Source organism: Thauera sp. AutoDN2, assembly GCF_051280715.1.
Classification (GTDB): Bacteria; Pseudomonadota; Gammaproteobacteria; order Burkholderiales; family Rhodocyclaceae; genus Thauera.
The window spans coordinates 1-54727 of the sequence record NZ_JBNCAR010000022.1 but is presented as its reverse complement, the minus strand read 5'-3'; the positions used below and the strand labels follow the sequence as shown (position 1 = coordinate 54727).

Annotated in this window: 56 protein-coding genes and 1 tRNA gene (1 of these 57 cut by a window edge); 29 read left to right on the top strand and 28 right to left on the bottom strand. The window is 66.4% G+C overall.

Annotated elements, in window-relative coordinates; translation table 11 throughout:
* The 6 genes from ACPT9U_RS12440 to ACPT9U_RS12415 form a co-directional block, all read left to right on the top strand.
* Positions 1–193: the end of a MerR family transcriptional regulator gene (locus tag ACPT9U_RS12440; RefSeq protein ID WP_418365328.1), read on the top strand. It extends 251 nt beyond the left edge of the window; only the last 193 of its 444 coding nucleotides appear in the window; its start codon lies beyond the left edge, outside the window; its stop codon occupies positions 191–193.
* A 93-nt stretch (positions 194–286) separates the two neighbouring features.
* Complete coding sequence (locus ACPT9U_RS12435) at positions 287–754, top strand: PaaI family thioesterase (RefSeq protein ID WP_435751162.1); 468 nt, start codon at positions 287–289, stop codon at positions 752–754.
* Between the two features lie 62 nt (positions 755–816).
* Positions 817–1959, top strand: a complete 1143-nt coding sequence (gene can / locus ACPT9U_RS12430; RefSeq protein ID WP_435751161.1) for a carbonate dehydratase — start codon at positions 817–819, stop codon at positions 1957–1959.
* Positions 1960–1994: 35 nt separating this feature from the next.
* Positions 1995–3206, top strand: coding sequence for an acetyl-CoA C-acetyltransferase (locus ACPT9U_RS12425; RefSeq protein ID WP_435751160.1), 1212 nt, complete (start codon positions 1995–1997; stop codon positions 3204–3206).
* A gap of 176 nt (positions 3207–3382) precedes the next feature.
* A complete protein-coding gene (locus ACPT9U_RS12420; RefSeq protein WP_435751159.1) occupies positions 3383–4516 on the top strand; it encodes an acyl-CoA dehydrogenase in 1134 nt (377 codons plus the stop codon).
* Between the two features lie 150 nt (positions 4517–4666).
* Positions 4667–5359 (top strand): DUF3334 family protein, encoded by a 693-nt coding sequence (locus ACPT9U_RS12415; RefSeq protein WP_435751158.1) that lies wholly within the window; start codon positions 4667–4669, stop codon positions 5357–5359.
* A gap of 113 nt (positions 5360–5472) precedes the next feature.
* Here the strand turns inward: ACPT9U_RS12415 and ACPT9U_RS12410 are convergent, their stop codons facing one another.
* A complete protein-coding gene (locus tag ACPT9U_RS12410; RefSeq protein ID WP_435751157.1) occupies positions 5473–5955 on the bottom strand; it encodes an acyl-CoA thioesterase in 483 nt (160 codons plus the stop codon).
* A gap of 207 nt (positions 5956–6162) precedes the next feature.
* Entirely contained in the window at positions 6163–7209 is a 1047-nt protein-coding gene (locus tag ACPT9U_RS12405; RefSeq protein ID WP_435751156.1) for an AraC family transcriptional regulator, read from the bottom strand.
* A gap of 162 nt (positions 7210–7371) precedes the next feature.
* Here ACPT9U_RS12405 and ACPT9U_RS12400 point away from each other — a divergent pair, with 162 nt between their 5' ends.
* From ACPT9U_RS12400 to ACPT9U_RS12325, 16 genes are all read left to right on the top strand, one after another.
* Positions 7372–8565: an isovaleryl-CoA dehydrogenase gene (locus tag ACPT9U_RS12400; protein ID WP_435751155.1), complete on the top strand. Its 1194-nt coding sequence runs from the start codon at positions 7372–7374 to the stop codon at positions 8563–8565.
* 14 nt (positions 8566–8579) lie between these two features.
* Positions 8580–10187 (top strand): carboxyl transferase domain-containing protein, encoded by a 1608-nt coding sequence (locus tag ACPT9U_RS12395; RefSeq protein ID WP_435751154.1) that lies wholly within the window; start codon positions 8580–8582, stop codon positions 10185–10187.
* A 55-nt stretch (positions 10188–10242) separates the two neighbouring features.
* Positions 10243–10605: a type II toxin-antitoxin system Phd/YefM family antitoxin gene (locus tag ACPT9U_RS12390; RefSeq protein WP_320368409.1), complete on the top strand. Its 363-nt coding sequence runs from the start codon at positions 10243–10245 to the stop codon at positions 10603–10605.
* Positions 10605–11039: a type II toxin-antitoxin system VapC family toxin gene (locus tag ACPT9U_RS12385; protein WP_435751153.1), complete on the top strand. Its 435-nt coding sequence runs from the start codon at positions 10605–10607 to the stop codon at positions 11037–11039. Before ACPT9U_RS12390 ends, ACPT9U_RS12385 begins: the two co-directional genes overlap by 1 nt.
* 26 nt (positions 11040–11065) lie before the next feature.
* A complete protein-coding gene (locus ACPT9U_RS12380) occupies positions 11066–11854 on the top strand; it encodes an enoyl-CoA hydratase/isomerase family protein (protein ID WP_320368411.1) in 789 nt (262 codons plus the stop codon).
* Between the two features lie 77 nt (positions 11855–11931).
* On the top strand, positions 11932–12609 hold the full coding sequence (locus ACPT9U_RS12375) for a DUF4126 domain-containing protein (RefSeq protein WP_320368412.1): 678 nt from the start codon (positions 11932–11934) through the stop codon (positions 12607–12609).
* Positions 12610–12666: 57 nt separating this feature from the next.
* On the top strand, positions 12667–14679 hold the full coding sequence (locus ACPT9U_RS12370; protein ID WP_435751152.1) for an acetyl-CoA carboxylase biotin carboxylase subunit: 2013 nt from the start codon (positions 12667–12669) through the stop codon (positions 14677–14679).
* A gap of 105 nt (positions 14680–14784) precedes the next feature.
* Complete coding sequence (locus ACPT9U_RS12365; RefSeq protein WP_435751151.1) at positions 14785–16476, top strand: AMP-binding protein; 1692 nt, start codon at positions 14785–14787, stop codon at positions 16474–16476.
* A gap of 16 nt (positions 16477–16492) precedes the next feature.
* Positions 16493–17428, top strand: a complete 936-nt coding sequence (locus ACPT9U_RS12360; protein WP_435751150.1) for a hydroxymethylglutaryl-CoA lyase — start codon at positions 16493–16495, stop codon at positions 17426–17428.
* 147 nt (positions 17429–17575) lie between these two features.
* Complete coding sequence (locus ACPT9U_RS12355) at positions 17576–17773, top strand: DUF1289 domain-containing protein (RefSeq protein WP_418365341.1); 198 nt, start codon at positions 17576–17578, stop codon at positions 17771–17773.
* Complete coding sequence (locus ACPT9U_RS12350) at positions 17770–17967, top strand: DUF1289 domain-containing protein (protein ID WP_418365342.1); 198 nt, start codon at positions 17770–17772, stop codon at positions 17965–17967. The genes ACPT9U_RS12355 and ACPT9U_RS12350 overlap by 4 nt, the downstream gene beginning before the upstream one ends.
* Positions 17964–18884 carry an MBL fold metallo-hydrolase gene (locus ACPT9U_RS12345; RefSeq protein ID WP_435751149.1) on the top strand — a complete coding sequence of 307 codons (921 nt, stop codon included), beginning with the start codon at positions 17964–17966 and terminating at the stop codon, positions 18882–18884. Before ACPT9U_RS12350 ends, ACPT9U_RS12345 begins: the two co-directional genes overlap by 4 nt.
* 85 nt (positions 18885–18969) lie before the next feature.
* Positions 18970–20424 (top strand): alanine/glycine:cation symporter family protein, encoded by a 1455-nt coding sequence (locus ACPT9U_RS12340; RefSeq protein WP_418365344.1) that lies wholly within the window; start codon positions 18970–18972, stop codon positions 20422–20424.
* Between the two features lie 83 nt (positions 20425–20507).
* Positions 20508–21407 (top strand): RNase adapter RapZ, encoded by a 900-nt coding sequence (gene rapZ, locus ACPT9U_RS12335; protein ID WP_435751148.1) that lies wholly within the window; start codon positions 20508–20510, stop codon positions 21405–21407.
* On the top strand, positions 21404–21793 hold the full coding sequence (locus ACPT9U_RS12330) for a NusG domain II-containing protein (protein ID WP_435751146.1): 390 nt from the start codon (positions 21404–21406) through the stop codon (positions 21791–21793). Before rapZ ends, ACPT9U_RS12330 begins: the two co-directional genes overlap by 4 nt.
* Positions 21774–22340 (top strand): Gx transporter family protein, encoded by a 567-nt coding sequence (locus tag ACPT9U_RS12325; RefSeq protein WP_435751145.1) that lies wholly within the window; start codon positions 21774–21776, stop codon positions 22338–22340. The genes ACPT9U_RS12330 and ACPT9U_RS12325 overlap by 20 nt, the downstream gene beginning before the upstream one ends.
* Before the next feature lie 59 nt (positions 22341–22399).
* Here ACPT9U_RS12325 and ACPT9U_RS12320 read toward each other — a convergent pair whose 3' ends face one another.
* Both ACPT9U_RS12320 and infA read right to left on the bottom strand, forming a co-directional pair.
* A complete protein-coding gene (locus ACPT9U_RS12320; RefSeq protein ID WP_435751144.1) occupies positions 22400–23284 on the bottom strand; it encodes a dienelactone hydrolase family protein in 885 nt (294 codons plus the stop codon).
* A gap of 144 nt (positions 23285–23428) precedes the next feature.
* Entirely contained in the window at positions 23429–23692 is a 264-nt protein-coding gene (gene infA / locus ACPT9U_RS12315) for a translation initiation factor IF-1 (protein ID WP_418365349.1), read from the bottom strand.
* Between the two features lie 337 nt (positions 23693–24029).
* Between infA and ACPT9U_RS12310 the strand changes: the two genes are divergently transcribed.
* Positions 24030–25076 carry an ABC transporter substrate-binding protein gene (locus ACPT9U_RS12310; protein WP_435751142.1) on the top strand — a complete coding sequence of 349 codons (1047 nt, stop codon included), beginning with the start codon at positions 24030–24032 and terminating at the stop codon, positions 25074–25076.
* A 5-nt stretch (positions 25077–25081) separates the two neighbouring features.
* Complete coding sequence (locus ACPT9U_RS12305; RefSeq protein WP_435751141.1) at positions 25082–26683, top strand: diguanylate cyclase domain-containing protein; 1602 nt, start codon at positions 25082–25084, stop codon at positions 26681–26683.
* Between the two features lie 126 nt (positions 26684–26809).
* Here the strand turns inward: ACPT9U_RS12305 and ACPT9U_RS12300 are convergent.
* From ACPT9U_RS12300 to ybgC, 11 genes are all read right to left on the bottom strand, one after another.
* Positions 26810–26885: transfer RNA gene (locus ACPT9U_RS12300), tRNA-Lys, on the bottom strand.
* A gap of 116 nt (positions 26886–27001) precedes the next feature.
* Complete coding sequence (locus ACPT9U_RS12295) at positions 27002–28114, bottom strand: YeeE/YedE family protein (protein WP_418365352.1); 1113 nt, start codon at positions 28112–28114, stop codon at positions 27002–27004.
* 90 nt (positions 28115–28204) lie between these two features.
* Positions 28205–28912 carry a 7-cyano-7-deazaguanine synthase QueC gene (gene queC / locus ACPT9U_RS12290; RefSeq protein WP_435751140.1) on the bottom strand — a complete coding sequence of 236 codons (708 nt, stop codon included), beginning with the start codon at positions 28910–28912 and terminating at the stop codon, positions 28205–28207.
* Between the two features lie 57 nt (positions 28913–28969).
* Positions 28970–29641, bottom strand: a complete 672-nt coding sequence (gene queE, locus ACPT9U_RS12285; RefSeq protein ID WP_418365354.1) for a 7-carboxy-7-deazaguanine synthase QueE — start codon at positions 29639–29641, stop codon at positions 28970–28972.
* A 4-nt stretch (positions 29642–29645) separates the two neighbouring features.
* Positions 29646–30371, bottom strand: a complete 726-nt coding sequence (gene ybgF / locus ACPT9U_RS12280) for a tol-pal system protein YbgF (protein ID WP_418365355.1) — start codon at positions 30369–30371, stop codon at positions 29646–29648.
* 12 nt (positions 30372–30383) lie between these two features.
* On the bottom strand, positions 30384–30893 hold the full coding sequence (gene pal / locus ACPT9U_RS12275) for a peptidoglycan-associated lipoprotein Pal (RefSeq protein ID WP_435751139.1): 510 nt from the start codon (positions 30891–30893) through the stop codon (positions 30384–30386).
* Between the two features lie 67 nt (positions 30894–30960).
* Entirely contained in the window at positions 30961–32238 is a 1278-nt protein-coding gene (tolB, locus tag ACPT9U_RS12270; RefSeq protein ID WP_418365357.1) for a Tol-Pal system beta propeller repeat protein TolB, read from the bottom strand.
* 39 nt (positions 32239–32277) lie between these two features.
* The gene (locus ACPT9U_RS12265; RefSeq protein ID WP_435751138.1) at positions 32278–33219 is read right to left on the bottom strand and encodes an energy transducer TonB; all 942 of its coding nucleotides are present in this window, start codon (positions 33217–33219) and stop codon (positions 32278–32280) included.
* Positions 33216–33629, bottom strand: coding sequence for an ExbD/TolR family protein (locus ACPT9U_RS12260; RefSeq protein ID WP_435751137.1), 414 nt, complete (start codon positions 33627–33629; stop codon positions 33216–33218). Before ACPT9U_RS12260 ends, ACPT9U_RS12265 begins: the two co-directional genes overlap by 4 nt.
* 18 nt (positions 33630–33647) lie before the next feature.
* Positions 33648–34316 carry a protein TolQ gene (gene tolQ / locus ACPT9U_RS12255; RefSeq protein WP_418365360.1) on the bottom strand — a complete coding sequence of 223 codons (669 nt, stop codon included), beginning with the start codon at positions 34314–34316 and terminating at the stop codon, positions 33648–33650.
* Positions 34313–34774 carry a tol-pal system-associated acyl-CoA thioesterase gene (ybgC, locus tag ACPT9U_RS12250; protein ID WP_435751136.1) on the bottom strand — a complete coding sequence of 154 codons (462 nt, stop codon included), beginning with the start codon at positions 34772–34774 and terminating at the stop codon, positions 34313–34315. The genes tolQ and ybgC overlap by 4 nt, the downstream gene beginning before the upstream one ends.
* A gap of 187 nt (positions 34775–34961) precedes the next feature.
* Here ybgC and ACPT9U_RS12245 point away from each other — a divergent pair, with 187 nt between their 5' ends.
* The 4 genes from ACPT9U_RS12245 (at position 34962) to ACPT9U_RS12230 (ending at position 39089) form a co-directional block, all read left to right on the top strand.
* Complete coding sequence (locus ACPT9U_RS12245; protein ID WP_418365362.1) at positions 34962–36113, top strand: STAS domain-containing protein; 1152 nt, start codon at positions 34962–34964, stop codon at positions 36111–36113.
* Positions 36114–36182: 69 nt separating this feature from the next.
* Positions 36183–36719, top strand: coding sequence for an ATP-dependent protease subunit HslV (hslV, locus tag ACPT9U_RS12240; RefSeq protein WP_418365363.1), 537 nt, complete (start codon positions 36183–36185; stop codon positions 36717–36719).
* Between the two features lie 10 nt (positions 36720–36729).
* The gene (gene hslU, locus ACPT9U_RS12235; protein ID WP_435751135.1) at positions 36730–38067 is read left to right on the top strand and encodes an ATP-dependent protease ATPase subunit HslU; all 1338 of its coding nucleotides are present in this window, start codon (positions 36730–36732) and stop codon (positions 38065–38067) included.
* Between the two features lie 146 nt (positions 38068–38213).
* Positions 38214–39089: an AEC family transporter gene (locus ACPT9U_RS12230; RefSeq protein WP_418365365.1), complete on the top strand. Its 876-nt coding sequence runs from the start codon at positions 38214–38216 to the stop codon at positions 39087–39089.
* A 39-nt stretch (positions 39090–39128) separates the two neighbouring features.
* On the opposite strand, the gene ACPT9U_RS12225 is transcribed toward ACPT9U_RS12230, so the two are convergent.
* The 10 genes from ACPT9U_RS12225 to ACPT9U_RS12180 form a co-directional block, all read right to left on the bottom strand.
* Entirely contained in the window at positions 39129–39908 is a 780-nt protein-coding gene (locus ACPT9U_RS12225; RefSeq protein ID WP_418365366.1) for a slipin family protein, read from the bottom strand.
* Entirely contained in the window at positions 39902–41455 is a 1554-nt protein-coding gene (locus tag ACPT9U_RS12220; protein WP_435751134.1) for an NfeD family protein, read from the bottom strand. The genes ACPT9U_RS12225 and ACPT9U_RS12220 overlap by 7 nt, the downstream gene beginning before the upstream one ends.
* Before the next feature lie 106 nt (positions 41456–41561).
* The gene (locus ACPT9U_RS12215) at positions 41562–41972 is read right to left on the bottom strand and encodes an RNA-binding S4 domain-containing protein (RefSeq protein WP_418365368.1); all 411 of its coding nucleotides are present in this window, start codon (positions 41970–41972) and stop codon (positions 41562–41564) included.
* A 137-nt stretch (positions 41973–42109) separates the two neighbouring features.
* A complete protein-coding gene (locus tag ACPT9U_RS12210; protein WP_435751133.1) occupies positions 42110–42847 on the bottom strand; it encodes a complement resistance protein TraT in 738 nt (245 codons plus the stop codon).
* 237 nt (positions 42848–43084) lie between these two features.
* Positions 43085–44365: a sulfate adenylyltransferase subunit CysN gene (gene cysN / locus ACPT9U_RS12205; protein WP_418364360.1), complete on the bottom strand. Its 1281-nt coding sequence runs from the start codon at positions 44363–44365 to the stop codon at positions 43085–43087.
* Between the two features lie 192 nt (positions 44366–44557).
* Complete coding sequence (gene cysD, locus ACPT9U_RS12200) at positions 44558–45472, bottom strand: sulfate adenylyltransferase subunit CysD (RefSeq protein WP_418364359.1); 915 nt, start codon at positions 45470–45472, stop codon at positions 44558–44560.
* 7 nt (positions 45473–45479) lie between these two features.
* Complete coding sequence (locus ACPT9U_RS12195) at positions 45480–45632, bottom strand: hypothetical protein (RefSeq protein WP_418364358.1); 153 nt, start codon at positions 45630–45632, stop codon at positions 45480–45482.
* A 4-nt stretch (positions 45633–45636) separates the two neighbouring features.
* The gene (locus ACPT9U_RS12190) at positions 45637–46419 is read right to left on the bottom strand and encodes a phosphoadenylyl-sulfate reductase (protein WP_435751132.1); all 783 of its coding nucleotides are present in this window, start codon (positions 46417–46419) and stop codon (positions 45637–45639) included.
* Positions 46416–46970 (bottom strand): DUF934 domain-containing protein, encoded by a 555-nt coding sequence (locus ACPT9U_RS12185; protein ID WP_435751131.1) that lies wholly within the window; start codon positions 46968–46970, stop codon positions 46416–46418. The genes ACPT9U_RS12190 and ACPT9U_RS12185 overlap by 4 nt, the downstream gene beginning before the upstream one ends.
* Complete coding sequence (locus ACPT9U_RS12180; protein WP_435751130.1) at positions 46963–48645, bottom strand: nitrite/sulfite reductase; 1683 nt, start codon at positions 48643–48645, stop codon at positions 46963–46965. Before ACPT9U_RS12180 ends, ACPT9U_RS12185 begins: the two co-directional genes overlap by 8 nt.
* Before the next feature lie 134 nt (positions 48646–48779).
* Here ACPT9U_RS12180 and cysB point away from each other — a divergent pair, with 134 nt between their 5' ends.
* Positions 48780–49721, top strand: a complete 942-nt coding sequence (gene cysB / locus ACPT9U_RS12175) for an HTH-type transcriptional regulator CysB (protein ID WP_435751129.1) — start codon at positions 48780–48782, stop codon at positions 49719–49721.
* A 14-nt stretch (positions 49722–49735) separates the two neighbouring features.
* Here the strand turns inward: cysB and ACPT9U_RS12170 are convergent, their stop codons facing one another.
* The 3 genes from ACPT9U_RS12170 to ACPT9U_RS12160 all read right to left on the bottom strand — a co-directional run bounded on the left by ACPT9U_RS12170 (position 49736) and on the right by ACPT9U_RS12160 (position 54498).
* Positions 49736–50728 carry an asparaginase gene (locus ACPT9U_RS12170; protein ID WP_435751127.1) on the bottom strand — a complete coding sequence of 331 codons (993 nt, stop codon included), beginning with the start codon at positions 50726–50728 and terminating at the stop codon, positions 49736–49738.
* Between the two features lie 114 nt (positions 50729–50842).
* Complete coding sequence (locus ACPT9U_RS12165; protein ID WP_435751126.1) at positions 50843–52603, bottom strand: cation:proton antiporter domain-containing protein; 1761 nt, start codon at positions 52601–52603, stop codon at positions 50843–50845.
* A 32-nt stretch (positions 52604–52635) separates the two neighbouring features.
* Complete coding sequence (locus ACPT9U_RS12160) at positions 52636–54498, bottom strand: ABCB family ABC transporter ATP-binding protein/permease (protein ID WP_435751125.1); 1863 nt, start codon at positions 54496–54498, stop codon at positions 52636–52638.
* Positions 54499–54727 lie beyond the last annotated feature (229 nt).

Below are 54727 nucleotides of genomic sequence, written 5' to 3'. Positions count from 1 at the left end.
CGAACGATTTCTGCGCGTGCTGGCCGAGCGGCGTGCGTCGCTCGAGCAGCAGCGCCGCGACATCGAAGCGGTCCTGGAGGAGATCGACATGATCGAGCGCCAGTGCCAGGCTCTGCTTGGCGACAACGCGGAAGGCGCTGCAGCGGCCAAGGCGGAGCTGGCGCGCTGCATCGATCGGGTCGGGACGGCCTGATCGGGTCAGGTTGGCTCCATTGGTGTGAAGTGTGATTTACGTTGACGTAAACGTTAAAACAAAGAAAATACCGATACAAGAAGGAGACGAACGATGCGAGCAGAGATGCAGCCATTCCAGCCACGTGACCCTGCCTACGCAGAGCGGGTCCGGTCGAGCTTCGCCCTTCAGCACGCGATGACCCTGATCGGCGCACAACTGGTGGTGGTCGAACCGGGCTACACCGAAATCCATCTGCCGCATTGTGCGGAGATCACCCAGCAGCACGGCTTCATTCATGGCGGGGTTGTTGGCATGATCGCTGACTCGGCCGCCGGGTATGCGGCCAACACGCTGACCCCGCCCGACACCAGCGTGCTTACCGTAGAGTACAAGCTCAACCTGGTTGCGCCTGCCGACGGCCAGCGCCTGGTTGCGCGGGGTGAGGTCATCAAGCCCGGACGCACCCTGATCATCACCCACGCGGAGGTTTTCGCGGTGCGTGACGAGAAGTGGACCCTGTGCGCCGTGATGCAGCAGACGATCATGGCCATGCACGGCCGCAAGGAGCGTGACGCATGACGTACCCTGTCTGCAGATGCGCAGGCCCGTATCTGAATCCTGGTTCCAGGGGGGCGTGAGCGATGCCTTCGCGTCTTTGCGTGCTCACCGCTGCGGACACTGCCGAACTCGGGCATGTGCGCGGGTTTTTCCGCCAATACGCGGCCTGGCTCGGTGTGGATCTGAGCTATCAGGGCTTTGCCGATGAGGTCGCCAACCTGCCCGGTGCCTACGGCGAGGCAGATGGCCGTCTGTTCTACGCCGAGGTCGACGGCAAGCCCGCCGGCTGCGTGGGCATCCGCCGCTTCTCCGAAGGCGTGTGCGAGATGAAGCGGCTCTACGTCGATCCAGCCTTTCGCGGCCTGGGCGTCGGGCGCAAGTTGGCCCTCGCCGCGATCAAGGCGGCGCACCTGCTCGGTTACCGCCGCATCCTGCTCGATACCGTCCCTGCGATGCGGATCGCGGTGAAGCTGTACCGTGAGCTTGGCTTCAAGGAAGTGCCTGCCTACTACCCCTCTCCGGTGGAAGGGACGATCTTCCTGACCCTCGACCTGGAGAACTGGTCGGAGGACGAGGTCAACAACGAGAACCTGTTCCATCTCTTCGACTACAACCAGGCGTGGTCGCGCCAGATGCAGCAGGTCGACCCCGGCTTCTTCGGCAAGCTGGCGCAGCTGCAGGCGCCCGAGTACCTGTGGATCGGTTGTTCCGACTCGCGCGTGCCGGCCAACCAGATTGTCGGTCTGTTGCCGGGCGAGGTGTTCGTCCACCGCAACATCGCCAACGTCGTCGTGCACACCGACCTTAACGCATTGGCGGTGATTCAGTACGCGGTCGATGTGCTCAAGGTGAAGCACATCATGGTGGTTGGCCACTATGGCTGCGGTGGTGTAAAGGCAGCACTCGAACGTACTCGGGTCGGGCTGACCGACCTGTGGCTGCGCCATGTGCAGGATGTGCATGTACGCCACCTGCAGGCGGTTGAAACGCTGCCGCCCGAGCGTCGTCACGATCGCTTGTGCGAACTCAATGTCATTGAGCAGGTGGCCAACGTCGCGCAGACCGTGGTCGTGCAGGACGCCTGGCAGCGCGGTCAGCGGCTGACCGTGCATGGCTGGATCTATGGCCTCAAGGATGGCCGTATCCATGACCTGGGACTCAACGTCAGCCGTCCCGACGACCTCTTGCCGCGCTATGCCGCGGCCCTCGAAGCGCTCGGTGATTGAGCGCCAACCTCTTACGCATTCAACAGGAGAACTGCATGTCCGATCCCGTCGTCATCGTTTCCGTCGCCCGCACCCCGCTGGGCGGTTTCCAGGGCGAACTGTCCAGCCTGACCACGCCGCAGCTCGGCGCCATCGCCATCCAGTCGGCGGTCGAGCGTGCCGGCCTCAAGCCCGAGCAGGTCGAGGAAGTCATCATGGGCTGCGTGCTGCCCGCCGGTCTGGGCCAGGCGCCCGCCCGCCAGGCCGCGCTCGGCGCCGGCCTCCCGCTGTCGGCCGGCTGCACCACCATCAACAAGGTGTGCGGTTCGGGCATGAAGGCCACCATGCTGGCCCACGACCTGATCCTGGCAGGCAGCAACGAGGTGATGGTCGCCGGCGGCATGGAATCCATGTCCAACGCGCCCTACCTGCTGCCCAAGGCGCGCGGCGGCTATCGCCTCGGTCACGGCCAGATGTTCGACCACATGTTCCTCGATGGTCTTGAAGACAGCTATTCCAAGGAGAACAAGGGCCGCCTGATGGGCACCTTCGCCGAGGAGTGCGCCAGCCACTTCAGCTTCAGCCGCCAGGCGCAGGACGAGTTCGCCATCGCCTCGACCACCCGCGCGCAGGCCGCGATCAACAACGGCGACTTCACCTGGGAAGTGGTGCCGGTCACTGTGTCGGGCCGCAAGGGCGACGTCGTCGTCGACAAGGACGAGCAGCCGCTGAAGGCGCAGATCGACAAGATCCCGGGCCTGAAGCCCGCGTTCAAGAAGGACGGCACGGTCACGCCGGCCAACTCGAGCTCGATTTCGGACGGCGCCGCGGCGCTGGTGCTGATGCGCAAGTCGACCGCCGACAAGCTGGGCCTGAAGGCGGTTGCGACCATCGTTGGCCATGCCACCCATGCGCAGGAGCCGGCCTGGTTTACGACGGCCCCGGTGGGCGCGATGCAGAAGGTGCTGGCGAAGGCCGGCTGGTCGACCGACGACGTCGATCTGTGGGAGATCAACGAGGCTTTCGCGGTCGTCACCATGGCGGCGATGCACGAGATGAAGCTGCCGCACGACAAGGTTAACGTCAATGGCGGCGCCTGCGCGCTGGGCCATCCGATCGGCGCCTCGGGTGCGCGCATCCTGGTCTCGCTGATCGGCGCGCTGCGCAAGCGCGGCCTCAAGCGCGGTGTCGCCAGCCTGTGCATCGGTGGCGGCGAGGCCACCGCGATGGCGATCGAGGTCGAGGCCTCGGTGGGCTGCGGCGGCTGATTGCCTGTGCTTTGAACCGCCAGCCGCGCCGGGGGTTCGTTCCGCAGCCTGCGGAACTCGCCCTGCGGGCTCGGACAGTCCTCGGCGGCTTCACGAACCCCCGACGCGGCCGGCTTGGCCGTGTCGCATATTGACGAGCAATGGAACGGTGCGTCCGTTCCAGTAGAGGTTTCATCATGATTCTGACCCAGGAACAGGAACTCATCCGCGACTCGATGCGCGCTTTCGCGCAGGAGCGCCTGGCCCCCTTCGCCGCCGAATGGGACCGCAACCACACCTTCCCGCGCGAGGCGCTGAACGAGCTTGCCGAACTCGGTGCGCTCGGCATGGTGGTGCCGGAGGATTGGGGCGGGGCCGGCATGGACTACATGAGCCTGGTGCTGACGCTGGAAGAGATCGCGGCTGGCGACGGTGCCACGTCGACCATCGTCAGCGTGCAGAACTCGCTGCCCTGCGGGATCATCAACCGCTTCGGCACCGATGCCCAGAAGGAAGCCTGGCTGAAGCCGCTCGCCCGTGGCGAGAAGCTCGGCTGCTTCTGCCTCACCGAGCCGCACGTGGGCTCGGATGCGTCGGCCATCCGCACTTCCGCGGTGCGCGAAGGTAACGAGTGGGTGCTGAACGGCGTCAAGCAGTTCATCACCACCGGCAAGCACGCCGATGTCGCCATCGTGTTCGCGGTCACCGACAAGGCCGCCGGCAAGAAGGGGATCACCTGCTTCCTGGTGCCGGCGAACGCGCCGGGTTATCAGGTTGGCCGCATCGAGGAGAAGATGGGCCAGAAGGCTTCCGACACCACCCAGATCCTGTTCGAGAACTGCCGCATCCCGGCTGACTCGGTGATCGGTGCGGAAGGCGAGGGCTACAGGATCGCGCTGTCGAACCTCGAGGCCGGCCGCATTGGCATCGCTGCCCAGTGCCTGGGCATGGCCCGCGCCGCGCTGGAAGCGGCGGTGAAGTATGCGCAGGAGCGCGAGAGCTTCGGCAAGCCGATCTTCGAGCATCAGGCGGTGAACTTCCGCCTCGCCGACATGGCGACCCAGCTCGAAGCCGCGCGCCAGCTCGTGTGGCACGCCGCCAGCCTGAAGGACGCCGGCCGGCCGTGCCTCAAGGAAGCCTCGATGGCCAAGCTGTTTGCCTCCGAGATGGCCGAGCGCGTGTGCTCGGATGCCATCCAGGTGCACGGCGGCTATGGCTACGTCACCGACTTCCCGGTCGAGCGTATCTACCGTGACGTGCGCGTGTGCCAGATCTACGAAGGCGCGAGCGACATCCAGAAGCTGGTGATCGGGCGCGCGCTGGCGGGCTGACCGGCTCCGTAGCCATGGCGTTGTGTGGGTCTTGCTCCTGCGGCTGCCCCTTGTTTTCAGGCAGGGTGGCCGCATGGTGCGGGCCCGCACCGGCGCCGCAGTGTGTTATAGAGAGGGCACCACTCCTCACCGCGTACAAGGACGCCCCTCATGAGTAGCTCTCGAGACTACGCCGTCGTCTTCGGCACCGAAGACCTCCTGAAAAGCTTGTGCGACTCGGTCGCCAAGGTACTGACAGTCGCGACGCAGAGCGAAATCCGCTACTCGGGAATGGTCCAGCGCATCTCCAAGACCTGCCTGAAGCCCGACATCGGCTGCTTCGTGCTGTTCGATGGCGGATTCTCCGGTCTGGTGGTCATCAACTTCTCTGCCCAGGCTGCGATGGAGCTGTATCAGAAGTACCTGCTCAGCATGGGGATGTCGAAAAGTGATCTCGCTGCGTCGCACACGGCCGATGAAGTCAGCAACGTCATGGGCGAACTGATGAACCAGATCGTCGGCGATTTCACCGGGAAGGTCGGTCGTGAGTTACAGACGCACATCACGCAGAATCAGCCCAAGATGCTGGTCCTCAACAAGCAGGTGATCCTCAGCGTCGACACCAAGCTCGACAACCCTGAGGCGCGGCGAGTGACCTTCTACACCGGCGAACACAACATCTTCTACCTCGAGCTTGCTGTCGATCGCACCGAGTTCATCAAGCTCAATGATTTCGACGCCAATGAGGTGCTCGACCCGGATGCTTTGCTCGAGCAGAACTCGAACGGTGCAGCCGGTGGCAAGGTTCACGGCGCCCAAGAGGGCGAGGATCACGACGAGCTCCTGAAGTCGCTCGGCATGTAGGGCGCCTCGGGTTGGGGCGGTGCGCGGCTCGCGCGCCGCAGCGCGCCGGGCGCAGGCGTCCGCAGGACGCACAGCCGAACCGCCTGGCCGAACTTTGCCAGGCGCCCTCGGATTTACTCCCCGCCGCGCACCTCAGCGAACTTGCGCTCCATCTCGCGCCGCATCGCGCGGCGCACCTCGGCTTCGCGGAAGCGCCGGCGTTCGTCCGGCGTGCGGGGCTCCAGCGGTGGCACCCTCGTTGGCCGGCCTCCATCGTCGACCGCGATCATGGTGAAGAAGCAGCTATTCACATGGCGTACGACCTTGGCGCGGATGTCTTCTGCGACAACCTTGATGCCCACCTCCATCGAGGAGTTGCCAGTATGGTTGACCGAGGCGAGGAAGGTGACGAGCTCGCCGACCTGAATGGGCTGGCGGAACATCACCTGGTCGACGCTGAGTGTGACGACATAGTGGCCGGCATAGCGGGCAGCACAGGCGTAGGCGACCTGGTCGAGCAGCTTGAGGATGGCGCCCCCATGGACCTTGCCCGAGAAGTTTGCGGTATCGGGCGTCATCAGGACGGTCATGGTGAGCTGGTGGGCGGGCAGGTCCATTGTGGTGTCTCGGGTTGATCCAGAAAGGTGCGACCCAGGCCGTGCCGGTCTCCGGCCTGGCACGGCAGTGTCGCCCCCGGCGAGGCGGGGCGCAAGGCTGGAACGCAGGCTTCAAGTGGGCGTTCGTGGTGTTGGAGACGCTGGAGTTGGTGATGGAGCACGATGTGCTCGTGAAGCGCAGCGAGGTGACCCAATCCCCGCCGGGGACTAGGGTGCCGGGCCAGCGTCTGTCCGGTACACGCTTGGCGCCACCCCCGTCCACTCCCGGAACGCGCGCGCAAAGCTCTTCTCGCTGTCGAAGCCGATCGCTGCCGCGACCTGCTTTACCGACTTCCGTGTCTGCAGCAACAGCCTGATCGCGTGCTCGCGCCGCACCTCGTTCTTCAGCTTCTGCAGGGACACGCCTTCTTCCTTCAGCTGCCGGTGCAGGGTGCGCACTGAAGTATTGAGCTGGGCGGCGACGTCCTCGGCGGTGTGGGCCGCGGCGGGGGCGGCGGCGAGGAGTTGGGCGACGCTGTGCACCAGCAGGCGGTCGCGGCGATACTGCCGCACGGTCAGTGGCAGGGCGCGTTGCAGCATGGCCTGCAGCGCCTTCTCGTCGCGGCGCACGGGGAGCGCCAGGTAGCGTGCGTCGAAGCTGATCGATGCGGGTTCTGCGGCGAAGCGTGCGGGGCCAGCGAAGAGATAGGCGTAGGCGTCGGCATGGCCCGGGGCCGGGAAGGGGAAGGTGGCCTCGGTGAGCGCGATGCGCGAGTCGACCAGCCAGCAAGCGTAGCCGAGCAGGTAGCGCAGCGTGCTGACGAGGCAGAACTCGCGCAGCTCACCGAGTTCTGTGTTTTCGCTGACACGGATCGTGGCGAGTCCCCCGCGCTGCGTAAGTGTGAAGACGATGTCTTCTGTGAGCAGGCGGTGGTGCCGGCACCAGCGCTTGAGGGCTACTTCCAGCGTCGGCGCGGTGAGCGAGGCGCGGCACAGCATGCCGTAGCTGCCCCAGGGTAGCCGGCGCGAGAACCAGCCCAGGGCCTCGTCATCGAGCGCCTGCATCGCCACCCCCGAGAGCAGCTCCATCTGCGCGGCGGTGACGCGCGCGGCGGAGTCGTCCAGCAAGGCGGCTGAGATCTGCGCCTGCGCGAGCGCGCTGGCCGGATCCATGCCCCGGTTACGATACCCGGTGACGATCGCGCGGATGAAGGCGATCGGTGTGGCAGCGCGGCCGCGGGTGAGTTCCGCAGGCGAGGGGGCGAGGATCTTCATGTGCCGGAATGCTAGCTGCCGTGGCACGAATTGCAACCATGATGGCACTCGTCGTCCGCTGCGTGCCGCTAATCTCCGCCCATCCCCGGGCATGCGCCGTCCATAATGGATTTTGCGCTACGAGCCCATCGCGCCAGGACAACCTCGAGAAGGAGACACCCCATGAATGTGCCCAGCCTGAACTTCAACCTCGGCGAGACCATCGACGCCCTGCGCGACACGCTGCAGTCCTTCTGCGCCGCGGAGATCGCCCCGCGCGCAGCCGAGATCGACCGCGTGAACGAGTTCCCCGCCGACCTGTGGAAGAAGCTCGGCGACCTCGGCGTGCACGGCATGACGGTGAGCGAGGAATACGGCGGCACCGACATGGGCTACCTCGCCCACATCGTGGCGATGGAAGAAATCTCGCGCGCCTCGGCCTCGGTGGGCCTCTCGTACGGCGCGCACTCCAACCTGTGCATCAACCAGATCCGCCGCAACGGCACCGAGGCGCAGAAGCAGAAGTACCTGCCCAAGCTGATCTCGGGTGACCACGTCGGCGCGCTGGCGATGTCCGAGCCCAATGCCGGTTCCGACGTCGTGAGCATGAAGCTGCGCGCCGACCGGGTTGGTGGCAAAAGCGGCGATCATTTCGTGCTCAACGGCAGCAAGATGTGGATCACCAACGGCGGCGACGCCGACACCCTGGTGGTCTATGCTAAGACCGACGTCAATGCCGGCCCCAAGGGCATCACCGCCTTCATCATCGAGAAGGGCATGAAGGGCTTCAGCTGCGGCACCCACCTCGACAAGCTGGGCATGCGCGGCTCCAACACCTATCCGCTGTTCTTCGACGACGTCGAGGTGCCGCTGGAGAACGTGCTCGGCGGCGAGGCCAACATCGGCCGCGGCGTGCAGGTGCTGATGAGCGGCCTGGACTACGAGCGCGCGGTGCTGTCGGGCGGGCCGCTCGGCATCATGGCCGCGTGCATGGACGTGGTCGTGCCCTACATGCACGAGCGCAAGCAGTTCGACACCCCGATCGGCGAGTTCCAGCTCATGCAGGGCAAGATCGCCGACATGTACTCCACCTGGAGCGCCTGCCGCGCCTACGCCTACGCAGTGGGTCAGGCCTGCGACCGAGCCGACCACGCGCGCACGCTGCGCAAGGACGCCGCCGGCGTGATCCTCTACACCGCCGAGAAGGCTACCTGGATGGCGGGCGAGGCGATCCAGGCGCTGGGCGGCGTGGGCTATACCAACGAGTATTCGGTGGGCCGCCTGTGGCGCGACGCCAAGCTGTACGAGATCGGCGCCGGCACCAGCGAGATCCGCCGCATGCTGATCGGCCGCGAACTGTTTTCCGAAACCCGCTGAGCGGAGCGTCTGCGATGAGCGTGATCAAGTCCAGCATCAACACCCGCAGCGAAGACTTCCAGGCTAACGCCGCCAGCCTGCGCGCCCAGGTCGAGGACCTGCGCGCCAAGGCGGCGCAGGTCAGCCTCGGCGGCGGGGAGTCGGCGCGCGCCAAGCACACGGCGCGCGGTAAGCTGCTGCCGCGTGACCGCGTCGGCCACCTGCTCGACCCGGGTACGCCCTTCCTCGAGGTCGGCCAGATGGCGGCCTACGGCATGTACGACGACGAGGCGCCGAGCGCCGGCGTCATCACCGGCATCGGCCGCGTGCAGGGCGTCGAATGCATGATCGTGGCCAACGACGCCACGGTGAAGGGCGGCACCTATTACCCGATGACGGTCAAGAAGCACCTGCGCGCGCAGGAGATCGCCGAGCAGAACAACCTGCCCTGCATCTACCTGGTCGACTCGGGTGGCGCCTTCCTGCCCAGGCAGGACGAAGTCTTCCCCGACCGCGACCACTTCGGCCGCATCTTCTTCAACCAGGCCAACATGTCGGCCAAGGGCATCCCGCAGATTGCGGTGGTGATGGGCTCGTGTACGGCGGGTGGCGCCTACGTGCCGGCGATGTCGGACGAGACCGTCATCGTCAAGAACCAGGGCACGATCTTCCTCGGTGGTCCGCCGCTGGTGAAGGCGGCGACCGGTGAGGTGGTGAGCGCCGAGGATCTCGGCGGCGGCGATGTCCACACCCGCCTCTCCGGCGTGGCCGACCATCTGGCCGAGAACGACGCCCACGCGCTCTACATCGCGCGCCGCATCGTCTCCAACCTCAACCGGACCAAACCGATCAACCTCGCGCTGGGCCAGGGCGAGGAGCCGCTGTACGACCCGGAAGAGATCTACGGCATCATCCCCTCCGACACCCGCAAGCCCTTCGACGTGCGCGAGATCATCGCCCGCGTGGTCGATGGCTCGCGCTTCGACGAGTTCAAGGCGCGCTACGGCACGACGCTGGTGTGCGGCTTCGCCCAGCTCCACGGCTACCCGGTGGGCATCGTCGCCAACAACGGCATCCTGTTCGGCGAGTCGGCGCAGAAGGGCGCGCACTTCATCGAACTGTGCGGCCAGCGCGGCATCCCCCTGCTGTTCCTGCAGAACATCACCGGCTTCATGGTCGGTCGCAAGTACGAGAATGGCGGCATCGCCAAGGACGGCGCCAAGATGGTGACCGCCGTGGCCACCGTGCAGGTGCCCAAGATCACCATGCTGATCGGCGGCTCCTTCGGCGCCGGCAACTACGGCATGTGCGGCCGCGCCTACAGCCCGCGCTTCCTGTGGATGTGGCCGAATTCGCGCATCAGCGTGATGGGCGGCGAGCAGGCTGCGAGCGTGCTGTCCACCGTGCGCCGCGACGGCATCGAGGCCAAGGGCGGCGCCTGGAGCAAGGAAGAGGAAGAGGCCTTCAAGGCGCCGATTCGCGACCAGTACGAGTTCCAGGGCCACCCCTACTACGCCACCGCACGCATGTGGGACGACGGCGTGGTCGATCCGGCGCAGTCGCGCCGCATCCTGGGGCTGTCGCTTTCGGCCGCACTCAATGCACCGATCCAGCCGACGAAGTTCGGCGTGTTCCGGATGTAATGCAGCGAGGCGAGGTCTAGAATGGCCATGTAGATAGCCATTTAAGGAGGCGCAGATGATCTCGATTGCCGATGCGAAGAACCAGTTGCCTGCGCTGATTCATCAGGCCGAAGCGGGCCAGCCGGTCACGATCACGCGCCGCGGCAAGCCGGTGGCGGTGGTGCTTGCGGTCCAGGAATACGAGCGCATGCGTGTCGCGACGACCGCGCGCCCGTCGTTCTGGGATGTCGTGCAGGAGGTGAGAGCGAAGCTCGCTGCCGAGGATGCGTTTCCTGACTGGACGGACGAAGAGATCGACAGCTGGCGCGACAGGACGATCTACGAGCCTCGCTGCGATTTCAGCGGACCCGAATATGACTGGGCCGGGGGCGTTGCAGACGACGCAGAAGGGCCCGATGTGAAACAAGAGCGTGCGTGATGGGGGTGTCGTTTCTGCTGGATACCAATGTGCTGTCCGAATTGCTCAAGCCGCGGGTTGATCCCGGGGTTGTGCGTCGCTTTTCGCGTGATGGAAACGACTGCGCGATTGCGTCGGTCGTTTGGCACGAGTTGCTGTGTGGCGCCTTGCGCGCCCCGAGTGTCGGGCGGGGGGAGATGCTGGTACGGGCTTATCGTGACATTGTCATCGGCTCCAGCATGCAGATATTGCCGTACGACGAAACTGCAGCCACCTGGCACGCGAGAGAGCGTGCCCGCCTCCTTGGGCTTGGGCGGCCGCAGCCCTACCCGGATAGCCAGATCGCCGCCATCGCTGCCACCCGGAACCTGACCTTGGTCACGCGCAATACGCGCGACTTCGAATGCTTCGACGGGCTGAGACTGGAGAACTGGTTCGAAGCCGGAAAGGACTGAAACGCCCCTTGAGGCGAGGAGACACGATGTACGAAACGCTTGAAATTCAACGCGAAGCCGGCGTGGCGACGATCTGGATGAACCGTCCGGACGTGCACAACGCCTTCAACGCGCAACTGATCGCCGACCTCACCACCGCCTGTATCGAACTCGATGCCGACGACTCGGTGCGCGCGGTGGTGCTGGCCGGGCGGGGCAAGAGCTTCTCGGCCGGCGCCGACCTCAACTGGATGAAGGCCGCCGGCGAGGCGAGCGAGGCAGAGAACTTCGCCGACGCGATGAAGCTCGCCGGCATGCTGCGTACGCTGGCCGAGATGAACAAGCCGACCATCGCGCGCGTGCACGGCGCGGCGCTGGGTGGCGGCATGGGGCTGGCGAGCGCCTGCGACATCTGCATCGCGGGGGACAGGGCGGTGTTTGCGACCTCCGAGGTCAAGTTCGGGATCATCCCGTCGGCGATCAGCCCCTATGTGATCCGCGCCATCGGCGAGCGCCAGGCCTATCGCTACTTCCAGACCGCGGAGCGCATCAATGCCACGCGCGCGGCGACGCTGGGGCTGGCGCACGAAGCGGTGGCGACCGAGGAACTGGACGCCAAGGTGAGCGAAGTGGTCGAGGCCCTGCTGCAGGGCGGCCCGAAGTCGCAGGCTGCCGCCAAGGACCTGATTCGCGCGGTGGCCAACCGGCCGGTGAGCGACGCAGTGGTGGAAGACACCGCGCGCCGCATCGCCAGCTTGCGCGTGACGCCCGAGGCCAAGGAGGGCCTGGCCGCCTTCCTCGACAAGCGCCCCGCGGTGTGGATCGCGCAGGGTTGAGCTGGGGACGGGCTGTGGCCGGCAAGCGCACGAACTGCGCGGCCTGCCGAGCCTGACGAACATCCGCGGAGACCGCCATGGACGCCTACGCCTTCAGCAGCTGGCCGACCGAGCTCACCGCGCTGCTCGACTGGAGCGGTGTGCCGCTCGACATGGCCTCGCTCGCCGCGCTGGCGGCGGGTCTGGGTTGGGCGAGCGGGCTGCGGCTGTACGCGCTGGTGTTCGTGCTCGGTGCCTTGGGGCGCTTCGGCGGCGTGCAGTTGCCGGGCGGGCTGGAGGTGCTGACGCATCCGCTGCTGCTCGGGGTGTCCGGGGTGATGCTGCTGGCCGAGTTCTTCGCCGACAAGCTGCCCTGGTTCGATTCGCTGTGGGACGCGGTGCACACCTTCATCCGCATCCCGGCCGGCGCGGCGCTGGCGGCCGCGGTGATGGGCGACCAGGCGGGCGCGGTGCAGCTGGCGGCGGCGCTGGCCGGCGGCACGCTGGCGGCGGGCGCGCACTTCGCAAAGGCGGGGGCGCGGGCGGCGATCAACACCTCGCCCGAGCCGGTGAGCAACGTCACCACCTCGCTCGGCGAGGACGCGATGTTCGCCGGCGGGTTGTGGCTGCTGCTGCAGGAGCCGCTGTGGTTCCTGGTGGCGCTGGTGGTGTTCGTGGTGCTGGCGGTGGCGCTGATCGTGGTGCTGTGGCGCTTCCTGCGGCGGGTGTTCCGCCCGCGCTTGCGGCCGGCGCACCCCGAACTGCCCGCGCCGTGAAGCCTGCAGGGACCGCAGGGACAACTTTCTGAATTCCGACAAGAAGCTGGAGACGACATGTTCGACAAGATCCTGATCGCAAACCGTGGAGAGATTGCCTGCAGGGTGATCAAGACCGCCCGCCGCATGGGCATCAAGACCGTCGCGGTGTATTCCGAGGCCGACGCCAACGCCCGCCACGTGCGCCTGGCCGACGAGGCGGTGCTGATCGGCCCGGCGGCGGCGCGCGAGTCCTACCTGGTGATCGACAAGATCATCGCTGCGGCCAAGGCCACCGGCGCCCAGGCCATCCACCCGGGCTATGGCTTCCTGTCCGAGAACGAGGACTTCTGCCACGCCTGCGAGCGCGAGGGCATCGTCTTCATCGGCCCGCCGGTGTCGGCGATCCGCGCCATGGGCTCGAAGTCCGAGGCCAAGAAGCTGATGGAAGCGGCCGGCGTGCCGCTGACCCCCGGCTACCACGGCGACGACCAGGAACCCGCCTACCTGCACCAGCAGGCCGACGCCATCGGCTACCCGGTGCTGATCAAGGCCGCGGCCGGCGGCGGCGGCAAGGGCATGCGCCTGGTGGAGAAGTCCGAGGATTTCATCGACCTGCTCGCGTCCTGCAAGCGCGAGGCCATCTCCAGCTTCGGCGACGACCACGTGCTGGTCGAGAAGTACATCACCAAGCCGCGCCACATCGAGATCCAGGTCTTCGGTGATACCCACGGCAACGTGGTGTACCTGTTCGAGCGCGACTGCTCGGTGCAGCGCCGCCACCAGAAGGTGCTGGAAGAGGCGCCCGCGCCCGGCATGACGCCCGAGCGCCGCGCGGCGATGGGCAAGGCCGCGGTCGATGCGGCCAAGGCGGTGGGTTACGTCGGTGCCGGCACGGTCGAGTTCATCGCGAGTGAGAGCTTCACGCAGGACGGTTCCTTCTACTTCATGGAGATGAACACCCGCCTGCAGGTCGAGCACCCGGTGACCGAGATGATCACCGGACTGGACCTGGTCGAGTGGCAGTTGCGCGTGGCCTCGGGCGAGAAGCTGCCGCTGGAACAGGAGCAACTGCAGATCCGCGGCCATGCGCTCGAAGCCCGCATCTACGCCGAGGACCCGGCCAAGGGCTTCCTGCCCTCCACCGGCAAGCTGGTGCACCTGGCGCCGCCCGCTGAATCGCTGCACGTGCGCGTCGATACCGGCGTCGAGGAAGGTGACGAGATCAGCCCGCACTACGACCCGATGATCGCCAAGCTGATCGTGTGGGACATCAACCGCGACCGCGCGCTCGCCCGCATGCTGCAGGCGCTGGCCGACTACCGCGTGGTGGGTGTCGCCAACAACATCGAGTTCCTGTCGCGCCTGACCGCCTGCCCGGCATTCTCCGGTGCCGACCTTGACACCGGCCTCATCGAACGCGAGAAGGCTTACCTTTTCCCCGCCGAGGAAGGCGTGCCGGACGAGGTGCTGCAGATTGCCGCGCTCGCCGAGCTGCTGCGCGAGGCGGCCCTGGCCGACAAGCGCGCCCAGCGCACGGCCGATGCGCGCTCGCCCTGGCATGCGCGCGATGGCTGGCGCATGAACGCCACCGCGCGTCGCACCCTGCTGTTCCGCCATGGCGAGACCGACCGCGCGGTCGAAGTCGCCTACCTGCCCGGTGCCTGGCGGCTGACGGTAGACGGCCGCGGCGTCGAGGCGCGCGGCGAACTGAACGCGCGCGGCCTGCTGCGCGTCGAGCTCGACGGCACCCGCATGGACGCCACCGTGATCGCCGCCGCTGGCCGCCGCCATGTCTTCGCCAAGGGCCGCGCCTGGCAACTCGCCGCGGTCGACCCGCTGCATCACGGCGGTGAGGGCGGTGGCGCCGAGGGCGGCCTGCTGGCGCCGATGCCGGGCAAGGTCATCGCTCTGGTCGCCGCCGAGGGCACCAAGGTGGAGAAGGGCGTGCCACTGCTGATCCTGGAGGCGATGAAGATGGAACACACCATCACCGCGCCGTCCGCCGGCACGGTCAAGGCCTTCCGCTTCGGCGTCGGCGACCAGGTGGGCGACGGCGCAGAGCTGGTGGAGTTCGAAGCCGCTACCTGAGCAGCCTGAAAGTCACGACCGAGCAAGCGGAAAGGGGCTTGAACCCGAGGGCGCGATCCGGCCGCAAGAGCCGGCGCGCCCGGCATGGAGAGGAGACACACACCGATGAGCAGTACGCAGAGCTACGTCCACGGCGCATCCGAGAAACAGCTGATCGGCCAGACCATCGGCCGCTTCTTCGACGAGGCCTGCGCCCGCCATGCCGAGCGCGAGGCGCTGGTGGTGCGCCACCAGAACGTGCGCCTGACCTACGCGCAGTTGAAGAGCAAGGTTGACGCCCTCGCCTGCGGCTTGATGCGCCTCGGTCTCGAACCGGGTGAGCGCATCGGCATCTGGTCGCAGAACACCATGGAGTGGGCGCTGACCCAGTTCGCCACCGCCAAGGCGGGCCTCGTGCTGGTGAACATCAACCCCGCCTACCGTCGTTCCGAGCTCGAGTACGCGCTCAACAAGGTCGGCTGCCGCGCGCTGATCCTGTCGCCGGCCTTCAAGACCAGCAATTACCTCGAGATGATGGCCGACCTCGCGCCCGAGCTCGGCCATTGCGAACCCGGCCTGCTGCGCAGCCACCGCCTGCCCAGCCTGGAGATGGTGATCCGCATGGGTGCGGACAAGTCGCCCGGCATGCTCAACTTCGACGACTTGCTGCGCGTGCCGACGCGGGAAGAGCTGACCGCGCTCGGCCTGCTGTCGGAGAAGCTGCAGTTCGACGACCCGATCAACATCCAGTTCACTTCCGGCACCACCGGCCACCCCAAGGGCGCGACCCTGTCGCACCACAACATCCTCAACAACGGCTTCTTCGTTGGCGAGGCGATCAAGCTGGTGCCGGGCGACCGCCTGTGCATCCCGGTGCCGCTGTACCACTGCTTCGGCATGGTGATGGGCAACCTCGGCTGCGTGACCCACGGCGCCACCATGGTCTACCCGGCCGAGGCCTTCGAGCCGCTGGCAGTGCTGGAGACGGTGGCGCAGGAGAAATGCACCGGCCTCTACGGCGTGCCGACGATGTTCATCGCCGCGCTCGACCATCCACGCTTCGCCGAGTTCGACCTCTCCAGCCTGCGAACCGGCATCATGGCCGGCAGCCCGTGCCCGATCGAGGTGATGAAGCGGGTGATCGGCAAGATGAACATGGCCGAGGTGACCATCGCCTACGGCATGACCGAGACCTCGCCGGTGAGCTTCCAGAGCGGCACCGACGACCCCATCGATCGCCGTGTGTCGACGGTCGGCCGCGTCCAGCCGCATCTGGAAGTGAAGATCGTCGACAACGAGGGCCGCATCGTGCCCCGCGGCCAGGCGGGCGAGCTGTGTACCCGCGGCTACTCGGTGATGCTCGGCTACTGGAACGACGAAGCCAAGACCCGGGAGGCGATCGACGCCGGCGGCTGGATGCATACGGGCGACCTCGCGGTGATCGACGACGAGGGCTACTGCAACATCGTCGGCCGCATCAAGGACATGGTGATCCGCGGTGGCGAGAACATCTATCCGCGCGAGATCGAGGAGTTCCTCTACGCCCATCCCAAGGTGCTCGACGTCCAGGTGGTGGGCATCCCCGACCAGAAGTTCGGCGAGGAGCTGTGCGCCTGGATCATCGTGCGCGAGGGCGAGCGCCTGTCTGAAGACGAGGTGCGTGCCTATTGCCAGGGGCAGATCGCGCACTACAAGATTCCGCGCTACATCCGCTTTGTCGACAGCTTCCCGATGACCGTGACCGGCAAGATCCAGAAGTTCCAGATCCGCCAGAAGATGAAGGAAGAGCTGGGGCTGGACGAGGCGCAGACCGCCTGACATCGAGGACGCATCCATGACCACATCCAAGTTGCCCGCCACCGTCCGCATCGTCGAGATGGGACCGCGCGACGGCCTGCAGAACGAGAAGCAGCTCGTTTCCACCAACACCAAGGTCGAGCTCGTGCGCCGCCTCGAGCGCGCCGGGCTGAAGGCGATCGAGACCACCTCCTTCGTGTCGCCAAAGTGGGTGCCACAGATGGGCGACAACAGCGAGGTGCTGACCCGCGTGCTCGCCGCTGCCGCGCCCGGCGTCGCCTATCCGGTGCTGACGCCCAACCTGAAGGGTTTCGAGGCCGCGCTGGCGGCCGGTGCGCGGGAGGTCGCGGTGTTCGGCGCCGCCTCCGAGTCCTTCAGCCAGAAGAACATCAACTGCTCCATCGCCGAGTCGCTCGAGCGCTTCCGCCCCGTCACCGAGGCGGCGCAGGCGGCGGGCGTGAAGGTGCGCGGCTATGTCTCCTGCGTGGTCGGCTGCCCCTACGAGGGCGCGGTGGCGCCGCAGGCAGTGGCGGAGGTGGCGGCGACGCTGACGGACATGGGCTGCTACGAGGTGTCATTGGGCGACACCATCGGCGTCGGCACCCCGGCGAGCATCCAGCGCATGCTCGAGGCGGTGGCCAGGCGCGTGCCGGTGGACAGGCTCGCCGGCCACTACCACGACACTTACGGCATGGCGGTGGCCAACGTGTATGCGTCGCTGGAACTGGGCGTGGCGGTGTTCGACGCCTCGGTCGGTGGTCTGGGCGGTTGCCCCTACGCCGCGGGCGCCTCGGGGAACGCAGCGACCGAAGACGTGGTCTGGATGCTGGACGGCCTCGGCATCGCCACTGGCATCGACATTGAAGCCTTGGTGGATACCGCGGCGTGGGTCAGCGCCCAACTCGGCCGTGAGCCCGCCTCGCGCGTGGCGCGTGCGGTGCTCGCGAAGCGCGCGAAGGCAGCCTGCGGCTAGGCGTCCCGGCTTTGGGGCAGCCCTTGCCTGCACCCCGCGTGGCGTGGGTGCAGATCGGCCGGGCGGGGCGCGAGTCGTTCATAATTGAGCCGCAGATCAATGAGGCGGCGCGCAAGGACGCGCCCCCATAACCAACAGAGACTGTTCATGAGCATTCCGTCCCCCTGCACCAACGTCTGCCGCATGAGTCCCGATACCGGCTGGTGCGAAGGCTGCCAGCGCACGATCGACGAGATCACGCGCTGGAGCCGGACCAGCGACGACGACCGCCGCGCCATCCTGTCCGCTGTCGCCGAGCGCCGCGAATGGCTCGCAGAGGCCAGCCCTGCGGAGTCGCGCGCATGAGCGGCGACGCGCTCTGTGTCGGCGTGTGCATGATCGACTGGGATTCGGGCGTGTGCCTGGGCTGCGGTCGCACCGCGGACGAGATCAATGGCGTGCCGGTCGCAGCGCCGCCCGAAGCCTTGCAGCCCGCGACCGACCAGCCTGTGGCGCTGCCGCCCAATGTCGCCGCGCAGGTCGGGGAGGGCAGCGATTGAGTGCCTCGGCCCGCCTGCCTTCGACGCTGCAGGTCTTTGAGCGCGGCTGGCTTTCGGCCAACAACGTCCTGCTGTTCGATGGTGACGAGGCGACCCTGGTCGACTCCGGGTACCTGACCCATGCTGCGCAGACCGTGCAGTTGGTGGCTGGGGCGCTGGATGGACGCAGGCTCGCGCGCCTGATCAACACGCACTCGCACTCCGATCACATCGGCGGTAACGCCAGCCTGAAGCGTGCGTTCGGGTGTGCGATCACCGTTCCCGAGGGCATGGCCCGCGCCGTGGCCGAGTGGGACGAGGACGCGCTGCTGCTTTCGATCGGGGCTCAGTCCGGGGAGCGGTTCCGTTTTGATGCGACCCTTGGCGCGGGCGCGCGCTTTCTGGCCGGAGAGCTCGAGTGGGAGGCACTGGCCGTTCCCGGCCACGACATGGATGCGCTCGCCTACTACAACCCGGATCGCCGCATTCTGATCTCGGGTGATGCGCTGTGGCGCGATGGTTTCGGCATCCTTTTCGCCGAGGTGATGGGCAGCGACGATGCCTTGACGCAGGCAAGGGGTACGCTGGAGGCGATCGGTCGGCTTTCGGTCGATGTGGTGATCCCGGGGCATGGCGCGCCCTTCTCGGAGTTCGACGACGCGCTCGAGCGGGCCTTCGCGCGCATCCGTGCATTCGAGGCGGACGGTGCGCGTATGGCGCGCAACGCGATCCGCGCCTGCATTACCTTCAAGCTGCTCGAAGTCCGCAGCATGCGGCTCGAAGACTTGCCCGTCCATCTGGCGCAGACGCCGCTCTACCGCGTTGCGAATGCCCGATTCCTGGGGCTGGACTACGATGCGTTGGCGACATGGGTGGTCGGTGAGCTTGAGCGTGCAGGCGTGGCACGCCGGGAGGGCGGGCTGCTCCTCGCAGCCTGATGCGGGTTTTCCACTAGGCGTAGATTTTCATTGATCTGCAACAAGCGGATACAATCGAGCCCTTAAATTTCCCGGAAGTGTTGTCATGCAAGAGACCGTAGACTGGATCAACGGCTGGGTGTGGAGTCCTGCGCTCGTCTATCTTTGCCTGCTGGTGGGCCTCTATTTCTCGATCCGCACCCGCTTCATGCAGGTGCGCCATTTCGGCGAAATGGTGCGTGCAATGTTCCGCGGCACGAGTTCGGACGCGGGGGTTTCGTCCTTTCAGGCGTTGACCATCGCGCTTTCGGGCCGGGTCGGAACGGGCAACATCGCGGGTGTCGCCACCGCGATCGGCTTCGGCGGTCCGGGCGCCATCTTCTGGATGTGGATGGTGGCCTTCCTCGGTGCTGCCACGGCATACATCGAATCCGCGCTCGGTCAGATCTACAAGGTCGAGCATCACGGCCAGTATCGTGGTGGCCCCGCCTACTTCATCGAGAAGGGCCTGGGTTGGCGTACCTATGCGATCGTGTTCGCGGTCGCGACCATGATCGCCTGCGGCGTGCTGCTGCCCGGCATTCAGACCAACAGCATTGCCGCCAGCATGCAGAACGCTTTCGGTGTGGCGCCGGCGGTGACCGGCACGATCATCGTGATCCTGCTGGGGCTGATCATCTTCGGGGGCGTGCGCCGCATTGCGCAGGTCACGCAGGTCGTCGTGCCCTTCATGGCGCTGGGCTATGTCCTGGCGGCGGCCGTGGTGGTGGCGCTCAACGTGGAGAAGGTGCCCGAGGTCATCAACCTGATTCTTTCCTCGGCGTTCGGACTCGATGCCGGCTTCGGTGCGATGATCGGTCTGGCCATCCAGTGGGGTGTCAAGCGCGGGGTGTATTCCAACGAGGCAGGTCAGGGCACCGGTCCGCATGCGGCCTCCGCGGCCGAGGTGCCGCACCCGGCGGCGCAGGGGCTGGTGCAGGCATTTTCGGTGTACATAGACACCTTGTTCGTGTGCTCGGCCACCGCATTCATGATCCTGATCACCGGCACCTACAACGTGACGGGTGCCGACGGCACGCAGGTGTTCACCGGGCTGGCCAACATCACCGCCGGCACAGGCTTCACTCAGGCTGCGATGGAGCAGGTGCTCCCCGGCTTCGGTGCGGTGTTCGTGGCGGTTGCGCTGTTCTTCTTCGCCTTCACCACGGTGCTCGCCTATTACTACATCGCTGAGACCAACCTGGCCTACCTGACACGCAACCTGCGCTCCGAGGTGCTGATCTTTGTGTTGCGTGTGGCGCTGATCGGCTCCGCACTGTACGGCTGCGTGCGAACCAGCGACCTGGCCTGGGGGCTTGGCGACATCGGTGTGGGCATGATGGCCTGGCTCAACCTGGTCGCCATCATCATGCTGCAGAAGCCTGCGCTCGCCGCGCTCAAGGACTACGAGGCACAGCAGGCACGGGGGCGTCTCGAGCCCCAGTTCGACCCGCGCCCGCTTGGCATCGAGAATGCCGACCTGTGGGTAGCACGCGCCGAGAAGCGCAAGCAGGACGCCTGATCGGAGCGGGCGGCGGCCCGCATGCACGACGGCCCGCCGACGCTGGGGTATAGTGTCCGCGGGCCTTTTCTTCTCCTGGATCGATGCAGATCGTACTCATCAGCGGGCTTTCGGGTTCGGGCAAGAGCATCGCGCTCAACGTGCTTGAGGACGCGGGCTACTATGTCGTGGACAACCTTCCCGCCGCTCTGCTGCCCGGCTTGGTCGAGCACCTGCGCGGGGCAGGCTGGGAGCGCATCGCGGTGGCGGTGGACATGCGTTCCGGCGCAAGCATCGAGGCCCTGCCCAAGGTCGTCGAGGCCTTGCGTGCGGAGGTGCGCGACCTGCGCTTCATCTTTCTCGATGCGCGTGACGACACGCTGATCGCGCGTTTCTCCGAGACTCGGCGGCGTCACCCGCTCGCGACCGGGGGGACGAGCGTTGAAGAGGCGATTCACCACGAGCGCGACGCCCTTGAGTGCATCGCCGAGCTTGGCCACAGAATCGACACCAGCGACATGCACCCGAACACGCTGCGCGCCTGGGTGAAGGATTTCATCCAGATGTCTGCGGCGCAGGGCATGACCCTGATGTTCGAGTCCTTCGGCTTCAAGTACGGCATCCCACTCGATGCCGACCTCGTGTTCGATGTGCGCTGCCTGCCCAATCCACACTACGACCCCAAGCTGCGCCCGCTGACCGGGCGCGACCAGCCGGTGGTCGATTTTCTGCAGCGTGTGCCCGAGGTCGGGCGCATGTGCCAGGACATCCATGATTTTCTTGCGGGCTGGTTGCCCGCCTACCTGCGGGACAACCGCAGCTACCTCACCGTGGCGATCGGCTGCACTGGCGGGCAGCATCGCTCGGTGTATATAGCCGAGTGGCTCGCGGTGCGTTTTCGCGACCAACTCGACGTGATCGTCCGCCACCGCTCTGCGGCGAGGCGTGCAGCGGATCGTGCCGCGGCGCGCGTGCATGCACCGGAGAACGGTAGCGACACGTGAAGCGCTTCCTGAGTTCATGGCGCGACCTGCTTCGCCCAGGGGATGTGCTTGTAGCGCTGGCGGGGCTGTTCGTGTGCGCTTACGCTCTGCTGAGCCTGTGGCGCGGCGGTGCGCCCGACGGGGCGGTGGTCCGTGCGGGTGGCAAGGTGGTGGCCAGGGTCGACCTGGGCCGCGAGCGATTCATCGAGGTGCCCGGGCCGCTTGGCGTGACGTTGATCGAGATCCGGCCAGGCCGTGCGCGCGTCGCGTCGGACCCGGGGCCCAGGCAATATTGTGTGCGTCAGGGCTGGCTGACCCAGGCCGGGGCGGTGGCGATCTGCGCACCGAACGAGGTCAGCTTGAGCCTTACCGGCGGGGTGGCGGAGTATGACTCCCTCAACTATTGAAATCCGGCCTACGCCTGAGGATCGCAGGATCGCGCGCCATGCGGCGGCGGCCATCGTTCTTACGGTCGCGGAGGCGGCGATCCCCTTGCCGCTGCCCGGGGTCAAGCCCGGTCTTGCCAACATCGTCACCCTGGTGGTGCTGGCGCGATGGGGGTGGCGCGAGGCGGTGTGGGTGTCCCTGCTGCGCGTGCTGGCCGGCAGCCTCCTGCTCGGCCAGTTCCTGGCGCCGGGATTCTTCCTGAGCCTTGCGGGGGCGCTCGCCAGCCTGCTGGTGCTGGGGCTGGCCATGCATCTGCCGCAGCGCTGGTTCGGGCCGGTCAGTCACAGCATCCTCGCTGCCTTCGCCCATATCGGCGCCCAGCTGATCGTGGCGCGGCTATGGCTGGTGCCTCACGATGGCGTGTTCTATCTGTTGCCGGTGTTCTCGCTCGCGGCCGTGGTGTTCGGCTTGGCGAATGGGCTCGTGGCAGCCCGACTGCTGCGGGAGCTGGAGCCAGTTGCGTCCCGGCGGGTTGTGGATCATGGCGCGAACGGCGTGCGGCGCTGACGTGCGCCGGTGAAGGGGGCATGTAGGCGCGCCCGTGCTGGGCGCGCACTATACGATGCTCAGCCGCGCTGGTTCGCGAACCAGTCCAGCAGCCGCTTCCAGCCATCCTCTGCCTCTGCCTTGCGATAGCTGGGCCGGTAGTCCGCATGGAAGGCGTGCGGCGCATCGGGATAGACGTGGATGGTGCTTTGCGCACCCGCCTGCTCCAGCGCCTCGCGCATCGCGTCGACATCCTCCAGCGGAATCCCCTGGTCCTGGCCGCCGTACAGGCCGAGCACCGGCGCATGCAGGGCGCCGGCAATGTCGATCGGGTGATGCGGGCTCTTGTCCGAGGGCAGGCCATCGAGCCGGCCGTACCAGGCGACGCCTGCCTTCAGCGCGGGATTGTGTGCGGCGTACAGCCAGGTGATGCGACCGCCCCAGCAGAAGCCGGTGATGCCGAGCCAGTCCGGGCTGCCGCCGTGGTTGCGGGCCCAGCTCGCACACGCATCGAGGTCATTCATGACCTGCGCATCGGGCACCTGCGAGACGATCTTCTGCAGGATCTCGCCCACGCTTTCGATGCTGCGCGGGTCGCCCTGGCGGAAGAACAACTCGGGGGCTACGGCCAGGTAGCCCTCGTGCGCGAGACGGCGACAGACGTCGCGGATGTGCTCGTGTACGCCAAAGATCTCCTGAACCACGAGAACCACTGGTTGAGGCGTGGTGCTCGCGGGGCGGGCGTAGTAGACGGGGAGAGCGCCACCTTCGACCTCGATCGTGGCGTCGCCGGTGTCCAGCTCCCCAGGCTCGGTGTGGATCGTGGTGCTGGCCTGGACCGGCTGCACGGCAAGCGCGAAACCGGCAGCCGCGAGCGTGGTGACAAAGCCGCGCCGGTCGAGCCGGGCAGAAGGCAGCAGGGCGTCGAAATCGGCCTGCTTGTCGAGGTGGGGGCGATGGGGCATGGTCGATGTCTCCTATGGCTTCACTTTTAGAATCACTCCAAAAGTGAAGCATGCGAGCCGACCAAAGGCAAGCACTCCGCGGGTGCGGTGAGCCGGGCCGCCGCCGCGCATGCGCCCTCAGGGCGCAGCGGGCGGACGGGGTGTTCAGCGACGGCGCTGAGGTGCTGCGGTGGCGCCTGCAGGACGGCCGGGCAGGTGGCGGAACGTGATGCGCCCCTTGCTCAGATCATAGGGGGACATCTCGAGCGAGACGTTGTCGCCCGCGATGATACGGATGTGGTGCTTGCGCATCTTGCCGCCCGAGTAGGCGATCAGGTTGTGACCGTTGTCGAGGGTCACGCGGTAGCGGCCGTCGGGCAGTACCTCGGTGACGGATCCGTGCATTTCGATGAGTTCTTCCTTGGCCATGTCGAGGCTCCTTGTCTTACGCCGCCTGCCCCCGCGCTCCATGCTGCGGGGTCAGCCTGCCGTATCTGGGCTTGGGTAGGGGAATTCCGTGCAGCGGCTAGGCTGCATCGGCCTGGTTTTCAAGGCGGTTTCTGTCGATTTCGGGCGCCTTGAAGACCTGCGCCGGCAGAAAACGCATTCTGGTTCGGCGATTCTGGAGGCGGAGCGCTTACGCGCTTCGAATCGTCGCCGCGGTGCGCTCTGGACACTGCCTTGAGCGTGGCAATGCCGTGAGTCGATTGAAAAAATTGATTGAAATCGAACCCCATGATAATACCTTTTTCTTGTTCTGAAGTCCATGCGTGGCGCGGATCACACTGCAGCCCCATGGTGGTGGCGCACGCGTTACGAGGGTGGGATATGCTCACGGCTCATGCTGCGCCGTCGTTTCCTGTCCCTCCTTGCCGCCTCGATTGCCGTCCCGCCCTTTGCGACAGCGTGTCGCAAACAGGGAGCGTTTCGCGTCGGGATTCATCCGTGGCCCGGTTATGAGCCACTCTATCTCGCGCGGGAGTTCGGCTGGCTGCCGGCTGCTGTCGACTTGCGGGCGGGGCGTAATGCCGGCGATTCGATCGCGGCTATGGTCGCAGGGGAGGTCGATGCCGCAGCGTTGACGCTCGACGAGGTGCTGGTCGTGCGGGATCAGGGGGTGCACGCCAGCGTCGTGCTGGTGTTCAACCACTCGGTGGGTGCCGATGCGGTGATGGTGCGCGCGGAAATCGAGTCTCCGGCACAGGTTCGCGGGCGCCGGGTGGCGCTGGAGCGTGGTGCGGTAGGGGAGTTCGTGCTGCACAGGCTCCTGCAGGCCGCCGGGTTGCGGGAGGTCGACGTCACCCTGATCGACATTCCCCCGGACCGGCAACTCGATGCGTGGCGTGCGGGCGAGATGGACGTCGCGATTGCCTACGAGCCCGCGCTTTCCCTGCTCGAACGTGAGGGCGGACGGCGTATCTTCGACAGTCGGCAGTTTCCAGGCCTCATCTTCGACGTGCTCGCGGTGCGGAGCGATCGTCTGAGTGGGCAGAAGAAAGTACTTGATGCCCTGTTGGCGGCACATTTTCGTGCGCTCGCACACATGCGCGTGAACCGTGAGGACGCGCTGCGTCGGATCGGTGCCTGGCGGGGCCTTGGTTTCGAGGAGACCGAGCGCAGTTTCGCCGGGCTGAGCCTACCGGACGTATTGGGGAACCGCGCCTATCTCGATCCCGCGGGGGCGCGTAGCATCGTTCCGGCCGCGCGTGAGCTGGCGGGGCTGATGCGCGGTGCCGGTCGTCTTACGTCCGATGACCGTCTCGATCGGCTTGTCGATCCGGACTTCCTTCCGCGCAACCGGGTGTCCCTGTGATCGCGTTGGCGAAGCGCGCCCTGCTCGCGCTGCTCCTGCTTGTAGCTCTGCCGGCGCAGGCGGCGCAGGAGCTGGTGCTGGGGGTCTTCGCGTTCCGTCCGAAGCCGGTGATGATCGAGCGGTACCAGCCCCTTGCTGATTACCTTTCCACCAAACTCGGTGGCGTGCGGGTGAGGCTGGAGGTGCTGGAGCAGAGCGAGCTCGAGGAGGCCGTGGCGACGCACCGGATCGATCTGGTCATGACGAACCCGACGCACTACTTGTTGCTGCGCGTGCATAGCAGCCTGTCCGGTGCACTGGCGACCGTGATTTCCGCGCAGGACGGCAGTATGGTGAGCACGCTTGGTGGCGTCATCATCACCAGAGCGGAGCGCACGGATCTCGTGCGGCTTCAGGATCTGAGGGGGCGGCGAATCGCGATCTCCGGTCCGCGCTTCATGGGCGGCTACCAGGCCCAGGTATTCGAACTCATCCAGGCTGGCGTACGGGTGCCAGAAGATGTCGATTTTCTCGAAGTCGGGCGTCACGATGCCGTCGTCGAGGCGGTGCTGGAAGGGCGCGCCGATGTGGGATTCGTCCGTACCGGCATCCTGGAAAGTCTCGCCGCGGAGGGGCGCCTCGACCCCGCCCGCCTGCAGGTGATCCATCGCCAGCGGCTGGCGGGTTACCCGTATGCGGTGTCGACCCGGCTATATCCGGAATGGCCTTTCGTTGCGCTGCCGCATGTGGAGGGCGCGATGGTCCGGCGCATATCGGCCGCGTTGCTCAGCCTTGAGGCTTCGCACCCGGCCGCACGTGCAGCCTACATCGGCGGCTTTTCGCCGCCGCTCGACTATCTGCCCGTGGAAACCCTGGCGCGCACGCTGCGTCTGCCGCCCTTCGATGCGGCGCCGCCCTTCTTGTGGCGGGACGTATGGAGCAGATATGCGGCGTTCATTGTTGCGCTGGGTGTCGCGGCGGGGCTCGTGGTGGTGCTGTTCCTGATGGTGGCACGCCGCAACCGCCAGCTTGCGCAGTCAGTTGCCGCATTGGTGGAGGCGCAGGCTGCCCTGCATCACATTGCTTACCACGACGCGCTGACCGGGTTGCCGAACCGCGCCTTGCTGGCGGACAGGCTGCGTCAGGACATGCGGCGTGCGCGCCGTGACGGGCACAGGATCGCAGTGGCATACATCGATCTGGATGGATTCAAGGCCGCCAACGACACCTACGGCCATGCGGTGGGGGATCGCCTGCTGGTCGAGGTGGCGGGCAGGCTGCGTGAGGTATTGCGTGATGGGGATACCGTCGCCAGGCTAGGCGGGGATGAATTCGTCGCGGTACTGTCGGGCGTGGAGCCCAGGCACCAGGGCGTGGCCGTCATCGAGCGCCTGCTTGCCGCGATTGCGGAGCCGGTCAGCATCGAGGGGCGCACGCTGCAAGTGTCGGGCAGTGTCGGCGTGAGCTATTTTCCGCAGGATGGAGAGATCGAGGCGGATCAGCTGCTACGGCAGGCGGATCGCGCCATGTACGATGCGAAAACCGCTGGGCGGAACTGCTACAGGATCTTTCGGCCCGACGAGGCCGCGTTTGACGAGGGTGTCGCCACGCGCCGGGAATACGCCTGAGCGGACGATCGTGGCGCGGAGGGCATGAAAGCTCTCCGCGGTGGGCCTTGACAGTGCACGGATGGTGCGCGCCGTACAAACAAAAAGAGCCTTGGTTGACCAAGGCCCTGTCTGCTTCGTTTTTGATGGTAGGCCGTGCTGGGCTCGAACCAGCGACCAACGGATTAAAAGTCCGCTGCTCTACCAACTGAGCTAACGACCCGAAAAACGAGCGCGAATTATAGTTGCGGCCAGCATGGCGTGTCAAATTTTCTGTCGGTTTTTCCGCATGATGGCGGGCCGTCGTGAAGGGGCTACCCGCCCTCTCTGGCATCCCGGTCAGGCATCGGCATCGCGCATCAGCAGCCAGTACTGGAGTTTGAGCGTTGCGGCCGAACCTGCAATGATCGCCGCGGTGCTGAGCAGGGCGCCGAGTGCGAGCGTGGACAGGCCGGTGACGCCCTGGCCAATCGTGCACCCTAGGGCGGTGACGCCACCGAAGCCCATCAGGAGGCCTCCGCCCATGTGGCGCACGAGATCTCCTGCGTCGCGAAAACTCTCGATGCGGAAGCCCCGGCTGCTCAGTGCATGCACTGCCGAGCCCGCGATGACGCCGAGCGCGCTGGCGATGCCGAAGGTCACGACCCTGCTGGTGTCGCTCCACATCTGCAGGAGTTCGAGGATGTAGGCGTAAGGGCCAACGAAGGTGAGGGACTCGGCACGCCCACTGTTGGTGGCGATGAAGGCTTCCTCAAGCGTTTCCGGGTGTTCGGCGATGTAACCGATGTGCCCGCTCACATACCATCCGGCGATGACCGTGGCGCCGACGACGAGGCCGCCCAGCAGGACGTCGCCACGCCACGCCTCGCGGCTCGCTAGCGACCACAGCGCGAGCCCGCCGCCGAGTGCTGCCATGCACAGCAGCAGCGCCGCGGATGGATCCATGCCTGCCGCTGCGACGAAAGCGGGAAGGTCCTGGCCGTGGGGCAACTGGATCGAAACCGCGTCGAGGTAGTTCACCCGCCACACCCCGAACAAGCCGCGCAAGGTCATGGATGCTCCGATCGCCACGAATACGAAGACCACGATCGACTTCAGGTTGCCGCCGCCGATGCGGATCAGGGTCTTGCTGCCACAGCCGGAGGCGAGGGTCATGCCGATGCCGAAACACGCACCGCCCACCAGATGCGACAGCCAGATCAGGCGACTGGAGGTATAGATGGATTTCGAAGCATCGAACAGGCCGAGCGCCTGCAGGGCGCCGGTGCCCAGGATGGCGACGGCGACTGCCAGCGCCCACATGCGCATGCGGTTCCAGTCACCCATGTTCACGATGTCGGACACCGCGCCCATGGTGCAGAAGTTGCTGCGGCTGCCTGCATAACCGAACACGGCGCCGATGGCGAAAGCGAGCCAGACGATGGTCGTGGCGGAGACCAGGGGTTCTTCCATGATGTTGGGGGTTCCAGGCCGAGTACCGGCGTGCGTGCTTGTCCGGGAGTGGTGGAACGATTCTAAACGCGAATCAGCCCGCCGTCCTTGTCATGCGGTTTGTGGCTGGTAGCGGGTCGGATCGGGAACGCCGGCTGTGGCGAAGCCTGCGGCGCGCAGCCGGCAGGCCTCGCAGCGCCTACAGGCGCGACCGTCCTCGTCCGCCTGGTAACAGGTGACCGTGATGCCGTAGTCGACCCCAAGGGCCGCGCCGCGACGGATGATGTCCGCTTTGCTGAGCTCGATCAGCGGGGCATGGATGCGCAGGGGACGGCCTTCGACGCCGGCCTTGGTGGCAAGCCTCGCCATTGTCTCGAAGGCGCGGATGAACTCGGGCCTGCAGTCCGGGTAGCCGGAGTAGTCGATGGCGTTGACGCCGATGAAGATGTCGCTGGCGCCGAGCACTTCCGCCCAGGCGAGGGCGATGGAAAGCATCACGGTGTTGCGCGCCGGGACGTAGGTGACCGGGATGCCCGCGCCGGGTTCGCTGGTTGGCACTGCGATGTTCGGGTCGGTCAGCGCGGAGCCGCCGAACTGCCCCAGGTTAACACTGGCCACCCGGTGTTCGCGGGCACCAAGGGCTGCGGCGACTCGCCCTGCGGCCTGAAGCTCTGCGGTATGCCGCTGGCCGTAAGCGACCGAGAGGGCGTGGGCCTCGAAGCCCATGTCATGCGCGATCGCAAGGCAGGTGGCGGAGTCGAGCCCGCCGGAAAGCAGCACGACGGCGCGCGGTGCGGAGGCAGGAGGAGGCGCTTTCATACGGTATTTTTCCATCAGTGGAGCGCAGCCGGGTGCGCCCCGTGCAGTGCCCGGGGCTCAGCGGCCCCGGGCGTCGTTCCAGAGCACTTTGTGCAGTTGAAGCTGGAAGCGTGCCGGCAGGCGGTCGCGGACCAGCCATTCGGCCAGCGTGGCGGGCTCGATGGCGCCTGCGACCGGAGAAAGCAACACTTCGCAGCGACGGTCGAGCGCATGCTCGTTGATCATCTGCCGCGCCCAGGCGTAGTCCTCGGCGTCGGCGAGCACGATCTTGACCTCATCGCCCGCCCGCAGCAGGGGAATGTTCTCGTAGCGATTCTTCGCGACCTCGCCGGAGCCTGGTGCTTTGAGGTCCATGATCCGAGCTACGCGCGGGTCAACCGCGCCGATGTCCAGCGCACCACTGGTTTCGAGCGAGACGGCGTAGCCGGCGTCGCACAGCGCGCTCAACAGGGGCAGGCAGCCTTTTTGCGCGAGCGGCTCGCCGCCGGTGACACAGACATGGCGCAGACCGTGTCCGGCAACCTGGGCGAGGATGTCCTCGAGGGCGAGCGTCGCGCCGCCGCTGAAGGCATACGCGGTGTCGCACCAGGTACAGCGTAGGGGGCAGCCCGTCAGACGCACGAAGACTGTGGGCAGTCCGACGCTGGACGACTCTCCCTGTACGGAGGCGAATATCTCGGTGATGCGCAGGCGAACGGCTGCAGCCGCGCCCAAATCCCTCTCCGGCATGGACTCAGGATGTGCCGAGCCGCTGGCGCGCCACTTGAGCAGCGTTGCTCTGCGGATAGCGTTCGGTCAGCGACTTCAGTGTGTTGCGCGCGCTGGTGGCGTCACCCATGGCCTGCTGGCTGTTGGCCAGGCCCAGCATTGCGTCGGGTGCGACATTGTCGTTAGGCCATTTTTCGATCACGGTCTTGAAGTGACGGGTGGCGCTTGCCACGTCACGGGCCTGCAGGGCAGCGTTCCCCGCCCAGAAATGGGCGCCTGCAGTGAAGTCGCCGCTCGGGTAGCGCTCAGTGAAGGCCTGGAAAGCGGCGAGCGCCTCCTTGTGCTTGCCGTCCTTGAGCAGATTCAGTGCGCCCTGGTACTCGGCCGACTCCTGGGCCGGGTCGGCGGCCACGCCGGGCGCAGGGGCTGTGCCCGTGCCGCCGCCTTCCAGGTGACGCAGGCGTGCGTCGAGGTCCACATAGAAATCCTTCTGCCGCTGTTTGAGCGTTTCCACTTCGTTCATCAGCAACTCGATCTGGCCACGCAGGCGGGCCACCTCGGCTCGCAGCTGTTCGTTCTGCATGGCGAGTTCGAGCTGGCCGCGGCTCGTAGTCTCAAGCTGGCCCTGGACATCCTGGCGCAGCTGGATGATCTGGTTGCGTGCCTCGGTATCCCCCCCGAAAAGCTGGGCATGGGCCGGGCCCGCCGGGCTCAGGGCGAGAAAGACGGCAAGCGGCAGAAGGCGTTTCATGTCGGGACTCTCTTAGAACTCGCCCGAGTACAGCATGTCGCCGCGGCGGTTCTCGGCGTAGCAGTTCTCGGTGCGATCATCGCAACGGGGCTTCTCTTCACCCAGGCTCACGGACTCGATCTGCGATTCCTGCGCGCCCAGCAGCAGCAGAGCCTGCTTGACGACGTCAGCACGCTTCTGACCCAGCGCGAGGTTGTACTCACGGCTGCCGCGCTCGTCGGTATTGCCCTGGACGAGCATGCGCATCTGCGGGTTCTGGACGAGGAAGCGGGCATGGGCTTCGATCAGCGGACGTGCCTCGGGCTTGATGACGAAGCTGTCGAAGTCGAAGAACACGCTGCGCTTGGACAGGATGTTGTTCGGGTCGGTCAGCGCTGCGATGCCGCTGCCGCTCAGGCTGGACGCGTCGACGGTGGCCACGCCGGAACGGTCTTCGACCGAGGCGCCGGAGGTTTCGGGGCCCGTGCTCGAGCAGGCCGCGAGCGTCATGGCCAGCAGGGCGGGGAGGATGAGTTTCTTCATGGGTGATGCTCCAGTACGTGAATTATGGACAGCAGAGAGTTTTGCGGCTTGGCTGCCGCTTCTTGGATTACCGGATCCTCGGACCCCAGGCGGGTTCGCGGACATCGGCGGCCTGCACCGTAAGCCGCTGCCGGATGCGCCCGTCGGTCGACACCGCGGACAGCACGCCTCGCCCGCCACTGTCGGTGGCGTAAAGGATCATGCGGCCGCTGGGGGCGAAGCTGGGCGATTCGTCGCGTGCCGAATCGGTGAGGATGGTGGTCTGCCGGGTGGCGAGATCCTGCACGGCCACCTGGAAGCGGCCGGCATTGCGGGTGATGAAGGCGAGCAGCTTGCCGTCGAACGAGAGCCGCGGCGAGACGTTGTAATTGCCTTCGAAGGTCACCCGCTGGGCGCTGCCGCCGCTGGCAGGAATGCGGTAGATCTGCGGGCTGCCACCGCGATCCGAGGTGAAGTAGATGTTGCCGTCCGCGCCCCAGAACGGCTCGGTGTCGATGCCGGAGGATTGCGCGAGCCGGCGCACGCCCGAGCCGTCGGCGCCCACTACATAGAGCTGGGATAGCCCGTCCTTGGTCAGCACCACCGCCAGCTGGCTGCCGTCGGGCGACCAGGCGGGTGCAGAGTTCGAGCCCTTGAAGTTGGCGACCACGCGGCGTTGCCCTGTGGCGAGCGTGTGCACGTAGACGATGGGCTTCTTCTGCTCGAAGGACACGTACGCGAGGCGCTGTCCGTCCGGCGACCACGCGGGCGAGATGATGGGCTCGCGCGAGCGCAGGGCGGTGGCGGGGTTCATGCCATCGGCGTCGGCGACCTGGAGTTCGAAGTTGGGGCCGGACTTGATCACGTAGGCGATGCGGGTGGCGAAATAGCCCGGCAGCCCGGTGAGCTTCTCGTACACGAAGTCGGCGATGCGGTGGCCGACGAGTCGATTCTGTGCCGGACTCATGGGCAGCGCCATGGCGCCCAGTTCCTGCTGCTTCTGAGCGTCGAAGAGGCGGAAGCGTACCTCGTAGCGGCCGTCGCTGAGCGGAATCAGGCTGCCGGTGAGCACGGCGTCGGCGCCGCGGCTGCGCACGGCGGCGAGGTCGGGCAGCACCGATTCGGGCATCGGCAGCGGGCCAGTGTCGATCAGTGCGAACAGGCCGCTGCGCTCGAGGTCGGCGCGCACCACGTCGGTGACACTTTGCGGCAGGCGGCCTTCGTTCTCGAAGATCGGGATGATGACCGGAAAGCGGGAGGCCCCGGTACCGGTGATTTCGATCGATAGCTGCGCCTGGGCGCCAAGCGCGAGGCTGGCAAGCAGGGTCAGGACGAAGAGTCGGAAGGCGTTGAAGGTTCTGATCATGGGTTCTTGCTCCAGCCGCGAATTATAGACATGGCGGGCTCAATCTTCGGCCAGCGGACGGAATTTCAGTTCGAGGGTGCGCTGGAACTGGCTGCGGTTCTCAGGTAGTGGCAAGGGGCTTGAGCGCCGGATTGCGCGCTCGATCGCCTCGTCGAGCGCCGCAATGCCCGAACTGCGCTTGAGGCGCACGTTCAGCACTTCGCCGCTCGGCAACTGATCGACCTCGAAAACCGCTTCCGGGTTGCCGCTGAGGCCGGGTGGGCGCAGCAAGTTGCCGCGCACCTTGGCTGCAACGGCGGCGCGGTACTTGTCGATATCGCCGCCGGGCGCGCCCTGTCCTGCCGGGCCCTGTGCTGCAACGCGCGCGCCCTCCTGTGCCATCAGGCTGGCCAGGCGTGCCTGCTCGGCACGCTGGAGTTCCTGCTCCAGGCGCTGCGCGGTCGGGTCAGGAGCGGGTTTGGGCAGTGGCTTCGGTTCGGGTTTGGGCTTTGGCTCAGGCTTTGGCTTCGGTTTGGGCTCGGGCTCGGGCTTGGGTTCGGGCTTTGGCTTCGGTTTGGGCTCGGGCTTGTGGGCTGGCTTGGGCGGCTCGGGTTCCTTTTCGGGTGCCTTCGTTGCGATCTCTGGTTTGGGCTCGGGCTTGGGCGCTGGTTTCGGAGGCTCGGGTTTAGGCGGCTCGGGTTTGGGTTCGGGGGTGGGTTTGGGTTCGGGGGTGGGCTCGGGTCTGGGGGCAGGTGCCGGCTGCGGCTTGGGTGTCGGCGCGGGCGCGGGACGTACAGTGGGGGCTGCCGTGTGTGCGGGCGCGCCGGTCAGACCGACTTCGAGCGCGGCCGGTGGTGCGCTCTGCCAGCGCACACCGAAGAACAGAAACAGCGCAAGGGCCAGATGGACCGCAAGGGTCAGGCCCAGTGCAGCCCACTTCCCCGGCGGATCCCGCTGCTCGCGGCGTGCGTCGGCCTGCGCAGGCACTGCGTTGGCCCTCATCGGCTGCTGCCACCGGCCTGGGTTTGCAGGCTGATCTTGCGGATGCCGGCCAAACGGGCCGTTTCGAGCACGTCGATGACCTGCTGGTAGTTCAGGCTCCGATGCGCAGCGACGAGGAAGGTCTGCTCGGCATTGGCGGCGACGATGTCGGCGAGCGTAGTCTGCAAGGCGGTTGCGGAGATCGTCTCGGGCTGCGCGCCCGTCTTGCGGATGATCGAGTACACACCCTTCTCATCCACCTGGATCACCATCGCCTCGGTCGGCGGTGCGGATACCTGGCCAGCAGAAGGGACTTCGATGGAGCCGGTCTGGATCATCGGCGCGGTGACCATGAAGATCACCAGCAGCACCAGCATGACGTCGATGTAGGGGACGACGTTGATCTGGTTCATGAGACGGCGTTGGCGCATCGGTCGCTCTCCGTCCGCTCAGCGCAGGTTGCGCTGCAGGATGTTGGAGAACTCCTCCATGAAGCTCTCGAAGCGGATGCCGAGGCGGTCGATGTCGTGTGCAAAGCGGTTGTAGGCGACCACGGCCGGGATTGCGGCAAACAGGCCGATCGCGGTGGCGACCAGTGCTTCCGCGATGCCCGGGGCAACCTGGGCGAGGGTGGCCGAACCCACGCTGGAGAGGCCGCGGAAGGAGTTCATGATCCCCCACACGGTACCGAGAAGGCCGATGTAGGGCGATACCGAGCCCACTGAGGCGAGGAAGGCGAGATGGGCTTCAAGGTCGTCGATCTCGCGCTGATGCGTGGCGCGCATGGCGCGGCGCGCGCCGTCGAGCGTGGCGCCGTGGTCGTGGCCCTTGGCGCGCAGCTTGGTGAACTCGCGGTAGCCTGCCTCGAAGATGCGCTCCATGCCTTCAGCCTGGTTGCGGCTGGCGGATTCGTACAGGGTGTTCAGATCGCCACCGCTCCAGAACTCGCGCTCGAAGCGGTCGGTTTCGGCACGCGCCTGGCGGATCTGGAAGGACTTGCGAAAGATCCAGTACCACGACACGAGCGAAAGCGCGGCGAGCAGCGCCATCACGAGCTGGACGAGGACGCTTGCCTGCGAGATCAGGCTGATGATGGAAAGGTCGTGCGTGACGGTCATGCTTGGCTTCGGATCGAGGAGAGCAGGTTGGGCGGGATCGCCGTGGGTTTGTTTAGCTTCATGTCGACGCAGGCAAGCTGGGCCTGCGCGGTAAACAGCAGCTGCCCGCTACGCAGGATCGACTGCTTGAAGACGATGCTTGCGCGGCGCAGGCTTTCGATGCGGGTCTGCACTTCGAGTTCGTCGTCGAGACGGGCAGGGGACAGAAAATCCGCCTGCACCGAGCGCACGACGAAGCCGATGCCGGCCTCCGACAGCAGTGCCTGCTGGCTGACGCCGAGTGCGCGAAGCCACTCCGTGCGGGCTCTTTCGCAGAACTTGAGATAGTTCGCGTAGTACACGACGCCCCCCGCATCGGTGTCTTCGTAATAGACTCGCAAGAAATGGCTGCGAGCACCGGCGTCTTGCGGCGCAGAAGTCGCGCTCGCCCCGCGGGAGACCGTGCTATGTGGTTGCATCGCAGCATTCTAGCCGAGCCTCTCTCGTGGGTGCACGCGTGTTGCAATTGTTGATGATTGTTTTGACAATTTCTCCTTAGTCTCTGTCTTGAAAGAAATTTTCTGAAAATGTTGTTCGCCGTTTCAGGGTTGTCCGGCGGTGTCCGCCGGGGGCGCTGAGACGGGACCGATTGGTTGGGATACGACTGTGGCACTTCCCTTTTTTGGCAGGAAGAACACCCCCCGTGAGCTTGCTCCGGAGCAGGTGCACGCCAACGTTCAGGAGCCTGCGCCGCCTCCGACAGAGCTCTCGGAGCTGAATTTCGATTCGGCGCATGGCGATGAGCAGGTCGAGGTCCAGGAGTGCGGGGGCGGTATCGGCGCCGTGTTCGAGGATGCCGCGGTGCTCTACGCCAATGGCAACGAAGGGGAGGCGCTTGCCCTGCTCGAGCCGGCCGTGACCGGCGAGGGCGCCGACGTGGGCGAGGGGGCCTGGTTGATGCTCCTGGATCTGCTTCGCCTGCGCGGCATGGCGGAGCGGTTCGAATCGCGGGTCATCGATTACGCAACGCGCTTCGAGCGCTCACCGCCGCCCTGGGAGGACCTTTCCGGCATGGGCGCCCGGCCACGGGCTGGCGGCTTTCCGCTGATCAACCTCAGTGGCCAGCTTTCGGCCGCGGCCGAACGTCAGTTTCAGCAGATCACCCAGATCGGGCGGCGTAGCGGCGGGATCCGTATCGACGTCAGCAAGGTCAAGGGCGTGGATGACGGAGGCTGCGGGGTGTGGCGGCGCACGCTCGCGGAGCTCGCCGCCGAGCGCATCGAGTTCAGCTTGCTCAACGTGGATTCGCTCGCGGCGCTGCTCGAGAAGCGGCTGAGCGTTGGGCGGGCTGAGGAGCGTGACACTTGGTTGATGCTGCTCGAGCTGCTGCAGTATGCCGGCGATCAGGCGCGCTTCGAAAACCTCGCGGTGGATTTTGCGGTTACCTTCGAAGAGTCGCCTCCGTCGTGGGAGCAGCGCGCCGCTAAGACGGACGCCGGCGCGGCCCCGACCCCGGCGCGGCCGGAGCCGGTCAGCACGGCGTCCGACGCCTTCGTCTTCGAGGGCGAACTCAGCGGCTCGGGTAACGACAGCCTCAAGCAACTGGCGGTCTTTGCCGCCGAGCGCCGGGAGCTCACGGTGGACTGTCGGCGCCTGCGCCGGATCGACTTCGTCTGCGCCGGAACCTTGTTCAACATTCTCGTCACCCTGCAGGCTCAGGGTAAACTCGTGCGTCTCGTCAATGTGAACGCCATGGTGGCGGGCTTGCTGCGCGTGATGAGCGTGGATCAGGTGGCGAAGGTCACCCTGCGCCATTGAGCAAGCTGTACGAGCCATCCCTGCATCCGCAAACCCTGAGCGCCGGCACCGGGCCGGCGAGGAATCATCATGGAACAATATCGCGGCACCACCATCCTGTCGGTGCGGCGCGGCAATCGCGTCGCTCTTGGCGGGGACGGCCAGGTCACCCTGGGCAACATCGTCATCAAGGCCTCGGCGCGCAAGGTACGCACGCTCTACAACGGTCAGATCCTTGCCGGTTTCGCGGGTGGCACTGCGGATGCCTTCACCTTGTTCGAGCGGTTCGAGGCCAAGCTCGACAAGCACCAGGGCAACCTGCTGCGCAGCGCAGTCGAGCTCGCCAAGGACTGGCGCACCGACCGCATGCTGCGCCGGCTCGAGGCCATGCTGGCGGTGGCCGACCGTGAGCATTCACTCGTGATCACCGGCAATGGCGACGTGCTCGAACCGGAGCAGGGCATCGTTGCCATCGGTAGCGGTGGCGCCTACGCCCAGGCTGCAGCGCGTGCGCTGATCGAGAACACCGAACTCGATCCCAAGGAAGTCGTGTCCAAGGCGCTCGGCATTGCCGGCGACCTGTGCATCTACACCAATCACCATCACACCATCGAAGTGCTGGATTGAGGCTGAACGCATGACCCAGATGACCCCGCCGGAGATCGTCTCCGAACTCGACAAGCACATCGTCGGCCAGGACAAGGCGAAGAAGGCCGTTGCGATCGCGTTGCGCAACCGCTGGCGGCGTGCCCAGGTGGACGAGCCGCTGCGCAGCGAGATCACCCCCAAGAACATCCTCATGATCGGCCCCACCGGCGTCGGCAAGACCGAGATTGCGCGCCGCCTGGCGCGGCTGGCCAATGCGCCGTTCATCAAGATCGAAGCGACCAAGTTCACCGAGGTTGGCTATGTCGGCCGGGACGTGGACACCATCATCCGCGACCTGATGGAGATTGCGATCAAGGACGGCCGCGAGCGCGCGATGAAGTCGGTGCGCGACCGCGCGCTGGACGCAGCCGAGGATCGCGTGCTCGATGCGCTGCTGCCACCCGCGCGTGCCGTGGGCTTCAACACGGAAGCCGAGCCCACACAGGATTCGGCCACACGCCAGAAATTCCGCAAGAAGCTGCGCGAGGGCGAGCTCGACGACAAAGAGATCGAGATCGAGGTCGCAGCCCCCTCCATGCAGGCGGAGATTTTTGCGCCGCCGGGCATGGAGGAGCTCACCCAGCAGATCCAGGGCATGTTTCAGAACATGGGGGGCGGCAAGAAGAAGCAGCGCAAGTTGCAGATCCGGGAGGCGATGAAGTTGCTCGCCGACGAAGAGGCTGCGCGCCTGATCAACGACGAGGAGGTCAAGCTCGAGGCCGTGCGTTCGGTCGAGCAGAACGGCATCGTGTTCCTCGACGAGGTGGACAAGATCGCCGCACGCACCGACGCGCATGGTGCCGACGTGTCGCGCCAAGGCGTGCAGCGCGATCTGCTGCCGCTGGTCGAAGGAACGACGATTTCGACCAAGTACGGCATGATCAAGACCGATCACATCCTGTTCATCGCCAGCGGTGCATTTCACCTGTCGAAGCCCTCGGACCTGATCCCCGAACTGCAGGGCCGCTTTCCGATCCGCGTCGAGCTCGAATCGCTGTCGGTCGAAGATTTCGCCCGCATCCTCACCAGCACAGACGCCTGCCTCACGCGTCAGTACGAGGCCCTGCTCGCAACCGACGGTGTCCAGCTCGAGTTCACCGCGGAGGGTATCCGCCGCCTGGCCGAGATCGCCTTCCAGGTGAACGAGAAGACCGAGAACATCGGTGCCCGCCGGTTGTACACGGTGATGGAGAAACTGCTCGAGGAGGTTTCCTTTCAGGCGGGTCGTAGTAGCGCAACCCAGACGGTGGTGGTCGACGCGGCCTACGTCGACGCACGCCTCGACATGCTGGCGCAGCGCGAGGACTTGGCGCGCTACGTGCTTTAAGCGGCTTCGGCGCCTGTTCGCGGGCAAGCGCCCTCCCACGGGCAGATGCACCTGCCTGGTTTTGCTGTGGGAGGGACTTGCCCGCGATTGCCTTTCGATGGCTGCCTTCGTGGCAGCGACCGCAAATCCCGGACCCGAGCCGCCAAATGCTGATCCGCATCGTCGAAATCCTCTTCCCGCTGTTTTCCATCACCGCCCTGGGATTCTTCGTCGGCCGGCGCACGAAGCCGGACCTGTCGCATGCCAACAAGCTGAACATGGACGTATTCGTGCCGGCGCTGGTGTTCGCGGCGCTGGCCAACAAGGCCTTCGACGTCGCCGCCTTCCTGCCCCTGATCGGGGCGGGGACGGTCGTCGTGGTGGGCTCGGGGCTGGCGGCCTGGGGGCTGGCGAAGGCAACCGGTATCGAACCCAAGACCCTGGTGCCGCCGTTGATGTTCAACAATTGCGGTAATCTGGGTCTGCCGCTGGCGGTGCTCGCCTTCGGCGAGCTCGCGTTGGCGCCCATGGTGGTGCTGTTCATGGTGTCGAACCTGATCCACTTCTCGTTCGGCGCCTGGCTGCTGGACCATCGCGTGCGGCTGCTCACGGTGTGGCGGGTGCCCTCGGTGCTGGCCACGTTCGCGGGGCTGATGGTGAGCCTGACCCACTTCGAAGTCTGGCCGCCGCTGCTCATCGCGATCCGCATGCTGGGCGAGATCTCCATCCCGCTCATGCTGTTCGGCCTCGGGGTGCGCCTGGCGGATTCGCGCATCGGCGCGATCGGAATCGGTGTGTTCGGCGCCGTGGCGCGACCGCTGGTGGGCATGGCGCTGGCGTGGGCGGTGATGCAGGTGATCGAACTGCCGCAGCGCGAACAGGCGCTGATGCTCGTGTTCGGTGCGCTGCCGCCCGCGGTGCTCAACTACATGTTTGCAGAGCGCTACCAGCAGGAGCCAGGGAAGGTGGCCTCCATGGTGTTGATCGGCAACGTCGCGGCGGCGGTGTTCCTGCCGCTCGCGCTTGCGCTCGTGCTGGACTGATCAAGCGCTCCGCGCACCGGACGGAGCAGGGCGGGCGCCTCAGGCATTTCGGTCAGATCGCTCCGGATCAAGGCGCATCAGCTTGCCGAGCAGATCCACAGGCACCGGAAACACCAGCGTCGAGCTCTTGTCGCCTGCCACCTGAGTGAGCGTCTGCAGGTAGCGCAGCTGCATGGCGGCAGGGTCGCGTGACAGCATCTGCGCGGCTTCGAGCAGCGCCTCGGCGGCCTGCTTCTCGCCTTCGGCGTGGATTACCTTGGCGCGCCGCTCGCGTTCGGCCTCGGCCTGCCGGGCGATCGCGCGCACCATGGTTTCGTTGAGGTCTACGTGTTTGATCTCCACGTTGGCGACCTTGATGCCCCAGGCATCGGTCTGTGCGTCGAGGATCTGTTGCACGTCGGTGTTGAGCTTTTCGCGCTCGGAGAGCATCTCGTCCAGTTCGTGCTTGCCGAGCACCGCGCGCAGCGTGGTCTGGGCGAGCTGGCTGGTGGCGTTGAAGTAGTCCTCGACCTGGATGATGGCCTTCTGCGGATCGACGACGCGGAAATACACCACCGCATTCACCTTGACCGAGACGTTGTCTCTGGAGATGACGTCCTGCGAGGGCACGTCCATGGTGACTACGCGCAGGTCGACCTTCACCATCTGCTGCAGGCCGGGGATCACGATCACCAGGCCGGGCCCCTTGACCCGCCAGAAGCGTCCGAGCATGAAGATGACGCCGCGCTCGTACTCGCGCAGTACGCGCAGTGCGGCGAAGAGGAGGAAGACGAGGAGGAGGATGAGCGGGGCGAACCCGAACTGGAGATCGATCAACATGAGGCGCTCCTGTCGTGTGGCCGTGCGGCCGTGGGCGAAACTTCAAGGGTGAGGCCGTCCAGACGGTCGACGCGTACCTGCTGTCCGGGCCTCAGGCTACTGGCACTGCGCGCGCGCCAGGTCTCGCCGTGCACATGGACCCACCAGCCTCCGCCCTCGGCGGTCGATGTGATGGTGCCGAGGGTGCCGAGCATCTCCTCGCTGCCGCTCACCACCGGGCGGCGGAGGCTGCGCGCGGCGAAGGTGCCGATGGCGATGATGATCGCCGCGCTCGCCAGCGCCATGCCGACGATGAGTGCGACGGGCACGCCGAAGCCAGGGACGTCCGCATCCATCAGGAACAGGCCACCGACCACGAAGGCGATGATGCCGCCCACGCCCAGCACACCGAAGCTGGGTAGGAAGGCCTCGGCCAGCATCAGTGCCGCGCCCACTGCCAGCAAGAGCACGCCGGCCCAGTTCACCGGCAGCAGCTGGAAGGCATAGAGCGCGATCAGCAGCGAGATCGCGCCCGCCACGCCGGGTACACCGAAGCCGGGCGAGGTGAACTCGAAGAACAGTCCGTACATGCCGATCATCATCAGGATCAGCGCCACTTGCGGGTTGGCGAGCGCGGCGAGCACGCGACTACGCCAGTCCGGCTCCATCCGTTGGATCCCGATGCCTGCGGTGGCCAGCGTGCGCGTACCGTCGAGTACGGGAACCTCGAGGCCATCGAGCCTGTTGAGCAGATCCCGGCTGTCGAACGCGATGAACTCGATCACCCCCCGGGACAGGGCTTCCTCGGCCGAAAGACTGGCGGCTTCGCGCACTGCGCGTTCGGCGAAGTCCACGTCCCGGCCTCGTAGCTGCGCCAGACTGCGGATGTAGGCCGTGGCGTCGGACATGGATTTAGCCGCCATCGCGTCGGTGGGCGCAGCTGCGCGATGGCCGGGTGCCGTGGGGGAGGCGGCGGCAGAGCGCCCGGTGGCGGATACATCCGCGCCTGTTCCGTCGTCTGGATGATCGGAGGCACGGTCCTGCTCCCGGGGCGCATCGCCGGCGCCCTGGGCCTTCTCGCTTGCGTCCTGCGCGGGCTGCGGCGCGTCATCCAGTGGTGCCCTCCGCCCGGGCTGCGCGCCGCCAATGCCGATCGCCACCGGCGTGGCCGCGCCAAGATTGGTGGCGGGCGCCATCGCCGCGATATGGCTGGCGTAGAGGATGTAGGTGCCCGCGCTCGCCGCCCGCGCGCCCTCTGGCGCGACGAAGGTGGCCACCGGCACCGGTGAGGCGAGGATGTCCTTGATGATCGCGCGCATCGAGCCATCCAGGCCGCCAGGCGTATCCAGCTCGATGACCACCACTTGCGCGCCGCTCGCTGCTGCGCGCGCAAGGCCCTTGTGAAGGTAGTCCGCGCTTGCCGGGCCGATCGCGCCGTCCATGCGAAGTACCAGCGCGCCTCCCGCGCTGGGTGTCGCCGATGTACCGGCCAGGGTCATCAGCAAGGCAGCGAGGATCGGCGCCACGCTGAAAAGTCTTCGCATCAGTACGAATGCGCTTGCGCTCATCCCATCGCCTCCGTCGTCCGCCACGAGCGGTCGTGATGCCACCCGTGTCTTTCGGAGTGTAGTTCGACTGCACAAGTTCGCTGCAGCGATGGGGGAGGAAGAAACCTCAATATCCGCTGAATCGGTCCATCCGGCGCCGGTCGCGCTTTGTCGGGCGCCCATGCAGGTCTGCCCCTGGTGCAGCGGCGAGCTTGTTCAGCTCGTGGGCGCGTTCGCGCGCTTCGATGCTCTCGGCGGTCTCCTCGTACAGCATCTGCGCCACGGTGGCCGAGCCACGTTTGTCGGCGATTGCGCGCACGAACACCGTGCGGGTCTCCTCGCCGAGGGTGATGTCGAGCCGGTCGCCCGTCTTCACGTCGCGCGCGGGTTTCACTGCAGCGCCATTGAGCTTGACCTTGCCACCCTCGACGGCCTCGGTGGCTCCGGTGCGGTGTTTGAAGAAGCGCGCGGCCCACAGCCATTTGTCGAGGCGGGTGCGGGCTGGGTTTGCGACGGCGTGCTTGCGGTGTTCGGTCATCTGCAGGGCATTGGTGAACGGAAAAGGGCACGGTCGACAGTATCGACAGAGCCCTCCCGAATGCAACGGCGCCATGGGACCGGGGTCCCGTCCAGTCCTTCCGCCAGCTTGCGCGGGGCGGGAGGGTCGGAGCCCTCTCAGAACAGGCCGGAGATCGAGGTAATGAGACCCTTCTTCAGTTCGGGGAGCGCTTCTTCGAAGGCAAGGTTGACCTTGTTGGCGGTCGAGCCGATGCGGGTCTGGTAGGTCTTGTAGCTCGACTCTTCCGCGTAGCTGACCTCGGACGCGCCGCTGTTACCCTGGCGCAGCTTGTGCCTGGAGCTGACCTTGGCCTTGCCGGTGCCGGCCATCCGCTCCTTGATCTGGAGGTCGGTGACCATCGAGAAGTAGACGTCCTTGACCGCGGCGCCGGCAATGCCTTCGGCGAGCGCACCCACCAGGCCGGCTGCCGCGATGCCGCGGCCGCTGGCGCCGCCGACGTAGGCCGCACCCGACGCGAGCATCAGCCCGCCAGCTGCGGAAACGCCGTAGCCCTGGTTGATCGCGGCCTCCATCGCCGTCGGGGCAGACTTGCCGACCTGAAGGATGTTGGCCTGCAGGATGTAGTGCGCCGCCTCCGGATCCTGCATGACACGGTAGCCCTTGGCCTCGATGGCGGAGAGGATTTCCGCGTGGACGGACAGATCGGGTTTGTCCGAAGTGTTGCGGATCTGCACGAAGATGGTTTTCTTGTCCGAACCGACCGGATCAAGGAAAACCGTGTCCGACATCTTGGTCTGGACATCGAGGTCACGCTTGCTGATCGCGACATGGGTGGCCGCGCAGCCGGAAAGGACGAGGGCGGTTACGGAGACGAGGGCAATTCGCTTGAGCATCGGAGGGCTTCCTTGGAAACGGGAAGGCATCGCTCGATGCACCCCCGATCCTGAATCCTGCTATGGGGTGCGTGCGATGCCATATGGAAAATGCGAAATGCATTGTATTCCATATGCTTTATTCATGCAGCGTGAATTCCTCGTGCTGTCGAGCGCTCCGCCGCGCCGCTTTGTTTTCGATGCATGCCTCGTCAAGTATGGCTGTCCGCGCGGTTCGACGTGCGGACGGCCTGCCGGTTAGCCGATCATGCCCGCGCCCACCGTGTTGTTCGTGCTCTCGTCGATGAGAATGAAGGCGCCGGTGGCGCGGTTGGCCTTATAGCGGTCGGCGACGATCGGCTGCGCGAGCTTGAGGCTGACGCGGGCGATGTCGTTCATCGCGAGGCCGCTGGTCTCTTCTCTCTCCAGCGTGTTCACGTCCAGCCGGTAATCGATCCGGGCGACCTTGGCCTTCACCTCGCGCGTGGTGTGGCGCACGAGATAGGTGCGCGCTGGCGACAGCGGCGTCTCGGACAGCCAGCACACCGTGGCGTCGATCTGCTTGACCGGTGCGGGCGCCTCGGCCGACTTGACGATGAGGTCGCCGCGCGAGATGTCGATCTCGTCTTCCAGCAACAGGGTCACCGACTGCTCGTGGATGGCACGCGGCAGGCTTGCGCCGCCGAGCTCGATGCGCTTGATGCGGCTGGTGGCGCCCGAGGGCAGCACGGTGACGGCGTCGCCGACGGCGATCTCGCCGGACTCGACGCGCCCCATGAAGCCACGGTAATCGTGCAGATCCGGGTTGGCCGAGTCCTGCGGGCGGCACACGTACTGCACCGGGAAGCGGAAGTCCTCAGCCTGCTCGGTGTGGGCGGCGGGGGCGTTCTCGAGGATGTCGAGGAGCGTGGGGCCGTCGTACCAGGCGAGGCGCTCGCCGCGATCGACGATCATGTCGCCGGCCAGCGCCGAAATCGGGATGAAGCGCACGTCATTGATGCCGAGCCTGGCGGCGAAGGCGAGGTAGTCGGCCTTGATGCGTTCGAACACGGCCTCGTCGTAGTCGACGAGGTCCATCTTGTTGACCGCGACCACCAGGTGGGGGATGCCGACCAGGCTGGCGAGGTAGGAGTGGCGGCGGGTCTGGGTGAGCACGCCCTTGCGCGCATCGATGAGGATGATGGCGAGGTTGGCGGTGGACGCTGCGGTCACCATGTTGCGGGTGTACTGCTCGTGGCCGGGGGCGTCGGCGATGATGTACTTGCGCCGGCCGGTGGAGAAGTAGCGGTAGGCGACGTCGATGGTGATGCCCTGCTCGCGCTCGGCCTGGAGGCCGTCGGTCAGAAGGGAGAGGTCGACCGCGCTCATGCCACGCTTGGCGGAGGTCTTCTCGATGGCGTTGAGGGTGTCGGCGAGGATGGTCTTGGTGTCGAACAGGAGGCGCCCGATCAGGGTGCTTTTGCCGTCGTCTACGCTGCCGCAGGTGAGGAAGCGCAGCAGGCCGTTGTCGATATCGGGGAGGTGCTCAAGGGCGGACATGGTCATTATTCCTTCAATCTTTCTTAAGGGTGGTGCCGGCGAACCGCCGTGGCCCCGCCGGGTATTCCTTCCGAAGGCTGCACCGCTACGCGGTGCTTGGCGGAGGGTACGCAAATGAGCGCGCTTCGCGCTTAGACAATCCTCGCCTTCTCCAGGATTACCCGACATGCCCCCGGCTACGTAGCGTGATGGTCAGAAGTAGCCTTCTTTCTTGCGCTGCTCCATTGACGCTTCCGAGGTCTGGTCATCCATCCGCGTCGCGCCGCGCTCGGTGATCGTCGTCGTCGCGGTCTCGGCGAGGATCTTCTCCACCGTATCCGCATCCGACTCCACAGGCGCCGTGCAGGTGATGTCGCCCACGGTGCGGAAGCGCACCAGCACGTCCTCCACCACGTCGCCATCCCTGGCCGGGGTTACGTCGGTCACCGGCTGCAGCAGCCCGCTCCTGCGCACCACCGGACGGGTGTGGGCGAAGTAGATCGACGGCAACTCCAGTTGTTCGCGGGCGATGTACTGCCACACATCGAGCTCGGTCCAGTTGCTGATCGGGAAGGCACGGATGTTCTCGCCCTTGTGCGAACGCGCGTTGTACAGATTCCACAACTCGGGACGCTGGTTCTTCGGGTCCCACTGACCGAACTCGTCGCGGAAGCTCATGATCCGTTCCTTCGCGCGCGCCTTCTCCTCGTCGCGGCGGGCGCCGCCGATGCAGGCGTCGAAGCCGAACTCCTCGATCGCCTCCAGCAGCGTCACCGACTGGTGCTTGTTGCGCGACTCGCCGGCGTGCTTCAGCACCACCGTGCCACGTGCCATCGAGTCCTCCACCGAGCGCACGATCAGGCGTTCGCCCAGCTCGGCTGCGCGCTTGTCGCGGAAGTCGGTCACTTCCTTGTAGTTGTGGCCGGTGTCGATGTGCATCAGCGGGAAGGGGAAGCGGCCCGGGCGGAAGGCCTTCTCGGCCAGGCGCAGCAGGCAGATCGAGTCCTTGCCGCCGGAGAACAGCAGCACCGGGTTGGCGCACTGGCCGGCAACTTCGCGCAGGATGTGGATGGCTTCGGCCTCGAGCCAGTCGAGGTGGGACAGCGTCTGTTTGGTCAGCGTGGACATGGTGCGTTTACCGTTGCGGATGCTTGATCGGATGTGTTCTGAGCGCGCGCAGCGCGGCCTTCAGTCCGGCACTCAGGGCGTCGAGGCGATGCTGCAGGCTGCGGCGGCCGGCGCCGATCGCCGGGCTGCGCGGGGCTTGGGCGGGATGCTTGCCGTTCATGGTCTCAACCCTCCTTGGCGTGCAGTCCGCACTCCTTGGTCTCGGGGTTCTCCCACCACCAGCGTCCGGCGCGCACGTCCTCACCGGCGGCGATGGCGCGCGTGCAGGGGGCGCAGCCGATGCTGGGGTAGAACTGGTCGTGGAGCGCGTTGTAGGGAACCTCGTTGATCCGGATATAGGCCCACACCTCGGTCTCCGTCCAGTCCGACAGCGGGTTGAGCTTCTCCAGTCCGTTGCCGGCGTCGAATTCGCGCAGCGGCAGGCCGGCGCGGGTCACCGACTGGGCGGCGCGCAGGCCGGTGATCCAGGCTTTGCGGCCGGCGAGCGCGCGACGCAGCGGTTCCATCTTGCGCACGCCGCAGCAGGCCTTGCGCAGCTCGACCGAGTCGTAGAAGGCGTTGATGCCATGGCTGCGCACGTAGGCCTCGACCGCGCCGGCGTCGGGGAAGTAGATCTCGAGCTTGCGGCCGTAGCGGCGTTCGACCTCGCCGATCAGGCTGTAGGTTTCGGCGGGCAGGCGGCCGGTGTCGAGCGAGAACACGGTGATCGGCAGCGCGTGCGACAGGATCAGGTCGGTCAGCACCATGTCCTCGGCGCCAAAGCTGTTGGCGAAGGCGAGCTCGCCCTGCGCCCCGAACTCGGCCACTGCCTCGCGCAGCAGTGCCAGGGCCGTGGCCGCCTTGGCGCCGACCGTGGTGTGCAGGGCGTCGGTCAGGGGCGGTCGGGTGGCCGGGTTGGTGGCTGGGTTGGCGGCCGCCGGACGCAGGATCGAGACGCTAGCGCTCATGGCTGCACCTGTGGGTCGGCCCCGCGCTCGACGCGGCGGAACAGCGGCAACGGATCCTTCACGGAGCGCTGGTAGGGCTGGGTGAAGTCATCGATGCTGGCGATCGCCGCTTCGAGCTGTTCGGCGGTGTAGCGGCCGGCGCGAGGCTGCAGGGCATCGAAGCCGCAGCGTGTCATGTAGTTGAACTGGTCGCGCAGGACCTCGCCGATCGCACGCAGCTCGCCCTGGTAGCCGTATCGGCTGCGCAGCAGGGTGGCGGCCGAATAGCTGCGGCCGTCGGTGAACTTGGGGAAGTGCAGGCCGATGACCTGCAGCACCTCCAGATCGGCGGCCAGCGCGGCGACCTCCTCGCCGGCGGCCAGCCATACGCCCAGGGCGCCGCTGCGTGCACGCGCCAGGAGTTCGTCACGGCGGGCCTGCCATACGGCAAGCGGCACCAGCACCGGGCCGGCAGGCACGGCGATGTCGGCTGCGGCTTCACCCTCGGCGAGCTGGACGATCAGGCGGTCATCTTCGATGACGCGACCGTTCTTCAGGATCCTGTCAGACATGGGCGGCTTTCCTTTGCGGCTGGCGGTCGGCATACACGCGGGCCTTGAAGGGCTCGGTGCCGACGCGTTGTACGGTGTCGATGAAGCGCTCGTCTTCATGGCGCAGTTCGACATAGGTTTCGAGCAGCTTCTCGATCACGTCGACCACCTCATCCTGTGCAAACGACGGGCCGATCACCTTGCCGAGCGTGGTGCCGTTGCCCTGGGTGCCGCCGACGGTGATCTGGTACCACTCCTCGTCGTTCTTATCGACGCCGAGGATGCCGATGTGGCCGACGTGGTGGTGGCCGCAGGAGTTCATGCAGCCGGAGATGTTGAGCTCGATCTCGCCGATGTCGTGCTGGTAGTCGAGGTCGTCGAAGCGGCGCTGGATGGCGTCGGCGACCGGGATCGAGCGCGCGTTGGCGAGGCTGCAGAAGTCGCCGCCGGGGCAGCAGATGATGTCGGTCAGCAGGCCGATGTTCGGTGTCGCCAGCCCGGCCTCGCGCGCCGCCTGCCACAGCGCGAAGAGGTCGGTGCGGCGCACGTCGGCGAGCGCGACGTTCTGCTCGTGCAGCATGCGCGCCTCACCGAAGCTGAAGCGCTCGGCGAGGTCGGCGATTGCGTCCATTTGTTCGGCTGTGACGTCACCTGGGGCGGTGCCGGTCTTCTTCAGCGACAGGACCACCGCGGCGTAGCCGGGCTGGCGGTGGGCGCGCACGTTGCGCTTGATCCAGGTGGCGAAGGCCTTGTTGCCGGCGAGCAGTTCGTCGAAGGCGGCGTCCTGCGCGGGGAGGGCTTCGTAGGCGGGGGGAGCGAAGTGGGCTGACACGCGGGCCAGTTCGGCCTCGGTGATCGTGTTGGGGCCGTCCTTGGAGTTCGCCCACTCCTCTTCGACCTGGCGGCCGAACTCTTCTGGCCCGAGCGCCTTCACGAGGATCTTGATGCGCGCCTTCCACAGGTTGTCGCGGCGGCCCCAGCGGTTATAGACGCGCAGGATGGCCTCGCAGTAGCTGATCAGGTGCTGCCAGGGCAGGAAGGGCTTGATCTCCTCGCCCAGGATCGGGGTGCGGCCGAGGCCGCCGCCCACCAGCACGCGAAAGCCTAGTTCACCGGCGTCGTTGCGCACCAGGTCGAGGCCGATGTCGTAGACGCGCAGCACCACGCGGTCTTCAGCCGCGCTGTTGAAGGCGATCTTGAACTTGCGCGGCAGGAAGGCGAACTCCGGGTTGTAGGTCGCCCACTGGCGCAGGATCTCGGCGAAGGGGCGAGGATCGGCGACCTCGTCGGCTGCCACGCCGGCGAAGGGGTCGGCGGTGATGTTGCGGATGCAGTTGCCCGAGGTCTGGTTGGCGTGCATCTGCACGCTGGCCAACTCGGCGAGCATCTCCGGCACGTCTTCCAGCTTGGGCCAGTTGAACTGCACGTTGGTGCGCGTGGTGAAGTGGGCGTAGCCGCGATCGTAGCTGCGTGCGAGGTGGGCGAGCTTGCGAAGCTGGCGGCTGGCGAGGTGGCCGTAGGGCACCGAGATGCGGAACATCGGCGCGTGGCGCTGGATGTAGAGGCCGTTCTGCAGGCGCAGCGGACGGAACTCGTCATCGGGCAGCTCGCCGGCCAGGTGGCGCCGCATCTGGTCGCGAAACTGGGCGACGCGCTCGTCGAGCAGGCGCTGGTCGTGTTCGTCGTACTGGTACATGGCTCTCTCTGTCGTGACCGGATGGGGCCGGCGCTTCGGTGCCGGATGGTGCAGCGCATCGTAAGCACTCTGTTTAAGCGCATGAAGCGGTTTGAGGTTAGACTTTAAGAACTCATTGTTATATGTGGTGCCCAATGAACCTGCAGCAACTCCGCTATGTGCATGAGGTCGCCCGCCGTGGGCTCAACGTATCCGATGCGGCCGATGCACTATTCACTTCGCAGCCCGGGGTCTCGAAGCAGATCCGCCTGCTCGAATCCGAGCTTGGTATCGAGATCTTCACGCGGCACGGCAAGCGCCTGGTGGCGGTCACCGAGCCGGGGCGTGCGGTGCTTGCAATCGCCGAACGCGTGTTGCGCGACCTGGATAACCTGCAGCAAGTGGGCGACGAGTTTGCCAACGAGTCGGTCGGTAGCCTTTCGATCGCGACCACCCACACTCAGGCGCGCTACGTGCTGCCCGATGTGATCCGCCGCTTCATGCAGCGCTATCCGCAGGTCAGGCTGGAACTGCATCAGGGCAATCCGCGCCAGGTGTGCGAGATGGCGCTGGACGGCACGGCCGATATCGCGATTGCGACTGAGGCCATCGCCGAGTATGACGATCTCGTGATGCTGCCCTGCTACCAGTGGAACCGCTGTGTGGTGGCCACGCCCCGTCACCCCATCCTGCAGGCTGCGCCGCTCACGCTGGAGGCGATCGCACGCTACCCCCTGATCACCTACGACGACGCATTCACCGGGCGTGGCCAGATCAACAAGGCCTTCCTGGGACGCGGCCTCAAGCCCAACGTTGTGCTGAGCGCGATCGACTCGGACGTGATCAAGAAGTACGTGGAGATGGACCTGGGCATCGGCATCCTCGCGCGCATGGCCTACGACCCGGCGGAGGACCGCAAGCTGGGCATGGTGGATGCCGCCCATCTGTTCGAGTCGAGCACGACGCGCATCGGGCTGCGCAAGCGGGCCTGGTTGCGTGCCTACGTGTATGCCTTCATCGAGGGGTTTGCGCCGCAGCTGTCGCGGCGCATGGTCGAGGCTGCGGTTGCCGGCGGAGGCTCCGATCCGGGCTTGTGATGCAGGGTGCGCGCTCAGCAGCGCTCGAACCAGCGCCGCAGCCGCGCGCCGCGCAGACCGCCCCCCAGGCCTGCGATCAGGCGCACGCGTGCCTTGAGCGCATCGAGTGGCCCTGGGCTGAGCCAGTTGGCGGGGAGCGCTTCGCGCGGAGCGCTCACCCCGCCGCCGCAGCGACTCGCCAGCACCACGGGGACGTTGTTTGGCAGGGCTTCGAGCGCGGGGCGCCAGGCGTCCGGGAGGCTGGCGTTGCCCGGCAGTGCCAGCACCAGTCCCGCAGCCCCGGTCAGCAGGCTGGCCTTGGCAAGCGCGCGGGCAACCGCCGAGGCGAGGGCGGGTGAACTGCCGGCCGCGACCGTCAGCAGCTCCACCGGAGGTAGCGCCTGCGTGTCGGGTGCGATCGATATGCGGCTGTACCGGTAAGGCGCCAGGGCCTGCAGTGCAGCGTCGCTTGCCAGCACGGTGAGGGCCTCGGCATGCGCGAAGGCATCCACCGCCGAGGGGTGGCGCTTGCTCGTACAGGCTGCGGGCAGGATGCGGTCGCCCAGTACCGCGAGCACCCCCGCGCGGCCGGCCGCCGGCCTGCATGCCAGCGCCACCGCCTGGTAGAGGTTGAGCGGGCCGTCTGCCGACAGTGCAGTGGCGGGTCGCATCGCAGCCGTCATGACCACTGGCTTGTTGGTGGCGACGGTGATGTGCAGGAAATACGCCGTCTCTTCCAGCGTATCGGTCCCGTGTGTGATCACGATACCGTCGATCGCCGGGTCCTCGGCCAGCGCCTGCACCCGGCGCGACAGCAGCAGCCAGTGCTGTGGCGTGATGTCGCGGCTGTCGAGGCTGAATAGCTGCTCGGGCACCAGCTCGGCCAGCCGGGTGAGGGGCGGGACGGCCTCGAGCAGGGCCTCGATCCCAAGCTGACCGGCAACGTAGCTGCGGGTGTCGGCGGCCGAATCGGCGGTGCCGGCGATGGTGCCACCGGTGGCGAGGAGGGCGATGCGGGGTTTGCGCATGGCGGAGAGCGGATTCGGGCGAGTTGGTTGGTCGAGCGGTCGGTCGCGGCAGGGCTGCGGGGCGGCGGGTTGTTCAGGGCAAACGAGGGCCGTTGAGGGGTGCTGAGGGGCGGATTATGGCCCGGGTGTGCAGCAATCGCGCAAGGCCACGATACGTCGCTCGCGCTCCTGCTCGAGCTGGCGCAGCGCGGCCTCTGGCGGCACGCCGAGCGTTTCGAGGACCCAACTGGTGAGCTTGAGGCTGGACTCCAGGGTTTCGGGTACGACCACCGAGGCGCCGGCCTCGCGCAGCAGCAGTGCGTGCTTCTCGTCGCGTGCGCGGGCGATGATGCGCATCATCGGCACCATCCGCCTTACGGCATGCACGGCGTGGATCGCCGCTGCGGTGTGGTCCATGGTCAGCACCACGGCACGTGCCTCGTCGATGCGCAGCTTGCGCAGCAGTTCGGGCCGGCTGGCATCCCCGAACACCAGGGGCGTGCCGGCCTTGCGTTGGTGGGCAACGAGCTGGGCGTTGTTCTCGATCGCAACGTAGCGCACACCTTGCTGGTCGAGCATCTGCCCCACGAGCTGACCGACCCGGCCATAGCCGGCGATGATCACATGACCGTACAGTTCGCCGATACCCGTGTCCTCTCCTTCGGGCTCCGGTGTGGCAATGCGGCGGTCGATGGCGTCGCCCAGGCTCTGGCCCAGACGCGCCACCACCGGCGCCGCCAGCATCGAGACGCCGACCACGATCAGCATGAACTGGCCGGTCTGGCGCTCGAGCAGTCCGAGGCCGAGCGCCATGCCGATCACGATGAAGGCGAACTCGCCGCCCTGGCTCAGCAGCAGCCCGCCCTCTGCAGCGCGCCCCCAGGACAGGCCGAACACCCGCAGCAGCACGAACACGATCAGGCTCTTCAGCGCGAGCAGGCCCACTATCGACAGCGGAATCCACACCGGCTCCGCGAGCAGCGCACGCAGGTCGATGCCCATGCCCACGGACATGAAGAAAAGACCCATCAGCAGGCCCTTGAAGGGTTCGATGGTGATCTCGACCTCGTGGCGGAACTCGGTTTCGGCGATGATCAGACCGGCCAGGAGTGCTCCCAGCGCCATCGAGAGTCCCGCGAACCAGGTCAGCGCCGCCACGCCGAGGGTGGTCAGCAGGGTGAGTGCGGTGAAGGTGTCGGGTTGCTTGTCCACCGCGATCTGGTGGAACAGCGGTCGCACCAGCCGCCGTCCGACAAGGTAGATCACCACGACCGTGAGCACGCCCTTGACGACCGCGTAGCCGAGCAGTCCGGCGAAGCTGCCTTCGCCGGAAGAGGTACCGAGAATGCTGATCAGTACCAGCAGTGGCACCACCGCGAGATCCTGGAAGAGCAGGATTGCGAATGCGGACTGGCCAAGCGGCGTGCCAAGCTCGCGGCGCTGGATCAGCAACTGCATGACGATCGCGGTCGAGGAGAAGGCGATCACCACGCCGAGGATGACCGCAGCCTCGATACCGTTGCCGAAGGCCATCGCCAGCCCGCCGATCGCCACTGCGGAGAGCACGACCTGCAGCCCGCCCAGTCCGAATACCATCCGGCGCATCGACCACAGGCGCTCGACGGATAGCTCCAGGCCGATCATGAACATCAGGAAGATCACGCCGAGTTCGGCAAGGAAGGCGACCTGGTCCGGGCGCACGAAGGTGAACCACGACAGGGGCGGCCAGGCCTGTGCGAGCGAAGCGAGGCCGTACGGGCCAAGCAGCACGCCCACGGACAGGAAGCCGAGCACCGGATTGATCTTCAGGCGCGAGAGCAGCGGCATCAACACGCCACTGAGCGCAAGGAAGAGGATGATTTCCTTCAGGAAGGGAAAACTGTCGTGGGCGTCCATGCAGGCCTGGGTGGGGGATGGATGCTTTCAGTTTATGCCACGCCGCCCGCGGCTGCGCCGAACGATTTGGCGTGCGCGCCCTCGTCGCCGAGGGCAATCGCAGCCTCTTCCTGCTGCTGCAGCATCCACATCTGCGCATAGGCACCGCCTTGCGCCAGCAGCGAGGTATGGCGGCCGCGCTCGACGATGCGCCCCTTGTCCAGCACGATGATCTCGTCCGCACTCATGATCGTCGACAGCCGATGCGCGATCACCAGCGCAGTGCGTCCTTCTGCGGCGCGCTCGATCTGCGCCTGGATGGCCTTCTCGGTCTTCGAGTCCAGCGCCGAGGTGGCCTCGTCGAAGATCAGGATCGCCGGGTTCTTCAACAGTGCACGCGCAATCGCGACGCGCTGCTTCTCACCGCCCGATAGTTTCAGCCCGCGCTCGCCGACGCGGGTCTCGTAGCCTTCCGGCAACTGGCGGATGAAGTCTTCGAGCTGCGCGGCGCGCGCGGCGGCCTCGACCTCGTCGCGGCTGGCCGTGGGGCGGCCGTAGTGGATGTTGTAGTACAGCGTGTCGTTGAACAGCACCGTGTCCTGGGGGACGATGCCGATCGCCGCGCGCAGGCTGTCCTGGGTGAGGCTGCGCAGGTCGTGGCCGTCGATGCGGATCGCGCCGCCCTGCACGTCGTAGAAGCGGTACAGCAGGCGGGCGAGCGTCGACTTGCCCGAGCCGGAGTGGCCGACCACCGCCACCGTGCTGCCGGCGGGGATGTCGAAATCCACGTCGAACAGGATCGGGCGCTTGGCGTCGTAGGCGAAGCTCACGTTCTCGAAGCGCACGCTCGCCGGGCCGGTGGGCAGCGTATGGGCGTCGGGCGCGTCGGCGATCTCGCGGTGGGTGTGCATGAGGCCGAACATGCGCTCGATGTCGGTGAGCGACTGGCGGATCTCGCGGTACAGCACGCCGAGGAAGTTGAGCGGGATGTAGAGCTGGATCATGAAGGCGTTGACCAGCACGATGTCGCCGATCGTCATCTCGCCGCTGGCCACGCGGTCGGCCGCCTGCCACATCATCGCGGTGACCGCGACCGCGATGATCGCCGCCTGGCCGACGTTGAGCGCCGACAGTGAGTACTGGTTGGTGACCTGGGCCTTGGTCCACTTCTGCAACTGCTCGTCGTAGCGCCGCGCCTCGAACTCCTCGTTGTTGAAGTACTTCACCGTCTCGTAGTTGATCAGGCTGTCGATCGCGCGCGCGTTGGCGGCGGAGTCGAGCTCGTTGGCCTCGCGCCGCAGCGCGGTGCGCCAGTTCGTCACCTTGACGGTGAACACGATGTAGATCGTCAGCGCGGACAGCGTGATGAGCGCGAACACCGCGTCGTAATTGACCAGCAGGATGCCGATCACCATGCCGATCTCGATCAGCGTCGGCAGGATGGAATACAGCGTGTAGCTGATCAGCGAGCCGATCGAGCGCGTGCCGCGTTCGATGTCGCGGGTGAGACCGCCGGTCTGGCGCTCGAGGTGGAAGCGCAGCGACAGCGCGTGCAGGTGGCGAAACACGCGTAGCGAGATCTCGCGCACCGCCTGCTGGGTCACGCGTGCGAACACCACCTCGCGCAGCTCGGTCAGCAGCGAGGTCGAGAAGCGCAGTGCGCCATAGGCCAGCAGCAGCGCGGCCGGCACCACGATGAAGGCCTGTTCCGGGGTGATCGTGAGGTCATCGATCAGGTGCTTGAAGATGATCGGCACCGACACGTTGGCGCCCTTGGCCGCGACCAGACAGGCGAGGGCGAACAGTACCCGTCCCTTGTAGGCCCAGATGAAGGGGAAGAGGCTCTTCAGCGTCTGCCAGTCGTGGCGCTGACTGGGTTCGGGGCCAGGGAGTGCAGCGGCTGGGGCGCGTCTCATGTGAATTCCGTGGGGCGGTGTTGCGGTGAGTGCTGCGCGGGCAGGCAGCGGTGGTCGAGCCTGGAGGTCGGCGGGTAAGCGCGGATTCTGTTGGTCAGCCAGGATGGCGTCAAATTCCGGGCCTTCCGTGTGTAGGGAGCACATAAACTGTCCGGACTTGTAGCACGTGATCTGTCCGGTTTCATTGTTCACCCAGGAGGTGGCGATGAGACGGACGGAATTGCTACAG

Bases quoted from the DNA above. Each gene is read 5' to 3' on its own strand.
- ACPT9U_RS12435 (WP_435751162.1), top strand. From the start codon at position 287: ATGCGAGCAGAGATGCAGCCATTCCAGCCACGTGACCCTGCCTACGCA.
- can (WP_435751161.1), top strand. From the start codon at position 817: ATGCCTTCGCGTCTTTGCGTGCTCACCGCTGCGGACACTGCCGAACTC.
- ACPT9U_RS12425 (WP_435751160.1), top strand. From the start codon at position 1,995: ATGTCCGATCCCGTCGTCATCGTTTCCGTCGCCCGCACCCCGCTGGGC.
- ACPT9U_RS12420 (WP_435751159.1), top strand. From the start codon at position 3,383: ATGATTCTGACCCAGGAACAGGAACTCATCCGCGACTCGATGCGCGCT.
- ACPT9U_RS12415 (WP_435751158.1), top strand. From the start codon at position 4,667: ATGAGTAGCTCTCGAGACTACGCCGTCGTCTTCGGCACCGAAGACCTC.
- ACPT9U_RS12410 (WP_435751157.1), bottom strand. From the start codon at position 5,955: ATGGACCTGCCCGCCCACCAGCTCACCATGACCGTCCTGATGACGCCC.
- ACPT9U_RS12405 (WP_435751156.1), bottom strand. From the start codon at position 7,209: ATGAAGATCCTCGCCCCCTCGCCTGCGGAACTCACCCGCGGCCGCGCT.
- ACPT9U_RS12400 (WP_435751155.1), top strand. From the start codon at position 7,372: ATGAATGTGCCCAGCCTGAACTTCAACCTCGGCGAGACCATCGACGCC.
- ACPT9U_RS12395 (WP_435751154.1), top strand. From the start codon at position 8,580: ATGAGCGTGATCAAGTCCAGCATCAACACCCGCAGCGAAGACTTCCAG.
- ACPT9U_RS12390 (WP_320368409.1), top strand. From the start codon at position 10,243: ATGATCTCGATTGCCGATGCGAAGAACCAGTTGCCTGCGCTGATTCAT.
- ACPT9U_RS12385 (WP_435751153.1), top strand. From the start codon at position 10,605: ATGGGGGTGTCGTTTCTGCTGGATACCAATGTGCTGTCCGAATTGCTC.
- ACPT9U_RS12380 (WP_320368411.1), top strand. From the start codon at position 11,066: ATGTACGAAACGCTTGAAATTCAACGCGAAGCCGGCGTGGCGACGATC.
- ACPT9U_RS12375 (WP_320368412.1), top strand. From the start codon at position 11,932: ATGGACGCCTACGCCTTCAGCAGCTGGCCGACCGAGCTCACCGCGCTG.
- ACPT9U_RS12370 (WP_435751152.1), top strand. From the start codon at position 12,667: ATGTTCGACAAGATCCTGATCGCAAACCGTGGAGAGATTGCCTGCAGG.
- ACPT9U_RS12365 (WP_435751151.1), top strand. From the start codon at position 14,785: ATGAGCAGTACGCAGAGCTACGTCCACGGCGCATCCGAGAAACAGCTG.
- ACPT9U_RS12360 (WP_435751150.1), top strand. From the start codon at position 16,493: ATGACCACATCCAAGTTGCCCGCCACCGTCCGCATCGTCGAGATGGGA.
- ACPT9U_RS12355 (WP_418365341.1), top strand. From the start codon at position 17,576: ATGAGCATTCCGTCCCCCTGCACCAACGTCTGCCGCATGAGTCCCGAT.
- ACPT9U_RS12350 (WP_418365342.1), top strand. From the start codon at position 17,770: ATGAGCGGCGACGCGCTCTGTGTCGGCGTGTGCATGATCGACTGGGAT.
- ACPT9U_RS12340 (WP_418365344.1), top strand. From the start codon at position 18,970: ATGCAAGAGACCGTAGACTGGATCAACGGCTGGGTGTGGAGTCCTGCG.
- rapZ (WP_435751148.1), top strand. From the start codon at position 20,508: ATGCAGATCGTACTCATCAGCGGGCTTTCGGGTTCGGGCAAGAGCATC.
- ACPT9U_RS12325 (WP_435751145.1), top strand. From the start codon at position 21,774: ATGACTCCCTCAACTATTGAAATCCGGCCTACGCCTGAGGATCGCAGG.
- ACPT9U_RS12320 (WP_435751144.1), bottom strand. From the start codon at position 23,284: ATGCCCCATCGCCCCCACCTCGACAAGCAGGCCGATTTCGACGCCCTG.
- infA (WP_418365349.1), bottom strand. From the start codon at position 23,692: ATGGCCAAGGAAGAACTCATCGAAATGCACGGATCCGTCACCGAGGTA.
- ACPT9U_RS12310 (WP_435751142.1), top strand. From the start codon at position 24,030: ATGCGTGGCGCGGATCACACTGCAGCCCCATGGTGGTGGCGCACGCGT.
- ACPT9U_RS12295 (WP_418365352.1), bottom strand. From the start codon at position 28,114: ATGGAAGAACCCCTGGTCTCCGCCACGACCATCGTCTGGCTCGCTTTC.
- queC (WP_435751140.1), bottom strand. From the start codon at position 28,912: ATGAAAGCGCCTCCTCCTGCCTCCGCACCGCGCGCCGTCGTGCTGCTT.
- queE (WP_418365354.1), bottom strand. From the start codon at position 29,641: ATGCCGGAGAGGGATTTGGGCGCGGCTGCAGCCGTTCGCCTGCGCATC.
- ybgF (WP_418365355.1), bottom strand. From the start codon at position 30,371: ATGAAACGCCTTCTGCCGCTTGCCGTCTTTCTCGCCCTGAGCCCGGCG.
- pal (WP_435751139.1), bottom strand. From the start codon at position 30,893: ATGAAGAAACTCATCCTCCCCGCCCTGCTGGCCATGACGCTCGCGGCC.
- tolB (WP_418365357.1), bottom strand. From the start codon at position 32,238: ATGATCAGAACCTTCAACGCCTTCCGACTCTTCGTCCTGACCCTGCTT.
- ACPT9U_RS12265 (WP_435751138.1), bottom strand. From the start codon at position 33,219: ATGAGGGCCAACGCAGTGCCTGCGCAGGCCGACGCACGCCGCGAGCAG.
- ACPT9U_RS12260 (WP_435751137.1), bottom strand. From the start codon at position 33,629: ATGCGCCAACGCCGTCTCATGAACCAGATCAACGTCGTCCCCTACATC.
- tolQ (WP_418365360.1), bottom strand. From the start codon at position 34,316: ATGACCGTCACGCACGACCTTTCCATCATCAGCCTGATCTCGCAGGCA.
- ybgC (WP_435751136.1), bottom strand. From the start codon at position 34,774: ATGCAACCACATAGCACGGTCTCCCGCGGGGCGAGCGCGACTTCTGCG.
- hslV (WP_418365363.1), top strand. From the start codon at position 36,183: ATGGAACAATATCGCGGCACCACCATCCTGTCGGTGCGGCGCGGCAAT.
- hslU (WP_435751135.1), top strand. From the start codon at position 36,730: ATGACCCAGATGACCCCGCCGGAGATCGTCTCCGAACTCGACAAGCAC.
- ACPT9U_RS12230 (WP_418365365.1), top strand. From the start codon at position 38,214: ATGCTGATCCGCATCGTCGAAATCCTCTTCCCGCTGTTTTCCATCACC.
- ACPT9U_RS12225 (WP_418365366.1), bottom strand. From the start codon at position 39,908: ATGTTGATCGATCTCCAGTTCGGGTTCGCCCCGCTCATCCTCCTCCTC.
- ACPT9U_RS12220 (WP_435751134.1), bottom strand. From the start codon at position 41,455: ATGAGCGCAAGCGCATTCGTACTGATGCGAAGACTTTTCAGCGTGGCG.
- ACPT9U_RS12215 (WP_418365368.1), bottom strand. From the start codon at position 41,972: ATGACCGAACACCGCAAGCACGCCGTCGCAAACCCAGCCCGCACCCGC.
- ACPT9U_RS12210 (WP_435751133.1), bottom strand. From the start codon at position 42,847: ATGCTCAAGCGAATTGCCCTCGTCTCCGTAACCGCCCTCGTCCTTTCC.
- cysN (WP_418364360.1), bottom strand. From the start codon at position 44,365: ATGTCCGCCCTTGAGCACCTCCCCGATATCGACAACGGCCTGCTGCGC.
- cysD (WP_418364359.1), bottom strand. From the start codon at position 45,472: ATGTCCACGCTGACCAAACAGACGCTGTCCCACCTCGACTGGCTCGAG.
- ACPT9U_RS12195 (WP_418364358.1), bottom strand. From the start codon at position 45,632: ATGAACGGCAAGCATCCCGCCCAAGCCCCGCGCAGCCCGGCGATCGGC.
- ACPT9U_RS12190 (WP_435751132.1), bottom strand. From the start codon at position 46,419: ATGAGCGCTAGCGTCTCGATCCTGCGTCCGGCGGCCGCCAACCCAGCC.
- ACPT9U_RS12185 (WP_435751131.1), bottom strand. From the start codon at position 46,970: ATGTCTGACAGGATCCTGAAGAACGGTCGCGTCATCGAAGATGACCGC.
- ACPT9U_RS12180 (WP_435751130.1), bottom strand. From the start codon at position 48,645: ATGTACCAGTACGACGAACACGACCAGCGCCTGCTCGACGAGCGCGTC.
- cysB (WP_435751129.1), top strand. From the start codon at position 48,780: ATGAACCTGCAGCAACTCCGCTATGTGCATGAGGTCGCCCGCCGTGGG.
- ACPT9U_RS12170 (WP_435751127.1), bottom strand. From the start codon at position 50,728: ATGCGCAAACCCCGCATCGCCCTCCTCGCCACCGGTGGCACCATCGCC.
- ACPT9U_RS12165 (WP_435751126.1), bottom strand. From the start codon at position 52,603: ATGGACGCCCACGACAGTTTTCCCTTCCTGAAGGAAATCATCCTCTTC.
- ACPT9U_RS12160 (WP_435751125.1), bottom strand. From the start codon at position 54,498: ATGAGACGCGCCCCAGCCGCTGCACTCCCTGGCCCCGAACCCAGTCAG.